Annotated in this window: 54 protein-coding genes, 1 tRNA gene and 1 pseudogene (2 of these 56 cut by a window edge); 23 read left to right on the top strand and 33 right to left on the bottom strand. The window is 69.6% G+C overall.

Translation table 11 applies throughout. The features are described from left to right. From AC6CH0_RS15630 to AC6CH0_RS15620, 3 genes are all read right to left on the bottom strand, one after another. Positions 1 to 837 carry the 5' portion of a cell wall-binding repeat-containing protein gene (locus AC6CH0_RS15630; RefSeq protein WP_498102507.1) on the bottom strand. Its footprint begins 612 nt before the window's first position, so 837 of the gene's 1,449 nt are visible here — the first part of the coding sequence; it begins with the start codon at positions 835 to 837; the stop codon falls past the left edge of the window. Between the two features lie 337 nt (positions 838 to 1,174). Continuing rightward, positions 1,175 to 2,248, bottom strand: a complete 1,074-nt coding sequence (gene ychF / locus AC6CH0_RS15625; RefSeq protein WP_498102505.1) for a redox-regulated ATPase YchF — start codon at positions 2,246 to 2,248, stop codon at positions 1,175 to 1,177. Between the two features lie 60 nt (positions 2,249 to 2,308). Continuing rightward, positions 2,309 to 3,106, bottom strand: a complete 798-nt coding sequence (locus AC6CH0_RS15620; RefSeq protein ID WP_498102503.1) for a class I SAM-dependent methyltransferase — start codon at positions 3,104 to 3,106, stop codon at positions 2,309 to 2,311. A gap of 142 nt (positions 3,107 to 3,248) precedes the next feature. Here AC6CH0_RS15620 and AC6CH0_RS15615 point away from each other — a divergent pair, with 142 nt between their 5' ends. Both AC6CH0_RS15615 and AC6CH0_RS15610 read left to right on the top strand, forming a co-directional pair. Continuing rightward, a complete protein-coding gene (locus tag AC6CH0_RS15615) occupies positions 3,249 to 3,866 on the top strand; it encodes an exonuclease domain-containing protein (RefSeq protein WP_498102501.1) in 618 nt (205 codons plus the stop codon). A 55-nt stretch (positions 3,867 to 3,921) separates the two neighbouring features. Further along, positions 3,922 to 5,346 (top strand): DNA recombination protein RmuC, encoded by a 1,425-nt coding sequence (locus tag AC6CH0_RS15610; protein WP_498102499.1) that lies wholly within the window; start codon positions 3,922 to 3,924, stop codon positions 5,344 to 5,346. A gap of 13 nt (positions 5,347 to 5,359) precedes the next feature. On the opposite strand, the gene AC6CH0_RS15605 is transcribed toward AC6CH0_RS15610, so the two are convergent. The 4 genes from AC6CH0_RS15605 to AC6CH0_RS15590 all read right to left on the bottom strand — a co-directional run bounded on the left by AC6CH0_RS15605 (position 5,360) and on the right by AC6CH0_RS15590 (position 9,425). After that, positions 5,360 to 5,755, bottom strand: coding sequence for a VOC family protein (locus AC6CH0_RS15605; protein ID WP_498102497.1), 396 nt, complete (start codon positions 5,753 to 5,755; stop codon positions 5,360 to 5,362). A 98-nt stretch (positions 5,756 to 5,853) separates the two neighbouring features. Beyond that, a complete protein-coding gene (locus AC6CH0_RS15600) occupies positions 5,854 to 7,233 on the bottom strand; it encodes an MFS transporter (RefSeq protein ID WP_498102495.1) in 1,380 nt (459 codons plus the stop codon). A 77-nt stretch (positions 7,234 to 7,310) separates the two neighbouring features. After that, positions 7,311 to 8,312, bottom strand: coding sequence for a class II fructose-bisphosphatase (glpX, locus tag AC6CH0_RS15595; protein WP_498102493.1), 1,002 nt, complete (start codon positions 8,310 to 8,312; stop codon positions 7,311 to 7,313). A gap of 141 nt (positions 8,313 to 8,453) precedes the next feature. Next, the gene (locus AC6CH0_RS15590; RefSeq protein ID WP_498102491.1) at positions 8,454 to 9,425 is read right to left on the bottom strand and encodes a fructose-bisphosphatase class II; all 972 of its coding nucleotides are present in this window, start codon (positions 9,423 to 9,425) and stop codon (positions 8,454 to 8,456) included. 104 nt (positions 9,426 to 9,529) lie between these two features. Here AC6CH0_RS15590 and fbaA point away from each other — a divergent pair, with 104 nt between their 5' ends. Beyond that, positions 9,530 to 10,558, top strand: a complete 1,029-nt coding sequence (fbaA, locus tag AC6CH0_RS15585) for a class II fructose-bisphosphate aldolase (RefSeq protein ID WP_498102489.1) — start codon at positions 9,530 to 9,532, stop codon at positions 10,556 to 10,558. Between the two features lie 7 nt (positions 10,559 to 10,565). Continuing rightward, positions 10,566 to 11,249: a DUF6264 family protein gene (locus tag AC6CH0_RS15580; RefSeq protein ID WP_498102487.1), complete on the top strand. Its 684-nt coding sequence runs from the start codon at positions 10,566 to 10,568 to the stop codon at positions 11,247 to 11,249. Between the two features lie 87 nt (positions 11,250 to 11,336). Here the strand turns inward: AC6CH0_RS15580 and AC6CH0_RS15575 are convergent, their stop codons facing one another. Continuing rightward, the gene (locus tag AC6CH0_RS15575; RefSeq protein ID WP_498103282.1) at positions 11,337 to 12,377 is read right to left on the bottom strand and encodes a 4-hydroxy-3-methylbut-2-enyl diphosphate reductase; all 1,041 of its coding nucleotides are present in this window, start codon (positions 12,375 to 12,377) and stop codon (positions 11,337 to 11,339) included. Positions 12,378 to 12,465: 88 nt separating this feature from the next. On the opposite strand from AC6CH0_RS15575, the gene xseA reads away from it, so the two are divergent. From xseA to AC6CH0_RS15545, 6 genes are all read left to right on the top strand, one after another. Then, entirely contained in the window at positions 12,466 to 13,743 is a 1,278-nt protein-coding gene (xseA, locus tag AC6CH0_RS15570; protein ID WP_498102485.1) for an exodeoxyribonuclease VII large subunit, read from the top strand. 10 nt (positions 13,744 to 13,753) lie between these two features. Beyond that, positions 13,754 to 13,990, top strand: coding sequence for an exodeoxyribonuclease VII small subunit (locus AC6CH0_RS15565; RefSeq protein ID WP_498102483.1), 237 nt, complete (start codon positions 13,754 to 13,756; stop codon positions 13,988 to 13,990). After that, positions 13,990 to 14,631: a DUF4245 domain-containing protein gene (locus AC6CH0_RS15560; protein ID WP_498102481.1), complete on the top strand. Its 642-nt coding sequence runs from the start codon at positions 13,990 to 13,992 to the stop codon at positions 14,629 to 14,631. The genes AC6CH0_RS15565 and AC6CH0_RS15560 overlap by 1 nt, the downstream gene beginning before the upstream one ends. Before the next feature lie 10 nt (positions 14,632 to 14,641). Next, on the top strand, positions 14,642 to 15,298 hold the full coding sequence (locus AC6CH0_RS15555) for a carbonic anhydrase (protein ID WP_498102479.1): 657 nt from the start codon (positions 14,642 to 14,644) through the stop codon (positions 15,296 to 15,298). 76 nt (positions 15,299 to 15,374) lie between these two features. Beyond that, positions 15,375 to 16,790, top strand: a complete 1,416-nt coding sequence (locus tag AC6CH0_RS15550; protein WP_498102477.1) for a class II fumarate hydratase — start codon at positions 15,375 to 15,377, stop codon at positions 16,788 to 16,790. A 113-nt stretch (positions 16,791 to 16,903) separates the two neighbouring features. Further along, complete coding sequence (locus AC6CH0_RS15545) at positions 16,904 to 17,530, top strand: MSMEG_1061 family FMN-dependent PPOX-type flavoprotein (protein WP_498102475.1); 627 nt, start codon at positions 16,904 to 16,906, stop codon at positions 17,528 to 17,530. A gap of 64 nt (positions 17,531 to 17,594) precedes the next feature. Here AC6CH0_RS15545 and phoH2 read toward each other — a convergent pair whose 3' ends face one another. The 3 genes from phoH2 to AC6CH0_RS15530 all read right to left on the bottom strand — a co-directional run bounded on the left by phoH2 (position 17,595) and on the right by AC6CH0_RS15530 (position 21,133). Continuing rightward, the gene (gene phoH2, locus AC6CH0_RS15540) at positions 17,595 to 18,941 is read right to left on the bottom strand and encodes an RNA 5'-3' helicase PhoH2 (protein WP_498102473.1); all 1,347 of its coding nucleotides are present in this window, start codon (positions 18,939 to 18,941) and stop codon (positions 17,595 to 17,597) included. Between the two features lie 242 nt (positions 18,942 to 19,183). Next, entirely contained in the window at positions 19,184 to 20,302 is a 1,119-nt protein-coding gene (locus AC6CH0_RS15535; protein ID WP_498102471.1) for an aminotransferase class V-fold PLP-dependent enzyme, read from the bottom strand. A gap of 45 nt (positions 20,303 to 20,347) precedes the next feature. Further along, positions 20,348 to 21,133 carry an isoprenyl transferase gene (locus AC6CH0_RS15530; protein ID WP_498102469.1) on the bottom strand — a complete coding sequence of 262 codons (786 nt, stop codon included), beginning with the start codon at positions 21,131 to 21,133 and terminating at the stop codon, positions 20,348 to 20,350. 74 nt (positions 21,134 to 21,207) lie between these two features. On the opposite strand from AC6CH0_RS15530, the gene trhA reads away from it, so the two are divergent. Next, complete coding sequence (gene trhA, locus AC6CH0_RS15525) at positions 21,208 to 22,011, top strand: PAQR family membrane homeostasis protein TrhA (protein WP_498102467.1); 804 nt, start codon at positions 21,208 to 21,210, stop codon at positions 22,009 to 22,011. A gap of 210 nt (positions 22,012 to 22,221) precedes the next feature. Here trhA and AC6CH0_RS15520 read toward each other — a convergent pair whose 3' ends face one another. The 4 genes from AC6CH0_RS15520 to speB are packed head-to-tail and all read right to left on the bottom strand — an operon-like array spanning position 22,222 to position 25,721. Beyond that, positions 22,222 to 22,851 (bottom strand): cyclase family protein, encoded by a 630-nt coding sequence (locus tag AC6CH0_RS15520; RefSeq protein ID WP_498102466.1) that lies wholly within the window; start codon positions 22,849 to 22,851, stop codon positions 22,222 to 22,224. Beyond that, positions 22,844 to 24,235, bottom strand: a complete 1,392-nt coding sequence (locus tag AC6CH0_RS15515; protein ID WP_498102464.1) for a purine-cytosine permease family protein — start codon at positions 24,233 to 24,235, stop codon at positions 22,844 to 22,846. The genes AC6CH0_RS15520 and AC6CH0_RS15515 overlap by 8 nt, the downstream gene beginning before the upstream one ends. Positions 24,236 to 24,277: 42 nt before the next feature. Then, positions 24,278 to 24,709, bottom strand: a complete 432-nt coding sequence (locus tag AC6CH0_RS15510) for a YybH family protein (protein ID WP_498102462.1) — start codon at positions 24,707 to 24,709, stop codon at positions 24,278 to 24,280. Positions 24,710 to 24,752: 43 nt separating this feature from the next. Next, on the bottom strand, positions 24,753 to 25,721 hold the full coding sequence (gene speB / locus AC6CH0_RS15505; RefSeq protein WP_498102460.1) for an agmatinase: 969 nt from the start codon (positions 25,719 to 25,721) through the stop codon (positions 24,753 to 24,755). Positions 25,722 to 25,802: 81 nt separating this feature from the next. Here speB and AC6CH0_RS15500 point away from each other — a divergent pair, with 81 nt between their 5' ends. Continuing rightward, positions 25,803 to 26,387 (top strand): helix-turn-helix domain-containing protein, encoded by a 585-nt coding sequence (locus tag AC6CH0_RS15500; RefSeq protein ID WP_498102458.1) that lies wholly within the window; start codon positions 25,803 to 25,805, stop codon positions 26,385 to 26,387. A gap of 179 nt (positions 26,388 to 26,566) precedes the next feature. Here AC6CH0_RS15500 and AC6CH0_RS15495 read toward each other — a convergent pair whose 3' ends face one another. After that, positions 26,567 to 26,860: a hypothetical protein gene (locus tag AC6CH0_RS15495; RefSeq protein WP_498102456.1), complete on the bottom strand. Its 294-nt coding sequence runs from the start codon at positions 26,858 to 26,860 to the stop codon at positions 26,567 to 26,569. Between the two features lie 79 nt (positions 26,861 to 26,939). Here AC6CH0_RS15495 and AC6CH0_RS15490 point away from each other — a divergent pair, with 79 nt between their 5' ends. Both AC6CH0_RS15490 and greA read left to right on the top strand, forming a co-directional pair. Beyond that, the gene (locus AC6CH0_RS15490; protein WP_498102454.1) at positions 26,940 to 27,350 is read left to right on the top strand and encodes a DUF4307 domain-containing protein; all 411 of its coding nucleotides are present in this window, start codon (positions 26,940 to 26,942) and stop codon (positions 27,348 to 27,350) included. 106 nt (positions 27,351 to 27,456) lie between these two features. Continuing rightward, the gene (greA, locus tag AC6CH0_RS15485; RefSeq protein ID WP_498102452.1) at positions 27,457 to 27,948 is read left to right on the top strand and encodes a transcription elongation factor GreA; all 492 of its coding nucleotides are present in this window, start codon (positions 27,457 to 27,459) and stop codon (positions 27,946 to 27,948) included. Between the two features lie 6 nt (positions 27,949 to 27,954). Here the strand turns inward: greA and ilvA are convergent, their stop codons facing one another. Next, entirely contained in the window at positions 27,955 to 29,202 is a 1,248-nt protein-coding gene (gene ilvA, locus AC6CH0_RS15480; RefSeq protein WP_498102450.1) for a threonine ammonia-lyase, read from the bottom strand. Further along, complete coding sequence (locus tag AC6CH0_RS15475) at positions 29,199 to 30,425, bottom strand: AI-2E family transporter (RefSeq protein ID WP_498102448.1); 1,227 nt, start codon at positions 30,423 to 30,425, stop codon at positions 29,199 to 29,201. The genes ilvA and AC6CH0_RS15475 overlap by 4 nt, the downstream gene beginning before the upstream one ends. Positions 30,426 to 30,532: 107 nt before the next feature. Here AC6CH0_RS15475 and AC6CH0_RS15470 point away from each other — a divergent pair, with 107 nt between their 5' ends. After that, positions 30,533 to 31,741, top strand: a complete 1,209-nt coding sequence (locus tag AC6CH0_RS15470; RefSeq protein ID WP_498102446.1) for a winged helix-turn-helix domain-containing protein — start codon at positions 30,533 to 30,535, stop codon at positions 31,739 to 31,741. Between the two features lie 46 nt (positions 31,742 to 31,787). Here the strand turns inward: AC6CH0_RS15470 and AC6CH0_RS15465 are convergent, their stop codons facing one another. After that, entirely contained in the window at positions 31,788 to 32,663 is an 876-nt protein-coding gene (locus AC6CH0_RS15465) for a M48 family metalloprotease (RefSeq protein ID WP_498102444.1), read from the bottom strand. 9 nt (positions 32,664 to 32,672) lie between these two features. After that, complete coding sequence (locus tag AC6CH0_RS15460) at positions 32,673 to 33,239, bottom strand: LemA family protein (RefSeq protein WP_498102442.1); 567 nt, start codon at positions 33,237 to 33,239, stop codon at positions 32,673 to 32,675. Positions 33,240 to 33,372: 133 nt separating this feature from the next. Here AC6CH0_RS15460 and AC6CH0_RS15455 point away from each other — a divergent pair, with 133 nt between their 5' ends. From AC6CH0_RS15455 to AC6CH0_RS15445, 3 genes and pseudogenes are all read left to right on the top strand, one after another. Then, a complete protein-coding gene (locus AC6CH0_RS15455; protein ID WP_498102440.1) occupies positions 33,373 to 34,035 on the top strand; it encodes a TetR/AcrR family transcriptional regulator in 663 nt (220 codons plus the stop codon). Beyond that, a pseudogene (locus AC6CH0_RS15450) lies at positions 34,025 to 34,537 on the top strand (ABC transporter ATP-binding protein); the annotation flags it as partial. The gene AC6CH0_RS15455 and the pseudogene AC6CH0_RS15450, both read left to right, overlap by 11 nt. A gap of 263 nt (positions 34,538 to 34,800) precedes the next feature. Next, a complete protein-coding gene (locus AC6CH0_RS15445; protein WP_498102438.1) occupies positions 34,801 to 35,535 on the top strand; it encodes an ABC transporter permease in 735 nt (244 codons plus the stop codon). A gap of 37 nt (positions 35,536 to 35,572) precedes the next feature. Here AC6CH0_RS15445 and AC6CH0_RS15440 read toward each other — a convergent pair whose 3' ends face one another. Genes AC6CH0_RS15440 through AC6CH0_RS15425 form a run of 4 tightly spaced genes read right to left on the bottom strand, consistent with a single transcriptional unit; the run spans position 35,573 to position 40,021 of the window. Then, positions 35,573 to 36,886, bottom strand: a complete 1,314-nt coding sequence (locus AC6CH0_RS15440) for a D-arabinono-1,4-lactone oxidase (protein ID WP_498102436.1) — start codon at positions 36,884 to 36,886, stop codon at positions 35,573 to 35,575. Next, entirely contained in the window at positions 36,883 to 38,130 is a 1,248-nt protein-coding gene (locus tag AC6CH0_RS15435; RefSeq protein WP_498102434.1) for an alanine racemase, read from the bottom strand. Before AC6CH0_RS15435 ends, AC6CH0_RS15440 begins: the two co-directional genes overlap by 4 nt. Further along, positions 38,130 to 39,428, bottom strand: coding sequence for an MFS transporter (locus AC6CH0_RS15430; RefSeq protein ID WP_498102432.1), 1,299 nt, complete (start codon positions 39,426 to 39,428; stop codon positions 38,130 to 38,132). Before AC6CH0_RS15430 ends, AC6CH0_RS15435 begins: the two co-directional genes overlap by 1 nt. After that, positions 39,425 to 40,021, bottom strand: coding sequence for a TetR/AcrR family transcriptional regulator (locus tag AC6CH0_RS15425; RefSeq protein ID WP_498102430.1), 597 nt, complete (start codon positions 40,019 to 40,021; stop codon positions 39,425 to 39,427). Before AC6CH0_RS15425 ends, AC6CH0_RS15430 begins: the two co-directional genes overlap by 4 nt. Positions 40,022 to 40,107: 86 nt before the next feature. Here AC6CH0_RS15425 and AC6CH0_RS15420 point away from each other — a divergent pair, with 86 nt between their 5' ends. Continuing rightward, entirely contained in the window at positions 40,108 to 41,034 is a 927-nt protein-coding gene (locus AC6CH0_RS15420; RefSeq protein WP_498102428.1) for a Ppx/GppA phosphatase family protein, read from the top strand. Between the two features lie 30 nt (positions 41,035 to 41,064). On the opposite strand, the gene AC6CH0_RS15415 is transcribed toward AC6CH0_RS15420, so the two are convergent. From AC6CH0_RS15415 to eno, 6 genes are all read right to left on the bottom strand, one after another. Continuing rightward, positions 41,065 to 41,138 (bottom strand) — tRNA-Leu (locus AC6CH0_RS15415). Positions 41,139 to 41,189: 51 nt separating this feature from the next. Further along, complete coding sequence (locus AC6CH0_RS15410; RefSeq protein WP_498102426.1) at positions 41,190 to 42,596, bottom strand: NAD(P)/FAD-dependent oxidoreductase; 1,407 nt, start codon at positions 42,594 to 42,596, stop codon at positions 41,190 to 41,192. Positions 42,597 to 42,643: 47 nt separating this feature from the next. Next, positions 42,644 to 43,945: a S8 family serine peptidase gene (locus AC6CH0_RS15405; protein WP_498102424.1), complete on the bottom strand. Its 1,302-nt coding sequence runs from the start codon at positions 43,943 to 43,945 to the stop codon at positions 42,644 to 42,646. Next, entirely contained in the window at positions 43,942 to 44,505 is a 564-nt protein-coding gene (locus AC6CH0_RS15400) for a DUF501 domain-containing protein (RefSeq protein ID WP_498102422.1), read from the bottom strand. The genes AC6CH0_RS15405 and AC6CH0_RS15400 overlap by 4 nt, the downstream gene beginning before the upstream one ends. Next, positions 44,502 to 44,984, bottom strand: a complete 483-nt coding sequence (locus AC6CH0_RS15395) for an FtsB family cell division protein (RefSeq protein WP_498102420.1) — start codon at positions 44,982 to 44,984, stop codon at positions 44,502 to 44,504. Before AC6CH0_RS15395 ends, AC6CH0_RS15400 begins: the two co-directional genes overlap by 4 nt. Before the next feature lie 258 nt (positions 44,985 to 45,242). After that, positions 45,243 to 46,523 (bottom strand): phosphopyruvate hydratase, encoded by a 1,281-nt coding sequence (gene eno, locus AC6CH0_RS15390; protein ID WP_498102418.1) that lies wholly within the window; start codon positions 46,521 to 46,523, stop codon positions 45,243 to 45,245. A 274-nt stretch (positions 46,524 to 46,797) separates the two neighbouring features. Between eno and AC6CH0_RS15385 the strand changes: the two genes are divergently transcribed. Further along, a complete protein-coding gene (locus AC6CH0_RS15385) occupies positions 46,798 to 47,721 on the top strand; it encodes an endonuclease domain-containing protein (protein ID WP_498102416.1) in 924 nt (307 codons plus the stop codon). Between the two features lie 128 nt (positions 47,722 to 47,849). Here the strand turns inward: AC6CH0_RS15385 and hisS are convergent, their stop codons facing one another. Both hisS and AC6CH0_RS15375 read right to left on the bottom strand, forming a co-directional pair. Beyond that, the gene (gene hisS, locus AC6CH0_RS15380; protein ID WP_498102414.1) at positions 47,850 to 49,115 is read right to left on the bottom strand and encodes a histidine--tRNA ligase; all 1,266 of its coding nucleotides are present in this window, start codon (positions 49,113 to 49,115) and stop codon (positions 47,850 to 47,852) included. Positions 49,116 to 49,164: 49 nt separating this feature from the next. Continuing rightward, positions 49,165 to 49,881 (bottom strand): nucleoside triphosphate pyrophosphohydrolase, encoded by a 717-nt coding sequence (locus AC6CH0_RS15375; protein WP_498102412.1) that lies wholly within the window; start codon positions 49,879 to 49,881, stop codon positions 49,165 to 49,167. 150 nt (positions 49,882 to 50,031) lie between these two features. On the opposite strand from AC6CH0_RS15375, the gene AC6CH0_RS15370 reads away from it, so the two are divergent. Beyond that, the gene (locus tag AC6CH0_RS15370; protein WP_498102410.1) at positions 50,032 to 51,231 is read left to right on the top strand and encodes a Na+/H+ antiporter NhaA; all 1,200 of its coding nucleotides are present in this window, start codon (positions 50,032 to 50,034) and stop codon (positions 51,229 to 51,231) included. After that, complete coding sequence (locus tag AC6CH0_RS15365) at positions 51,228 to 51,554, top strand: hypothetical protein (RefSeq protein WP_498102408.1); 327 nt, start codon at positions 51,228 to 51,230, stop codon at positions 51,552 to 51,554. The genes AC6CH0_RS15370 and AC6CH0_RS15365 overlap by 4 nt, the downstream gene beginning before the upstream one ends. 49 nt (positions 51,555 to 51,603) lie before the next feature. Here the strand turns inward: AC6CH0_RS15365 and mfd are convergent, their stop codons facing one another. Then, positions 51,604 to 55,317, bottom strand: a complete 3,714-nt coding sequence (gene mfd, locus AC6CH0_RS15360) for a transcription-repair coupling factor (protein ID WP_498102406.1) — start codon at positions 55,315 to 55,317, stop codon at positions 51,604 to 51,606. A gap of 141 nt (positions 55,318 to 55,458) precedes the next feature. On the opposite strand from mfd, the gene AC6CH0_RS15355 reads away from it, so the two are divergent. After that, positions 55,459 to 55,843 carry the 5' portion of an RNase H family protein gene (locus tag AC6CH0_RS15355; protein ID WP_498102404.1) on the top strand. 308 nt of this gene lie beyond the right edge of the window, so 385 of the gene's 693 nt are visible here — the first part of the coding sequence; it begins with the start codon at positions 55,459 to 55,461; the stop codon falls past the right edge of the window.

The following is a 55,843-nucleotide window of genomic DNA, read 5'->3' as shown; positions in this document are numbered from 1 at the left end:
GTTGGCGATGAACGCGGCGCCCACCGGAGCGCTCGCGCCGAACACTGCCGCATTGATCGCCGCGGCCGTGAGGTAGCGATCAGCCCCCTCGTGACGGAGCACGGTGAACCCGGCCCACGTGAACTGCTCGGCGATCTCCGCGCTGACGGCGGCGGGCCCTCCGGCGATGCGAACCGTCGACACGCCCAACGCGGACAGCGCCACGAGCGTGCTCGGTCGCACGGCGTCCCCGGCGACGAGGAAGACCGGCGCGCCGAGCGACCCGGCCGCCGCCGATGCCGCGAGCGCGTCGGGGAAGTTGTTCCCGGTCGCGATGAAGGCCTCCGTCGCCGCGGTGAACGAGTCGGCGATCAACAGCTCCCCGGTCTCGTAGCGATCGGCACCCCCAACCCGGCTGATGGCGGGCGCCAGTGTCGCGAGCTCGTCGTAGACGCCGGCCTCGATCACAGCATCACCGCCGACGACGACGATGCGCTCAGGTGCGAGGCGCACGACCTCGTTTCGCACGACGGTCGGAAGACTGCCGCTGGGCGTCAACAGCAGTGGCCCGCCGAGATGCCCCGCCGGGGCCGCCGCGCTCAACGCGTCGGGGAAGTCGGCTCCGGTCGCCACGTAGACCACCGGCACGTTCGGGGCGAACCGCTGCGAGATTGCAACCGACGTGGAGAATCGGTCGACGCCCGCGAGCCGGTGCACGCCTGGCCCGAACGGTGTGACCGACGTCAGCGCGAACGGGCTGAGCGCCGGTGGAGCACCGTAGGGCGCGGCCGGTGCTGGAGTGGACGGCTCGAGCTCATCGGTCGGCGTTGGAGACGGGGCCACCGGGGTGGAGGTCATGGGGGTTGGCGTGTCCGGGGTCACTTCACCGGGTGACGGTTTCTCGGGTGCCGGCGTCTCCTGATCGGTCGCCCCTTCGGGACTCGGTGGGTCCGACGAGGGCAGCGGGACGGTCGTCGCGGGCGGATCGCCCTGCGGCCCCACCGCTTCTCCCGCCCATGCCGGACTGGATCCGAACCCGATGATGACGGCCGCAGCGATCGCGACGGCCCACCCCTGCTGCTTGCGACGCACAGCGTCCCCCTCCCCCGTGCGAACGGCGGACTCCTGCCGAGGGCATCCTCAGCCCGACATTCGCACTTCGCAGTGTACGGGTGGAGCGCGGGGCGGCGCAGGGTTACACGTTGAAGCGGAACTCCACCACGTCGCCGTCGTGCATGACGTAGTCCTTGCCCTCCATGCGCGCCTTGCCCTTGGCGCGTGCTTCGGCGACCGAACCGGTCTCGACGAGGTCGTCGAAGGAGATCACCTCGGCCTTGATGAAGCCGCGCTCGAAGTCCGTGTGGATGACGCCCGCCGCCTGTGGCGCCTTCGCACCCTTCGGGATCGTCCACGCACGCGACTCCTTCGGCCCGGCCGTCAGGTACGTCTGCAGGCCGAGCGTGTCGAAGCCGATGCGGGCGAGCTGGTTGAGACCCGATTCGTCCTGGCCGGTCGATGCGAGCAACTCCGCGGCATCGGCGGGGTCGAGGTCGATGAGTTCCGACTCGATCTTCGCGTCGAGGAAGACCGCCTCGGCCGGTGCGACGAGTGCTGAGAGCTCGGCCTTCTTCGCGTCATCCGTCAGCACCGCCTCGTCGACGTTGAACACGTAGATGAACGGTTTGGCGGTGAGCAGGCCGAGTTCTCTGATGGGTTCCAGGTCGACGGATGCCGCGGAGAGCGGCGTGCCCTTCTGCAGCACGTCGAGCGCGGCCTTCGCCGCTTCGGGCACCGCGGGATCGATCTTCTTGCCCTTGAGTTCCTTCTCGTAGCGCGGAATCGCGCGTTCGAGCGTCTCGAGGTCGGCGAAGATCAGCTCGGTGTTGATCGTCTCCATGTCGGCCTTGGGGTCGACAGCGCCCTCGACGTGCACGACGTCGTCATCGGTGAAGCCGCGCACGACCTGCGCGATGGCGTCGGCCTCGCGGATGTTGGCGAGGAACTTGTTGCCGAGGCCCTCACCCTCCGACGCGCCGCGCACGATGCCGGCGATGTCGACGAACGACACGGCGGCGGGCAGGATGCGCTCGGAGCCGAAGATGCCGGCGAGCGTCTCGAGCCGCGGATCGGGCAGGTTCACCACGCCGATGTTCGGTTCGATCGTCGCGAAGGGGTAGTTCGCCGCGAGCACCTGGTTCTTGGTCAGCGCGTTGAACAGGGTGGACTTGCCGACGTTGGGCAGGCCGACGATGCCGATAGTGAGAGCCACGGGGGTCTATCGTACCGGCAGGGCGGTACAGACGGCGCCGCCGGGACATCCGCTGAGCACCTATTCGGCCAGCACCGTGCGGAAGCACCGGGTGAGGTACGGCACCACCAGATCGTCGGCGCCCGCGAGGTCGGGATGCGTCCCGAGCAACGTCTCGAGGGCGGCGATCGTGGCCTGCTGCTCGTCGGACGAGGCCGTGATGTAGGCGCTGCGTGAGCGCACGAGGTCGAGGAACGCCCTGCGCGACATTCGCGCACCCCACTCGACCGTGTGCTCCGCGATCTCGCCGAACGGCGGCCCGACGCTCACGTAGTTCTCGAATGTCGCACTCGCGTCGTGCCGCTCGTGCATGATCTCGCCCGCCTCCTGCAGCCACGGCACGCGCGTATCGCGGCTGTTCCAGACGAGGCCGAGCACGCCACCGGGCTTCAGCACCCGGGCGATCTCGGGAATCGCGCGCCGCGGCTGGAACCAGTGCCACGCCTGGCCGGCGACGACGGCGTCGACCGCGTCGTCTTCGATGGGGATGTCCTCGGCCGTGCCGAGGATCCGCGGGACGCCGGGCACCGCGACCTCGAGCTCCTCGAGCATCTCCTCGACCGGGTCGACGGCGATCACCTCGCGGTCGAGCGCGACGAGCGCCTCGGTCAGCTTTCCGGTGCCTGCGCCGAGGTCGAGCACGCGCTTCGCGTCGCCGATCAGCCATGCGATCGCAGCGACGGGATAGCCCGGGCGGGCTTGGTGGTAGACGGATGCCGCGGCGCCGAAGGATCGCGCACTCTCGAGCGTCGCGGGGTCGGCCGGGTCGGCGACCGGGCCGCGCTCGCGGGCGGGATGCGGCTCGGATCGCTCGGTCATGTTCGGCATCCTCTGCTCAGGCGGGTACGCGGTCACGATCACGGCCATTCCACGCCCTGTACGGTGCATCCGTCAACCGCGGCATTCGCGACGCGCTGGGCTCGCGGCGGTCGGTGTCGGCCGGACATGCGACGATGCCTGTGTGCCAGTGGATTTCACCGCGATCGACTTCGAGACCGCCAATTCCTCGAGCGCTTCGGCGTGCTCCGTCGGGCTCGTGAAGGTGCGGGCGGGCCGGGTCGTCGACCGGGCGCACTGGTACATCCGCCCGCCGTTCCCGCACAACGAATTCTCGGAGTGGAACATCCGCATCCACGGCATCACCCCCGAGATGGTGGCCGACGCTGCGGATTGGTCGGTGCACCTGCCCGCGCTCCGGGAGTTCGCCGGTGGCGACATGCTCGTCGCGCACAATGCGGGCTTCGACATGGGCGTGATCGCCAAGACGTCGACCGCGCTCGGCCTCGAGATTCCCGACTACCGCCACCTCTGCAGCCTGCAGGTTGCCCGGCGCACCTACCACCTCGACTCCTACCGGTTGCCGGTCGCGGCGATGGCGGCGGGCTTCGAGGACTTCTCGCACCACGACGCGCTCGCCGATGCCGAGGCGTGCGCCGCGATCATGGTGCACGCGGCTGCGCGCCACGAGGTCGACGATCTCGACCGGCTCGCGCACATCACACGGGTGAAGGTCGGCACCATCGGTCCGGTCGCCACGCGAAACGATCGGGCGATTCACGGCCCGATGGCACTGCAGTAGCGGCCCGCCGACGCAGCGGCCCGCCGATGTCGGCGGCCCCTGCGACACTGTCGACATGGACATCATCGCCCTCGTCATCGGCCTCCTCGTCGGCGGCGCCATCGGCGGGCTCGGGGTCGCACTGCTCCTGCAGCGTCGCACGGCGCAGACCGCCGCCGAGCTGCCCTCTGCTGAAGACCCAGCGCTGATCGAGGCACGTCACCAGGCGCAGCTCGCCGAGGTGCGCGCGGCCGAGGCCGCGGCGCTGTCCGAACTGCGGGCGCACGAGCACGAGGTGCGGGCGAGTCTCCAGGCCGAGCTCGCGTCGACCCTTTCGACGGTCGACGCGCTCGAGAAGCAGATCGACGAGCATCGGGCGCGGTACCGCGACCTCATCGAGCAGCAGCGCACCGATCAGACCGAGCGCACCGAGCGCGAGAAGCGCGAGAGCGCGGTGCTGCAGGCGCTCAGCCCCGTTCGCGAGACCCTGCAGACGATGCAGGCCAAGGTCACCGAGCTCGAGCGCCAGCGCAGCGAGCAGTACGGCTCGCTCGCCGAGCAGTTGAAGCAGGCGCAGCTCTCCGACGCCGAGCTCCGGGCGACGACCGAGTCGCTCGCCTCGGCGCTGCGCTCGAACAGCACGCGCGGCGTCTGGGGCGAGACGCAGCTGCGTCGAGTGGTCGAGGCCGCGGGGCTCACGCAATACGTCGACTTCTACACGCAGCAGAGCATCGTGACCGACGCGGGCTCCGGCCGGCCCGACATGGTCGTGCGCCTGCCCGGGGGCAAGTCCATCCCCCTCGACGCCAAGGTTCCGCTCGAGCACTACCTCGAGGCCAGCCAGATCGCGGTCACCGCGACCGGCGAAGAGGGTGCACGTCGAAAAGAACTCGTGAACCGCCATGTGAAGGCGGTGCGCGGCCACATCGACGCTCTCGCCAAGAAGACGTACTGGGAGGGGCTCGATGCGAGTCCAGAGTTCGTCATCGCGTTCATTCCGAGCGAGTCGCTGCTCTCCTCCGCCCTCGAGGCCGACCCGGCTCTACTCGACTACGCCTTCGGCAAGCGCGTCGCGCTCGCCTCACCCGTCAACCTCTGGGCCGTACTGAAGACCGTCGCGTTCACCTGGCAGCAGCAGGCCGTCTCCAACGAGGCGAAGAAGCTCTTCGACCTCGGCAACACGCTCTACCAGCGCATCGGCACCCTGGCGGGTCACGCCGACGGTCTGCGCAAGGCGATCGAACGCACGGTCGACAGCTACAACAAGTTCGCCAACTCGCTCGAAACCCGCGTGCTGGTGACGGCGCGACAGTTCCCGGGCATCGACGAGACGAAGATCGAACTCCTCACCGCGCCGGCGGCCGTGCACGAGCAGCCCCGTCGGCTGACGGCTCCCGAGGTGACCGGCAACGGCGGCGCCGATGAGCGTGACGCGTTCGATGAGCGCGACGCAGGTGGCGAGCCCCTGCTCGAGCTCGACCCCGAGATCCGCTCGATCTAGCGGTCGGTCGTCGTCAGCTGACGAGTACGCTCAGCACGTTGCCCGCGGGGTCGGTGAACCACGCGATGTCCGGGCCCTGCCCGCTCACCGACCCACGGGCGATGCCGCGGTCATCGGTGCCGAAGTCGTCGGGCGCCGTGTAGATCTTCGTCACCACACCCGCCGCGTTCAACTCATCGACGGCGACGTCGATGTCGTCCACCACGAGATTCAGGATCGTGAAGCTCGCCGGCTCGTGATTCGGCTTCGGGTAGATGAAGATGCCCTGACCAGAAGGAAGCCCCACTCGCAACGCGCCGGCCCCTGGCTCGTCGTCGACCGGCAATCCCAGTTTCGTACCGTAGAAGTCGCGCGCCGCATCGATGTCATCGACGCTGAGTCCCGGGAACGCGTCTCGGACCGTGACCATCGTTGATCCCCTTTCGTCGCCATGTCTCGCAGATCGGATAGGAGCCCAGCGTTGCATGATGCCTCCTCGACGTCGAGCTCGAAGATCGACGACTCGAGCTATCGCGTCTCGGGGTCGTTCGCCGAGTCGACCTCGCTCGGCGGCACGTCGTCAGCGGGCAGTTCGAAGCCGGCAGCCACTTCTGCCCCGGTCACCGCGCCGGCATCGAGCATCGCATCGAGGGGGTTCGCGAGCTCATCCTTGCCGAGGCGGGCGAACGCGAGCGTCGCGATCGCGAGCAGCGGTGAGACGAGCCCGGCGATGAGGAAGGCCGGCGCGATGCCGATCCACTCCCCCACCGGGCCCGCGACCGCCATCGAGATCGGCATGAGCGCGAGTGAGACGAAGAAGTCGAGGCTCGAGACGCGGCCGAGCATCGCCGGCGGCACGCGACGCTGCAGCAACGTGCCCCACACGACGCTGGCTCCGGAGAAGAGCAGTCCGCAGATGAAGAGCGCGACCACCATGACCCAGAGCCACGACGTGTAGCCGATGATCGCGAGCGGGAGACCGCCGAAGCCCCACGCCAAGATCATCAACGTCAGGTACCGCCGAGGGAGTCGCATCGAGGCCACCGCGAGCGAGCCGACCGCGCCGCCGACGCCGAACGCGGCGAGCGCGAGCGCGAAGGCCCCCGCCCCGCCGCCGGTCTGGTCTTTCACGGCGAACGGCAGCAGCACCTCGATCGGGCCCATGATCATGAACACCAGGAGGATCGAGAACACGAGCGTCGCGAAGAGCCAGCGGGTACGCAACAGGTAGGCGAAGCCGTCGCGAAGGTCGATGAAGGTCTGACGCACCGGATGCACCGGCGGCCCGTCGATCACCCTCCGCACCGGAGTCGTGCGCATCACGCCGAGCACTGCCGCCGCGACGACCTGCAGTCCGGCGACGACGGCGAACGCGAGCCACGGCCCCTGCATCGCGATGAGCGCACTCGCGACCGCCGGACCGGCGGCGTTCATCACCGACGGCCGCAGCACGCCCTCGATGCCGTTGGCGGCGAGCAGCTGCGATTCGGGCAGGATCGCCGGCAGCCACGCCGAGTACGCGGGGTAGAAGAACCCGTCGGCGAGGCCGAGCGCGAAGGAGATGACGGCGATCTGCCACACCTCGATGACACCGGTGATGGCGAGGAACGCCGCGACCGAGAATCCGACCCCTCGCACGATCTCGACGGCCAGCAGGATGCGACGCTGGGGGATGCGATCGGCGGCGACCCCGCCGAACAGCACCGCGACGACGAGTCCGAGGCTCGAGCCGACTGCGACGAACGAGAGATCGATCGGCGTGCCGCCGAGTTCGACCACCTGCCACACCGCGGCCACGATCCAGGCGCCGGCGCTCAACAGGGAGGCACCGAGCGCGGCCGTCAGCAGGCGGTACTGGCTCGACGCGAATGGCCTCAGCGCGCGCGGGAGGCGGTCGACGGTGCTCACCGATCCATCATGGGCCGTGGTACTGACATCCGCACTCTGCCCGGAGCGAACGAGCGGGTCTCAGGTGGCTGGGGAACTCACAGCAGGTCGTCGACGAGCCACTTCTCAGCGAGGTGATCGGCACGCACCCGGCGGATCGTGCCCGACTTGCCGCGCAGGATGATCGACTCGGTGCGGATGATCGGTCCCCGGCGCGAGACACCGTCGATGAGCTCGCCGTCGGTGACCCCTGTCGCGACGAAGAAGGTGTTGTCGCCCTTCACGAGGTCGTCGAGCTCGTAGACCTGGTCGCAATCGAGCCCGGCCGCCTCGCCGCGTGCCCGCTCGGCATCGTCTCCCGGTGCGAGGCGACCCTGCATGAACCCGCCGAGCGCCTTGATGGCGCACGCCGTCGTGATGCCCTCGGGGCTGCCGCCGATGCCGACGCACATGTCGATGCGCGAGTCGTAGCGTGCGGCGTTGATGCCGCCCGCGACGTCGCCGTCGCTGATGAGCCTCGTGCCGGCGCCGGCCGCACGGATGTCGGCGATGAGCTGCTCGTGACGCGGCCGGTTCAGCACGGCCACGCGCATCTCGCCGACCTGCTTGCCTTTCGCAGCCGCGAGCGCCCGCAGGTTCTCGCCGATGGGTCGGCGGATGTCGACGACGCCGATGCCCGAGGCATCCGTGACGATCTTGTCCATGTAGAAGACGGATGATGCGTCGAGCATCGATCCGCGGTCGGAGACCGCGATCACCGAGAGCGCGTTCTGGCGCCCGGCTGCGGTCAGCGAGGTGCCGTCGATCGGGTCGACGGCGATGTCGCAGGCGGGGCCACGGCCGTTGCCGACCCGCTCGCCGTTGAACAGCATCGGCGCCGCGTCCTTCTCGCCCTCGCCGATCACGACGACGCCATCGAAGTTCACGGTGCCGAGGAAGGCGCGCATCGCGTCGACCGCCGCGCCGTCGGCGCCGAGCTTGTCGCCCCGGCCGATCCACGGGTACGAGCGGATCGCCGCCGCCTCGGTGGCGCGTACGAGTTCGAGGGCGATGTTTCGGTCGGGGTGCAAGAACAGGCTTGCCGTATCGGTGCTCACCATCGAGGGTCCTCCCGGACGCTAGTGCGGTCGGCCGTCGCGGCCGGCGTGGAACGATCGCTTCCAGCCTAGGCAGCGAGGAGTCGAAAAGCGCCGGAGTTGAGCGTCAGCGCGATGAAAGAATGTGCATTCTTAACGCGTCGTTCAGGCGAAGCGCAGGTCGGCGACGACGGGCGCGACGCCCGGCCCGGCGTGCCAGGTCGCGGCGACGACGCCGCCCCCGGGCGCGCTGCGCACCCCGGCGAGCGCCTCGCGGCCGGGTGCACACTCGGTCACGGCGCTGAGGAACACCCATGCCGGAGCGGCGCAGAGTTCGTCGAGCGGCCAGACGCGGGCGGCGTCGAGTCCGGCGTGCTGCAGGCGAGCGAGCTCGGCGTCGGACTGCGGTGCGAGCCGTGCCCACATCGAGCCGCCGAGAGCTCGCACGGCCGCGGCGGTCAGCACGCCCTCGGGCGCCCCGCCGATGCCCGACACGAGGTCGAGACCGGTAGCGGGTTGCGCGGCGCGCAGGCTCCGCTCGACGTCGCCGTGCACGAAGAGCTCGACGGATGCGCCTGCGGCTCGCGCCTCCGCCGCGAACCGCTCGTTCCTCGGCCGCTCCTGCACCGCGACCCGCACCTCGCCCGCGGGAACGCCTCGTGCACTCGCGATGCGGGCGACGAGCTCGCCGACCGGGGTGCCGGCCGGGGCATCCGGAAGCCACGTGACGTGCTTCTCGAGGTAGTGGGCCGCGCCGAAGGCGGCGAGCGAGCCGCGAGGGGCGACAGCGAGCACGGCCATCGCGCCCGGTTCTCCGGCCGCTGCGAGGCGGGTGCCGTCGACCGGGTCGACCGCGAGGTCGATCAGCAGAGCATCGTCGCGTCGCTCACCTCGCCCGAACCGCTCCCCGACGAACAGCATGGGCGCCTCGTCTTTCTCGCCCTCGCCGACCACCACGACGCCGTCGACCTCGAGCTCGCCGAGCGCCTCACGGAGGGCCTGTACCGCGAGCGCATCGATGCCGTGGCCGTCACCCGAACCGACGAGGGGAGCGGCGGCGAGCGCGGCGAGCGCCACCGCCCGGCGGAAGCCGTCGACGAGCCCACGGTCGGCGAGGCGGAGCGGATCGGTCGGCATCCGTCCATCCTGCCGCACGCGGGCGCCGCGGCATCCGACACCTGAGCACCCCTCGGGAAGTCGGTAGACTCGACGCCAACCCCACCAACGTCCGAAGGAGCACCATGCCCATCGCTACACCTGAGCAGTACGCCGAGATGCTGGACACCGCGAAGGCCAAGGGCTTCGCGTTCCCGGCCTTCAACGTCTCCTCCTCGCAGACGCTCAACGCGGTGCTGCAGGGTCTCAGCGAGGCAGGCTCCGACGGCATCATCCAGGTCACGACGGGCGGCGCAGACTACTTCGCGGGCCACACGGTGAAGGCCCGTGCGACCGGCGCACTCGCGTTCGCGCGCTTCGCCCACGAGGTCGCGAAGAACTACCCCATCACCGTCGCGCTGCACACCGACCACTGCCCGAAGCCGGCGCTCGCCGACTTCGTGTTCCCCCTCATCGAGGCGTCCGAAGCCGAGGTGAAGGCCGGCCGCAACCCGATCTTCCAGTCGCACATGTGGGACGGCTCGGCCGTGCCGCTCGGCGAGAACCTCGAGATCGCGAAAGAGATCCTCCCCCGCATGAAGGCGATCAACGCCATTCTCGAGGTCGAGATCGGCGTCGTCGGCGGCGAGGAAGACGGTGTCAGCCACGACATCAACGACAGCCTCTACACGACGCTCGACGATGCGATCGCGACCGTCGAGGCCCTCGGTCTCGGCGAGCAGGGCCGCTACATGGCCGCCCTCACGTTCGGCAACGTGCACGGCGTCTACGCGCCCGGCAACGTGAAGCTGCGCCCCGAGCTCTTGAAGGACATCCAAGACGGGCTCGCTTCGAAGTACGGCACCGGCGCGAAGCCGCTCGACCTCGTCTTCCACGGCGGCTCGGGCTCGACCGACGCCGAGATCGCCGAGGCCGTCGCCAACGGCGTCGTGAAGATGAACATCGACACCGACACGCAGTACGCCTACACGCGTGCGATCGCCGACTACATGCTCACGAACTACGCCGGCGTGCTGAAGGTCGACGGCGGTGTCGGCAACAAGAAGCAGTACGACCCGCGCGCCTGGGGCAAGGTCGCCGAGACGGCCATGGCCGCGCGAGTCGGCGAGTCGACCCGCCAGCTCGGCTCCGCCGCCCAGTCGATCACCGCGTAAGCACCGGATGTCGCAGCACGAGGCCGCTCACACGCCCGACGAGTCGGGCAACGCCGGCGCGGCGCACGACGGAGCGGTGAACCCGCCCCTCGCCGCGTCGCCGTCGCGAGATGAGCGGCCTCGTCCGCAATACGGCGAGTACGCACCCGAAGGGTGGACCTGGACTCCCCCGGTCGACGAGCGTCCCGCCGCAGAGCCGGCGACTGCGCCCAAGGCGGCGCCCGCCGGTGCCAAGACGGCGAAGCGGGCAGCGAGCACGGGCAGCACCGCGAACCGGTCGTACGACCCGCACGCGGCGCCCGTGATGCCACTGGTGCGACCGGTGCGTTCGGTCGATCGCATGATCACGATCGCCCTGCTCGTGATCGGCGTCTTCGGTGCATGGAGCACCGCCTCGGGCCTGCAGCAGCTCCCCCAGCAGATCCAGCTCGTGTACACGCAGCAGGGCATCGGCGAGTTCACGCCCGGTCCGTCGCTGCCGACCATCGTCCTCGTCGGCACGCTCGTGCAGCTCGGCATCTACGCGCTGACGCTCGGCCTCTCGATCTGGCACCTGCGCCGTCACCGCATGGCGTTCTGGATCCCCATCGCCGGCGGGGCGGTCGCCTTCATCGCGACGATGGTGCTCATGAGCATCGTCTTCTTCACCGACCCGACGTTCATGGAGTACGTCGGAACCGTCGGCAGCTGATCACACCGGCCCATGCACGGCACGGTCAGCGCCACGCTGCACGGCGCGGTCAGCGCCACGCTGCACGGCGCGGTCAGCGCCAAGCGGTCAACGCTGGGTGCTGACCCGTCCGCCGATCGCCCGGGCGTCGGTCTTGCCGGCCAGGTCTTTGCGCAGCTCTTTCGGCAGTGAGAACATCAGGTCCTCTTCAGCCGTCTTGACCTCGGCGACCTCGCCGTACCCGGCGTCGGCGAGCGCATCGAGCAGCTCTTTCACGAGCTCTTCGGGCACGGATGCCCCGCTCGTCACGCCGACCGTCTCGACGCCGTCGAGCCACTCCTGCTTGACCTCGCTCGCGTAGTCGACCCGGTAGGCCGCCTTCGCGCCGTACTCGAGAGCCACTTCGACGAGCCGCACGCTGTTCGAGCTGTTCGCGGAGCCCACCACGATGACGAGTTCGGCGTCTTGGGCGACCTTCTTGATCGCGACCTGCCGGTTCTGCGTGGCATAGCAGATGTCGTCGGAGGGCGGGTCCTGCAGGTTGGGGAACCGCTCGCGCAGCCGCCGCACGGTCTCCATGGTCTCGTCGACCGACAGGGTGGTCTGCGAGAGCCACACGACCTTGTCGGGGTCTTGCACCTCGATGTTGTCGACGTCGTCGGGACTGTTCACGATGGTGACGTGATCGGGCGCCTCGCCCGCCGTGCCCTCGACCTCTTCGTGCCCTTCGTGGCCGATCAGCAGGATCTCGAAGTCGTCGCGGGCGAATCGCACTGCCTCACGGTGCACCTTCGTGACGAGCGGGCAGGTCGCGTCGATCGCGTGCAGGCCGCGATCGGCTGCGGCGTTCACGACGGCCGGCGAGACGCCGTGGGCGCTGAACACGATGTGAGCGCCCGACGGCACTTCGTCGACCTCTTCGACGAAGATGGCGCCCTGCGCCTCGAGCTCGGTGACGACGTGGATGTTGTGCACGATCTGCTTGCGCACGTAGACCGGTGCGCCGTAGTGCTCGAGCGCCTTCTCGACGGCGATCACCGCACGATCGACGCCGGCGCAGTAGCCGCGGGGCGCCGCGAGCAGCACGCGTTTGCGTCCGGGGACCGGGTTATCCTTGAGCCGGCCGCGCACGCCCGGGACTCTGGGCATACCGAGGCCGATTCGCGGGGTGTCCGTAGTGCTCGTCACGGTGCCCATCCTACGCGGCGGAAGCTGGGCGAGCGGCTTGAGAGGCCTCATGACGGATGCACCGGCGACTCGCGATGCACCGTGGCCGGTCGCGCTCCTCTCGGGCAAGCTGAAGCAGTACATCGATCGCCTCGGCACGGTGTGGGTCGAGGGCGAGATCACCCAGTGGGGCGTCTCGGGCGGCAACGTCTACGGCAAGCTCAAAGATCTCGACGCCGAGGCGACGCTCTCGTTCCAGGTGTGGTCGTCGGTCCGCGCGCGGTTCGACGAGCAGTTCAAGCAGGGCGACCGCGTGATCGCGCTCGTGAAACCCAATTGGTGGGTCAAGGGCGGTTCGCTGTCGATGCAGGTCTTCGAGTTGAAGCACGTCGGCCTCGGCGACCTGCTCGAGCGGCTCGAGCGGCTTCGCGGCCGGCTCGCGGCCGAGGGGCTCTTCGACGCCGACCGCAAGCGACGGCTGCCCTTCCTGCCCGGGGTCGTCGGGCTCATCACCGGCAAAGACAGCGACGCCGAGCAAGACGTGCTGCGCAACGCCCGGCTCCGGTGGCCCGCGGTCGAGTTCCGGGTCGTGCACGCCGCCGTGCAGGGCGATCGCACGGTGCCCGAGGTGGTGGCGGCGATCGAGCGCCTCGACGCCGACCCGCAGGTCGAGGTCATCATCGTCGCACGCGGTGGCGGCGACTTCCAGAACCTGCTGGGCTTCAGTGACGAGCGCGTCGTGCGGGCGGCGTCGGCGGCGACCACCCCGATCGTCTCGGCGATCGGACACGAAGCCGATCGGCCGCTGCTCGACGAGGTCGCCGACCTGCGCGCCTCCACGCCGACGGATGCCGCGAAGCGCGTGGTCCCCGACGTGAACGAAGAGCTCGTGCGCGTCGGGCAGGCCCGTGCCCGACTCGGCATGAGGCTGCAGGCGGTCCTCTCCCGCGAGATCGACCGCATCGGCCACCTGCGATCTCGGCCGGCGCTCGCCGACACCTCGTGGATCGTCGACCGGCGGGCCGAAGACCTCACGCGCTGGGTCGCCCGCGGCGCCGAACTCGTCGAGCGCACGATCGACCGGCAGACGCATCGGGTCGCCGAGCTCCGCGGTCATCTGCGGGCACTCTCGCCGCAGGCGACGCTCGACCGCGGCTACGCCATCGTGCAGGGCGCCGACGGCCACGTGGTGCGCGGCCCGGCCGGGGCGCCCGAGGGTGCCCAGCTGACCGTCACCCTCGCCGAGGGAGCACTCGCAGCGGTCTCCCGCGGAGCAGTGCCGTCGGTGCACGATGCCGCCACAGAGCCGCCGACGGCACACGGCGAACCCGTCGGCGGTGCCGAATAGAATGGTCGTCATGCCCACCCCCACCGATGTCGCAGAGCTGAGCTATGAGCAGGCACGCGACGAGCTCGTGCAGGTCGTCGGCGAGCTGGAGCAGGGCTCCGCAACGCTCGAGCAGTCGCTCGCGCTGTGGGAGCGCGGCGAGGCGCTCGCCGCGCGTTGCGAAGAGTGGCTGATCGGCGCGAAGGCGCGCCTCGACGCAGCCCGCGCCGGCACCGCACGTCCAGCGTCCGACGACGCAGCCCGCTGATGGCGACCAACCCGCCGCGGGTGGTCGCCGAGCTCGGCCGCCCGGAGACCCCAGAAGAGACGGCCGCCCGCAAGGCAGAGAACTCGCTGAAGCACCGGCAGCGGCAGACCCTGAAGAACCTCCTGCTCGCTCTCGGCGCGAGCCTCATCCTCGTGCTCGTCATCGTGCTGCTCGTGCCCCGCAGCAACACGCCCATCGAGCCCGATGTCGACGTGGCATCCATCGCCCAGCAGGCGCAGGTCGCCAGCGACGACCCGCTCGCCGTGCCCGAGATTCCCGACGGCTGGCGCCCAAACTCGGCAGAGATCCGCACCAGCCAGGCCGACGACGTCACGGCATGGTACGTCGGGTACCTCACCCCGAGCGACGAGTTCATCGGCATGTACCAGGGGCTCGACGCGAACCCGACCTGGGCGGCCGGACTCCTCGCTCGCACGCTCCCGGTCGGTACCGTCACGATCGACGGCATCGAGTGGACGGTCTACGACAACCGCGACTCGACCGACGACGTCGGCAACGCCCGGTACGGGCTCACCACCGAAGCCGGCGGCAGCACCTTCGTGCTGCTCGGCACCGCGATCCCCGAAGAATTCGCGACGCTCGCGTCGGCGCTCACGCCGACGATCGAGGCGCAGAACTGAGAGGCACACCGTGACCACGCAGTCGACCGAACTCCCCCAGACCCCGGCCGAGACGTGGCGCGAGCTGCGGCGCGGAAACGAGCGCTTCATCGCGGGCGAGCCGCAGCACCCGCGGCAAGACGTCGACCGCCGCACCTCGCTCGCCCACTCGCAGCGGCCGCTCGTCGCGATCTTCGGCTGCAGCGATTCGCGACTCTCCGCCGAGATCATCTTCGACGTCGGCCTCGGCGACGCCTTCGTGGTGCGCAATGCCGGCCAGGTCATCTCCGATTCGGTGCTCGGCTCCCTCGAGTACGCGGTCGGCGTGCTCGGCGTGCCGCTCATCCTCGTGCTCGGGCACGACGAATGCGGTGCGGTACGGGCCGCGATCGACTCGCAGGCATCCGATGCGCCGCAGCTGCCCGCGCACATCGCCTCGCTCGTCGAGCGCATCGTGCCGGCCGTACGCCGGGTGGCCGGTGGCGAATCCGGCGCTCCGATCGAGTCGGGCGACGTCGATGCGAGCTTCGTCGGGCGCGAGCATCTGCGCGACACCGTGGCCGAACTGCTCGAGAGCTCCGAGATGATCAGCGACGCGATCGCAGCGGGTACGCTGGCTATCGTCGGCGCGAACTACCGGCTGTTCGAAGGTCGTGCCGAGACCGACATCGTCGTCGGTCGCATCTGACCGCCGCACTGGCGGCATCCACCGGGTCGGAATTGGCGACAACACCGGCCCGGCGACAACCGAAGGAGAACACACCGTGGTGGACAACGCCGCCGACTATCGCATCGAGCACGACACGATGGGCGAGGTACGGGTGCCCGCGACGGCCCTCTACCGTGCGCAGACGCAGCGCGCCGTCGAGAACTTCCCGATCTCCGGCGCCGGGCTCGAACCGCAGCAGATCCAGGCCCTGGCACGCATCAAGAAGGCCGCCGCGCAGGCCAACGCACAGCTGGGCGTGCTCGACCCCGCGATCGCGAAGGCCATCGAAGACGCCGCCGACGAGGTCATCGACGGTCGCCACGGCTTCACCGAGCACTTCCCGGTCGACGTGTACCAGACCGGCTCGGGCACCTCGTCGAACATGAACATGAACGAGGTGCTCGCCACCATCGCGACCGGCAAGCTCGGCAGCGCGGTGCACCCCAACGACCACGTGAACGCGTCGCAGTCCTCCAACGACGTCTTCCCGACCTCGGTGCACATCGCCGTGACGGCAGCGCTCATCGACGAGCTCATCCCGTCACTCGATCACCTGGCCGTCTCCCTCGAGGCGAAGGCCGAACTGTGGGCCGACGTCGTCAAGGCCGGCCGCACCCACCTGATGGACGCCACGCCGGTCACCCTCGGCCAGGAGTTCGGCGGGTACGCCCGCCAGATGCGGCTCGGCATCGAGCGCGTGCGCACGGCCCTCCCCCGCGTGGCCGAGGTACCGCTCGGCGGCACGGCCGTCGGCACCGGCATCAACACGCCGGCCGGGTTCCCGCAGCTCGTCATCTCCCTCCTGCAGGCCGAGACCGAGCTGCCGATCACCGAGGCTGCCGACCACTTCGAGGCGCAGGCCAACCGCGACGGTCTTGTCGACGCATCGGGCGCGCTGCGCACGATCGCCGTCAGCCTCACGAAGATCTCGAACGACCTGCGGTGGATGGGCTCCGGCCCGAACACCGGGCTCGGCGAGCTGCGCATCCCAGACCTGCAGCCGGGTTCCTCGATCATGCCGGGCAAGGTCAACCCCGTCGTTCCCGAGGCAGTGCTCATGGTGTGTGCGCGAGTCATCGGCAACGATGCGACGATCGCGTGGGCCGGGGCATCCGGCGCCTTCGAACTCAACGTGCAGATCCCGGTCATGGGCACTGCGCTCCTCGAGTCGATCCGCCTGCTCGCCAACTCGGTGCGCGTTCTCGCCGACAAGACGATCGACGGTCTCGAGGCCGATGTCGAGCGCGCCACGGCGCTCGCCGGCATGTCGCCGTCGATCGTGACCCCGCTCAACAAGCTCATCGGCTACGAGGCGGCCGCGAAGATCGCGAAGCACTCGGTGGCCAAGGGCATCACCGTGCGCGAGGCCGTCGTCGACCTCGGATACGTCGAGCGCGGCGACCTCACGGTCGAGCAGCTCGACGGCGCCCTCGACCTGCTCTCGATGACGCGCCCGCCGCAGGCGAAGTAGTCGCCAGACGGTCTCGAACCGAAGCGCCCCTCCGCACTGCGGAGGGGCGCTTCGCGTCGTTCGGGAGCGGCCGGGATCGCCGTGGGTGCCCGCGTCGGCGTAGCGTGGCACCCATGGATCATGGAGGCACCCCGGTCACGACCACCGATGAACTCGAGCAGCTGATCGGCATGCCGCTGCCCGCGGCACGCGACAAGGCCCGAGCGCGCCTGCACGAGCTCGATCGGCAGTGGCTCGCGGCGTCCCCGCTGTGCTTCATCTCGACGGCGGATGCGGCGGGCAATGCCGACGTCTCACCCAAAGGCGATCCGGCCGGCTTCGCGATGGTGCTCGACGATTCCACCATCGCGATCCCCGAGCGCCCGGGGAATCGCCGCGCCGACGGCTTCCACAACGTGCTCGCGAACCCGCACGTCGGCCTGCTCTTCGTGATCCCGGGCCGCGGCGACACGTTGCGCATCAACGGACGCGGTCGCCTGCTGCGCGACGCTCCTTACGCCGAGCAGATGGTGGTGCGCGGGCACCGGCCCGCGCTCGTGCTCGAGGTCGCGATCGATGAGGTCTTTTCGCACTGCGCGAAGGCGTTCCTGCGCTCGAACACCTGGAAGCCCGAGACCTGGAACCCCGGAGCGGCGCCGCGACGCGCCGTCATCGCGCAGACGCTCGAACGCCCCCACGACTCGATCGAGGTGCTCGACGAGTACTACGGCCCCGCCTACGCGGCCAAGATCTACGGCTGACGCGACGCGGGCCCCGACTGCTGCCGGGGCCCGCGCTCGCTCGTGTCGTCGGCGAACTCTGCGGCTACGCCAGTTCGTGCCCGTCGAGCATCTCGGAGACGAGCGCCGCGATCGCCGAGCGCTCCGACCGGGTGAGCGTGATGTGGGCGAAGAGCGGATGTCCCTTCAGCGTCTCGATCACGCTCGCGACGCCGTCGTGACGACCGACCCTCAGGTTGTCTCGCTGAGCCACGTCATGGGTGAGCACGACTCGCGAGTTCTGGCCGATGCGGGAGAGCACCGTGAGCAGCACGTTGCGCTCGAGGGACTGCGCCTCGTCGACGATCACGAATGCGTCGTGCAGTGATCGGCCGCGGATGTGGGTGAGCGGCAGCACCTCGAGGATGCCGCGATCGATGACCTCTTCGAGCACGTTGTCGGAGACCACCGAGCCGAGGGTGTCGAACACCGCCTGGCCCCACGGATTCATCTTCTCGCCCTGGTCGCCCGGCAGGTAGCCGAGCTCCTGGCCGCCGACGGCGTAGAGCGGGCGGAAGACCATGATCTTCTTGTGCTGCTGCCGCTCGAGCACCGCCTCGAGGCCCGCGCACAAGGCGAGGGCCGACTTGCCGGTACCGGCGCGACCGCCGAGCGAGAGAATGCCGATCTCGGGGTCGAGCAGCAGGTCGATCGCGAGCCGCTGCTCGGCCGAGCGTCCGTGCAGGCCGAAGACCTCGCGATCCCCGCGCACGAGGCGCACCTCGCGTTCGCCGACGACCCGGCCGAGGGCGGATCCACGGTCGGAGTGGATGACGAGGCCGGTGTTGATCGGCTGGCCGAGATCCTTCGGCATGGTGAGATGCTCATGCTCGTAGAGCTTGGCCATGTCGTTCGAGCCGAGGTCGAGCTCGTCCATGCCGTTCCAGCCCGAATCGATCGCCAGCTCGTGCCGGTACTCCTGTGCATCGAGACCGACCGACGCGGCCTTCACGCGCAGCGGCAGGTCCTTGGAGACCACCGTCACGGCGAGACCGTCGTTGGAGAGGTTCAGGGCGCACGCGAGGATACGGGAGTCGTTGTCGGAGAGCCGCAGGCCCGAGGGCAGCACGCTCTGGTCGCTGTGGTTCAGTTCGACGCGAAGCGAGCCGCCGTCGCCGACGGGGATCGGAAAATCGAGCCGCTCGTGTTCGACGCGCAAGTCATCGAGGATGCGCAGCGCCTTACGGGCGAAATAGCCGATCTCCGGATCGTTCCGCTTGGCCTCGAGCTCCGTGATCACGACGACGGGCAGCACGACCGCATGCTCGTCGAAGCGGAACAGGGCCTTCGGATCCGACAGCAGCACCGAAGTGTCGAGCACGTAGGTGCGCTCTTGCTGTGAGGCTGCGGCATCCGCCGCGAGATCGGTCGAGTTGGAGGTAGAGAGTGACACGCCAGCTCCCGCCCCGAGCATCAGCTCGGCATTCCGCGCCGGCGGCGATCCTCCCACGAGCGGTTCACGAGCCGGCTCGACCGGACACCTTGTCCGATGCCTCAGACGCTACGACGGTCGCGACGAAACCGCTCGCGCGACACGCCATGCGACACGCGCCGTTCACCTTTCGGGTACTCGTTTCGGGTGCGCACGCCGAGCGGATGCTGCGAACTCGCGCGACCCGATCGGGGTTCGCCGTCTCAGTACGACGCCGCGGTGCTGTACGACACGAAGGCGGCGCGCAGCATGCCGAGGGTCTCTTCGGAGGTCGCCGCGTGCACCGACAAACGGACACGACCCAAGCGGGTGGTCGCCGTGACGCCGTGATTGTGCAACGAGGCGGTCAACAATGTCACCTGTTCGGCGGGCGGCTCGAGCACGACGATGCCGGCCCGCTCGCGTTCGTCACGCGACGAGACGACGGCGATCGCGAACTCGTCGGCGGCCTCGATGACCTGGCTGACACGCTCGGCGACCGCCGCGTTGATCGCCCCGACGCCCGTCTGCGCGATCTCTTCGAGACCCGCGGCGAACCTGGCCTCGGCGATCGGGTCGGGGTTCGACAGCCGGAACGCGCGGGCGTCAGGCGCTGGAGGCGGAACCTCACCCCAGGGTTCGGCCACCTCCGTGGCGCTGAAGCCCGAGAACACCGGGGTCAACTGCTCGAGTGCGCGTGCCGAGAGCGCCATGAATCCCGTGCCCCACCCGGCCCGGCACCACTTGTGCCCACCGGTGAGCACCACGTCGGCCGCGTGCCATGGCGCGTCGACCACACCGAATCCCTGAATGGCGTCGACGATCAGCAGGCGATCGCCGATGACCTGCCTGATGCCCTCGATGTCGCAGAGGTAGCCGGTGCGCGAGTCGACGAGGCTCACCGCCACAGCCGCCACGTTGGATTCGAGCTGGTCGCGGATCTGGCCGGGAGTGACCTTGCCGTGGTCGGTCTCGAGCCAGACGGGCTGCACGGTGTGCAGCGCCTCTTGCGCGCGAACGGCCGCGATCGGCAGGCTCGGGAACTCCTCTGCCGAGAGCAGCACGCCGCCCGTGAGGCCGAACATGGCGTGCATGATGCCGGTGGTGGTGTTCGGCTGGAAGACGATCTGGTCGGCGGCGAACCCGGTCACCGCGGAAGCGGCGGCTCGGAGCCGGCTGTCTTGCGTGCCGAACTCGTCGAGGCTGCCGTGCCGCGCCCGCTGAAGCACCTGGGTGAACACGAGGGCCTCTTCGGCCGCCGCGGTCGACAACGGACCGACCCGTGCGTAGTCGAGGTACCCGGGCTCCTCGGTGAACCCGGCGATGAATCGGTCGATGGTCACGTGTGCGTGCCCCCTTCTCCGAGGCATAGTCTGTCAGACCGCGGGTCACCCGCCGAAGCGGCGATGACGCTTCGCGTAGTCGCGCAGCGCCCGGAGGAAATCGACCTTGCGAAGGTCGGGCCCGAGCGCCTCGACGAAGTAGAACTCGCTGTGCGCGGCCTGCCAGAGCATGAAATCACTGAGCCGCTGCTCCCCCGAGGTGCGGATCACGAGGTCGGGGTCGGGTTGGCCGCCGGTGTAGAGGTGCTGCCCGATCAGGTCGGGTGTCAACCGCTCGGCGAGGTCTTCGAGGCTGCGGCCCTCGGCGTGATGCGCGGCGACGATGGAGCGCATCGCGTCGGTGATCTCCTTGCGCCCGCCGTAGCCCACGGCGAGGTTGACGTGCAGGCCGTGCTTGTCGGCCGTGCGATGCTCGGCGGCGTCGAGGGCTCCGACGAGCGGCTCGGGCAGCCCGGCATCCGATCCGACGTGCTGCACCCGCCAGTCGCGGTAGTGCGAGAGCTCCTCGGCGAGCTCCGCGATGATCTCGATCAGGTCGGCGAGCTCCGCACTGGGGCGGTTGCCGAGGTTGTCGCTCGAGAGCAGGTAGAGCGTGACCGTCGAGATGCCGGAGTCGTCGCACCATTCGAGGAACTCGCGCATCTTCGCGGCGCCGGCGCGATGACCGTGCGCGGCGGTGTCGTAGCCGAGTTGCTTCGCCCAGCGCCGGTTGCCGTCGATGATCATCGCAACGTGGCGCGGCAGCGCCGCCGGATCGAGGCTCCGTCGGAGCCGGTTCTGGTAGAGGCGGTAGAGGAGGCCGCGACCGAGGGGCTGATCGCTCGTCTGCACGGCACTACGCTACCCCTCCCCGGCATCGGTCACTCGCAGCCGGTCGTCGGCGCCGCCGCGGATACGCTTGGTGCATGACCTCGAAGCGCCGGCGCGACTCGCGCAATGCCGCCGAAGAACTCTCTCGTCCGGTCGCAGCGGAAGACCCGACCGACACCGCGGTCTCACGCGCCGAGCACGGCCCCGACCTGCCGAACATCCCGCTGCTCGACGACTCGCTCGCCTACTCCGACGAGGTCAAGCCGATCTGGCGCGGCTGGATCCACGCCGTGACCTTCCCGCTGACGGTCGTCGCCGGGATCGCGCTCATCATGCTCGCCGCGGGCGAACCGGCGAAATGGGCGTCGACAGTGTTCGTGCTCTCGTCGATGCTGCTGTTCGGCAACTCGGCGCTCTACCACCGCTTCGACTGGAAGCCGAAGACGAAGCTCGTCTTGAAGCGCATCGACCACGCGAACATCTTCCTGCTGATCGCCGGCACGTACACTCCGCTCGCGATCCTGGCGCTGCCACCCGACAAGGGATGGCTGCTCCTCGGCGTCGTCTGGGCCGGCGCGCTCGTCGGCATCGGCTTCCGGGTGTTCTGGATCGGCGCTCCGCGATGGCTGTACGTGCCGCTCTACCTGCTGCTCGGCTGGGCCGCGGTGATGTACCTCGGCGACCTGCTCGCGGTGAACGCGGCGATGATGGTGCTCGTGATCGCCGGCGGCCTGCTCTACACGGTCGGCGCCATCGTCTACGCCCTGAAGAGGCCCAACCCGTGGCCGGGCGTCTTCGGCTTCCACGAGATCTTCCACGCCTGCACGGTGCTCGCGTTCATGTGCCACTGGACGGCCACACTGCTCATCGCCGTCGCCCCGGCCTACCATCTGGGCTGAGCGGCCGATCGGCGTGATCGTGATCGAGCCGGCGGGCGAGCGGATGCCGCGATGCGCGCTCCCGCGAATGGAGCAGCTGTGCGACTCCACGTCGGCGGCGCTCGCAGCGTCGTGATCGGCGACTCCGAGGCATCCGACCCGCCGGCGGCGCGCCAGCCCTCCGAGACGCTCGACCTGCACGGCCACCACGTCGTCGTGCTCGCGAGAGACTCAGTCGACGAACGCGACCGCCCTGGCCGGCGCCCCATCGCCCGCGAGTCGCAACGGGAACACCCCGATCCGCAGGCGCGCCGGAAGCCCGTCGAGTCCGGCGAGGTTCTCGATGATGAGGCCGTCGCCGCCGAGCACGACCTCGTGCACCGGGAACTCGGTGGTGCCGGCGGCAACCGTGGCATCGGGGCTCAGGGTGTCGACGCCGAGCACATGCATGCCCCGTTCGACGAGCAGGCGCGCGGCCTCGACCCCGAGCGCCGGATGCCGCAGCGCACGCTCGGTGCCGAAGTGCCGCGCCCACCCGGTGTCGACCACGACGATCGACGGCACCCGGTCGGGCAGCACGCCGAGGTCGTCGACGCCGATCGTCGCGCCGTCGTTGAGCCCCGGCACGCGGATCAGCAACGCGTCGCCGACGAGCTCCTCGAGCGCGACGAGGTCCATCGTGCGCCCGCCCGCCACGGTGTGCGCGGGCGCGTCGACGTGGGTTCCACTGTGGGAGCCGAGGTGCAGCGCCGTGACGGCGGCTCCGTCGCGCTCCAGTTCGAGCGCCGGCGAGAGATCCACCGAGGGGTCGCCCGGGTACACCTGCATGCCGGTGCGCAGCGGATGGCTCAGGTCACGCATGCGGGGCGGGCTCGGTCGTGGCATCCGAGAGATGCCCGCTCCTCGCCGGTGGCGTCGACGAGCGCTCGCGCAGCGACACCAGCAGGTAGAGCACGAAGGTGATCGCGAATGCCGGGATCGTCGCACCGATCGGGGTCGGCCACACGTACGTGAAGAGGTAGGCCGCGACGGCCCCGATGAGCCAGACGACGACGGCGGCCCAGTTCACGCCACCGAGATACCAGTACCGGCCGTCACGGGCCCGCAGGATGTCGGCCGTGTACGCGCCGCGCTTGACGATGTAGTAGTCGGCGATCATGATCGCGAACACGGGTGCGAAGAGCGCGCCGATCGTGACGAGGAAGGTCGTGAACTGCTCGAGCAGCCCGAACCAGGTCGCGCCGACGATCGAGATGACGCCCACGATGAGCGCAGTCGGCAGGAACTTCAGCTTCTTCACGCCGGGAACGGCGTTCACGATCGTCGTGACCATGCCGTAGACGACCATCGTGTTCGTCGCCATGACCGAGAGGAAGATGATGATCGCGAGCGGCGCACCGAACGGGGTGACGATCGTCACCGGGTCGAACGGGATCGCCTCGCCGCCCGAGAGCACGACGTACCCGATCGCAGTCGCGCCGACGACCATCGCGATGGTCGTCGAGAGCGTGTAGCCGATGCCCGAACCGATGATGCCGGCCCTGCTCGACGTCGCGAAGCGGTTGAAGTCGGCCGACAGCACCGTCCACGAGATCGCGGTGGCGATCACGACATCGAGCACGAGGATCGGCGTGTAGCCGAGCGACTCGTCGGCGGGGATCGCGGCGAACTCCGCAGGGGCATAGGTCGTGAACGCGACGACGAAGATGTACGCCATGATGCCGAGGATCAGCACGGCGAGCCACGGCTCGACCTTCGCGATGCCGGTGTGCCCGAAGATCGCGAGGATCACGACGAAGGTCTGGCAGAGCACCGCGAACATGATCGGGCTCGAGAACCCGGTGACGGATGCCACGAGGAAGTCGAGCGCGATGCCGGCGAGCATCGCCTGCACCCAGCTCCACCCCATGAGGATGATGACGTTCGCAGCCACCGGCAGGAGGCTGCCGCGGGTGCCGAACGGCCCTCGGGTGAGCGCCATCGTCGGCAGCCCGGTGCGCGTGCCGATGTTGCCGACGGTCACGAGCACCGCGGCGCCGATGACGGTGCCGACGATGATCAGCACGATGACGAGGCCGTAGTCGACGCCCGGCACGAACAAGGTGCCGGTCAGCAGGGTGGTCACCACGAGGTTCGCAGCGAGCCAGATCATGCCGATGCGCGGCAGGCTGAGCGAGCCGCGAACCAGGCCGGCGTCATCGGAGTGTTCCTCGAGGTAGTGCTCGAGGCGGGAGTAGAGCGACATTGCCAGGTCTCCTCGGTGAGTGGTGGGTCGGGTTTGCGGGCGTCAGGACGCGTCGGTCGCGTCGGGCATGGGGGAAAGGTGCTCGTGCACGGCGACGAGGCGCGCCGTGGCATCCGTCGCCGCCTCGAGCCGGAAGACGATGGTCTCCCGCTCGCGGGACGACTCGGTGCCCTCACCGGTGTCGACCGTCGTCTCGACCGAGTGGGTGAAGACGGCACCGCCTGGGAAGGTCTGCACGAGCGGGTCGCTCGACGTGCACGAGACGACGCGCCAGCCGCCGTCGACCCAGCCGGACCAGAGCCGCTCGTAGGCGGCCCGGTCGGCGAGTCGCTCGGGCTCCGTGTAGAACAGGAAGGACGCATCGGGGGCGAAGGTGGCGAAATAACGCTCGCCGTCGTTCGCGGCGAAGGCATCGACGATCTCGGATGCCGCGGCCAGCACCGCCTCGCGGGTCGGTTCGGTCTGCTCGGTCATCGGTGCGGCTCCTTCGCCTCGGGTTCGGATGCGGTCGACTGGATCAGCGGCGGGGCGCCATGGCGCTGATGAGCTCGTAGGCCACGTGGCTCGCTGCGACGGCAGTGAGCTGGGCGTGGTCGTAGGCGGGGGCGACCTCGACGACGTCGGCGCCGACGATGTCGCGGTCGGCGAGTGATCGGATCATGCGCAGCAGTTCGCGGCTCGTGAGCCCGCCGGCCTCGGGGGTTCCGGTGCCCGGGGCGTGCGCGGGATCGAGCACGTCGATGTCGATCGAGATGTAGAGCGGCGCATCGCCGATGCGGGCGCGCATGCGGTCGATCGCCGCGGCCAGGCCGTGCTCCTCGAGGTACTCGCTCGTGATGATCGAGAAGCCGAGACGTGCGTCGTCTTCGAGGTCGCTCTTCGCGTACAGGGGGCCGCGGATGCCGACGTGCATGCTCGCCGTGAGGTCGATGAGCCCCTCTTCCGACGCTCGTCGGAACGGCGTGCCGTGCGTCGTCGGGGCGCCGAAGTAGGTGTCCCAGGTGTCGAGGTGCGCGTCGAAGTGCAGCACCGCGACGGGGCCGTGCTTCGCGTGCACGGCGCGCAGCAGCGGCAACGCGATGGTGTGGTCGCCGCCGATGACCACGATCTTGTCGGCGTGTTCGGCGAGATCCCTCGCGCCCGCCTCGATCTGACGCACGGCCTCGGCGATGTCGAAGGGGTTGGCGACGATGTCGCCGGCATCCGCCACCTGCTGCGCCCCGAACGGGAAGACGTCTTGCGCGGGGTTGTAGGGGCGGAGGAGCCGCGAGGCCTCGCGCACATGGGCCGGACCGAATCGGGCGCCGGGCCGATAGCTCACACCGCTGTCGAACGGCACGCCGGCGATCGCGACGTGTGCTCGAGCGACCTCGTCGAGGCGCGGGAGGCGAGCGAAGGTCGCGATGCCGGCGAAGCGCGGCACCACGCTCGCATCGACCGGACCGCGGATGCCGCCGTCGTGCGGATCTTCTGGCGTGAGTTGCATATTACGAAACTTCCAGTACTGTTGGGGAAACCTGCGGCCACTGTATGCCGCCATCGCCGTCGCCGTCAAGGGAGAGGCCACATGCGTCCCATCCACCCCAGTGCCGACGCGATCGGCACGCCGATCGGCGCGAAGCTCCGGAGCACGCGCATCGCCCAGGGGCTCACACTCGCCCAGGTCGCCGAGTCGAGCGGGCTCAGCAAGGGCTTCCTCAGCCGCGTCGAACGCGACGAGACCTCCCCGAGCGTTGCCACCCTCGTGCAGCTCTGCCAGGTGCTCTCGCTTCCCGTCGGTGCACTGTTCGCCGAGCCTGAGATCCAGCGCATCACCCGCGCCGATGCCCCCCACATCAACCTCGGCGGGGTCGGCGTCAGCGAGCTCCTGATGTCGCCGCGTGGCGAGTCGCGCGTGCAGCTCATCCGCTCCGCCCTCGAGCCCGGGGCCCATGGCGGGCACGAGCTCTACACCGTGAACTGCGACGTCGAGGTGCTCCACGTCGTCGCGGGAGCCGTCACCGTGCGATTCGCCGACCGCTCGGTGCGACTCGAGACCGGTGACGCGCTGACGTTCCCCGGCAGGGAGCCGCACACCTGGCACACCGAGGACGACGCGCCGGCCGAGGTGTGCTGGGTCCTCGCGCCCGCACCTTGGAGCGGCTCGGCCTGAGACGTGAATGAGCCTCTACTCAGATGAGTGCTTGCTCATACGACGGCGGCATTGCACGAGTAGCACCACCCTCACCTGCGAGCCCCGAACAGCTTTTCAGGCAGCTGGAGTTCGGTGAGGCACGAGCGAGCTGAGCGCCACGCTGACCCCGAGGGGTGGCAGGCGGCGCGCGCCCGCGGTCAGCGAGTGGGCGGCTCGTCGCCTTCGGGGGGCCCCTCGCCCGAGGCATCCGCCGGCTGACCGTCGGCCTCGCCCATCTCGTCGTCGTGTGCTGCCGACGCGAGCTGCTCGGCTTCGAGCTGCTCGCGCACTTCGGCCCGGTAGTTGACCCGGCGGATGCGACGCACCATGTCGAGCACGAGGAGCACCACGATGAGCATCACCACGAAGGTGAGCACGAAGCCCCAGATGCCCGGCGTCACGGTGTTCGGGTCGAACTCCTCGTCTTCTGCCAAGAGGGTCAGAGCGGGCACGACGAGCATCGGATTCCATTCACGGGGCGGGTTAGGCTGGATTCAAGCCTAGACGATCGAGATCGAAGGAGCCGTGCCCGTGGCAGAGCCCGAAACGGACGCGCTCGCCGCGCGGTACGGGCGCACCCGCACGCACCGCACCCGCGATCGCATGCTGCTCATCGGCGGTGCCGTGGCGTTCGCGATCGTGCTCGTCGCCTGGGTCGTCTGGGCCGGGCTCGATGGACAGAAGCCGCAGATCGAAGTGACCGACACGGGTCACCGCCTGATCAACGAGGAGCGCGCGGTCGAGGTCCGTTGGAACCTCTCGGTGCCGCCCGGCAACGACACCGCCTGCATCGTGCAGGCGCTCAACGAGGATTTCACCGTCGTGGGCTGGAAGGTCATCGAGGTACCGGCCTCCACACGTCACATCCGCAGCCTCACCGAGACGGTGCGGGTCGCGCAAGAGGCCAACACGGGTTTGATTTACCGCTGCTGGCTCACCTAACATGGAACATTCGCTCCGACGTTCGTCGGGGCGACACGTCTATCCGGACGTGCAGTCGACACTGTGCGTACCCGACCACGGGTACCCATCCACGGGAGTGTGCATCATGGCGCAGGACGCCACCGTCACCTGGCTCACCCAGGAGGCTTACGACCGCCTCGCGGCGGAACTCGAGCACCTCTCCACGCACGGCCGTGAAGAGATCGCCAAGCGAATCGAGTCGGCGCGCGAGGAGGGCGACCTCAAGGAGAACGGCGGCTACCACGCCGCCAAAGACGAGCAGGGCAAGCAGGAGGCCCGCATCCGCCAGCTCAAGGAGCTGCTTCGCAACGCCGAGGTCGGCGAGGCACCCCAGTCGTCGGGCGTCGTCGAGACGGGCACCGTCATCACCGCGATCATCGCCGGCGACGAAGAGACGTTCCTCATCGGCAGCCGCGAGATCGCGGGCGACTCCGAACTCGACGTCTGGAGCGAGCAGAGCCCGCTCGGTGCGGCGATCCTCGGCCTGAAGATCGGCGAGAAGACGAGCTACGTCGCGCCCAACGGTCGCGAGATCCCCGTCGAGGTCACCGGCGTCGCCACGTGGGGCGGCGAGTAGCCCGCGCTACTCGTTGTAGACGACCGGTTCGTAGCCGGCGCGACGCAGCACCTCGACGACCTCATCGCGGTGCGCGGGCCCGCGGGTCTCGACCGAGAGCTTCAACTCGACTTCGGAGATCTGCAGGCCCGATCCGTGCCGGGTGTGCAGCACCTCGATGACGTTGGCGTTGGCTTCGGCCAGCAGTTCGGAGATGCGAGCGAGCTGCCCCGGCCGATCGGGCAGGCCGATTCCGAGCGTGAGGTAGCGATCGGATGCCGCGAGCCCGTGCGCGATCACCCGCTGCATGAGCAGCGGGTCGATGTTGCCGCCGGAGAGCAGCGCGACGACCGGACCGTCGGAGGAGATCTTGCCGGTCATGATCGCGGCCACCGACACCGCACCGGCCGGTTCGACGACGAGTTTCGCGCGCTCGAGCAGCACGAGCAGTGCCCTCGCGATGTCGTCTTCGGAGACGGTCACGATCTCGTCGATCGTGCCCCGGATGATCTCGAAGTTCAGCTCGCCCGGGCGATACACGGCGATGCCGTCGGCGATCGTCGGCACGACGGGCACGTGCTGGGGCGACCCCGCCGCCAATGAGGCCACGTAGGGCGCCGCGTTCTCGGCCTGCACGCCGATGATGCGAATCGTGCGACCGAGCTCGGCGGCGCGCTGCTTCGCCGCGCTCGCGATGCCTGCCGCGAGACCACCGCCCCCGATCGGCACGATGATGGTCTCGACCTCCGGCGTCTGCTCGAGGATCTCGAGGCCGAGGGTGCCTTGCCCCGCGATGACGTCGGGGTGGTCGAACGGCGGAATGATGACGGCACCGGTCTCGGCCGCGAACGCCGCGGCGGCCTCCAGCGTCTCGCCGACGGAGTCGCCCCGCAGGATGACATCGGCACCGTACGCCTTGGTCGCCTCGAGCTTCGGCAGGGCGACACCGACCGGCATGAAGATCGTCGCGCGAATACCGAGTTCACGTGCCGCGAAGGCCACGCCCTGGGCGTGGTTGCCTGCTGAGGCCGCCACGACGCCGCGCGCACGCTCGGACTCGGTCAGCGCCGAGATGCGGTGGTACGCCCCGCGAAGCTTGTAGGAACCGGTGCGCTGCAGGTTCTCGCACTTGAGATGCACGGGCACGCCGAGCAGTTCCGCCAGGAACCGCGACGACTCCATCGGCGTCTGACGGGCGACGGTGGCGACGACCTCCCGCGCGTGCTCGAAATCTGCCAGCCCCGGACCGGGAATCACGATCGACAACTCGTTCATTCTCCTCGTTTGTAGCCCGGGCGCGTCGGCACGGTACGCCAGAGCGGCGACTGTGCTGCGGCTGCGTGCGGACTCGTATCGTTCTTCCACGCGCCGCCGGCGACGGAGAGGATCATGACGTTGACCACGGCAGCGACGGGCACGGCGAAGAGCGCGCCCGGGATGCCGGCGAGGAGCGAACCGGTCGCCACCGCGATGACGACGCCGAGCGGGTGCACCTTGACGGCGGTGCCCATGATGAGCGGCTGCAGCACGTGCCCCTCGACCTGCTGCACGAGCAGCACGATTCCGAGCATGATGAGGGCGATCACGGGGCCGTTGTAGATGAGGGCCACGAAGACGGCGAGCGCTCCGGTGGCCACGGCGCCGACGATCGGGATGAATGACCCGAGGAAGACGAGGATCGCGATCGGCACGGCGAGCGGCACACCGAGGAAGAACGCCCCGAGGCCGATGCCGATCGCGTCGATCGTCGCGACGAGGATCTGCACCTTCACGAAGTTCTGCAGCGTCGCCCAGCCGGCATGACCGGCGCCGTCGATGGCCGCACGACCCCGACGGGGGAAGATGCCGACGATCCAGTTCCAGATGCCGCGGCCGTCGATGAGGATGAAGAGGGTTGCGAACAGGGCGAGCAGGAGGCCTGCGAGGAAGTGCCCGAACGAGCTCGTCAGTGACAGCGCACCGCTCAGGAGCACGCTCGAGTCCTGCTGCACCGACGTGATGATCTGCGCCACCCAGTCGTTCAGCTGGGTCTCGGTGATGTGGAACGGACCTTCGAGCAGCCACTCGCTGAAGTCATCCCATGCCACGAGCGATTGCGCCACGAGCTCGTCTCGACCGCGCACGATCTGCGAGATGCCGAGCGCGAGCAGCCCGCCGACGACGATGAGCGCCGAGAGCATGGCCACGGTCACCGCGGCCCACTTCGGCCAGCGATGGCGCTGCAGGAGCGCGGAGAACGGTACGAGCAGCGCGCCGATCAGCACGGCGACGAAGATGGGGATGACGATGAGCCGAAGCTGGATCACCAGGAAGACGACGACCGCGAGCACGCCGCCGATGAGCAGCAGCCGCCACGACCACCCGGCCGCGAGCCGCACCCCGAACGGGATGCTCTCGGTGACCTCGTTCACGTCGCCGGCGTTCGGTTGCTCGGGCGCCGGAGCATCCGCTGCACGCCGCGACAGCCGGCCCCGTATGCGCCCCCTGGAGTCCGTCATCGCTCCAGTCTAGGCCGGGCGTATGCGCCGATCGGCATGGCATGCGGATGTCGCGGGGCCGGTGTCACGCCGCAGTGTCGGCGGCCGCCGCTATCGTCGACAGCACCATGGTCGACGTCGTCAGTCCCGCCCTCGCCCGACGCATCGCGCTCGCGGCCCAGGGCTTCGCCCGCCCGCTTCCCGCGACCCCCGGCACGCGTGCCGTGAACGGGGTCATCGACCGGCTCGCGCTGCTGCAGATCGATTCGGTCAACGTGTTCGAGCGCAGCCACTACCTGCCCGCGTTCAGTCGGGTCGGCGCCTACGATCGTGCCGCGCTCGACCGCATCACCACGGGTCGGCGCGGGCGCATGGTCGAGTACTGGGCGCACCAGGCGGCGTACATCCCCCGCGAGCTGTGGCCGCTCTTCGAGTTCCGGCGTGAGGAGTATCGCGTCAAGGGCAGCGATTGGGGCGGCTGGGTCGCTGAGAACCGCACACTCGCAGAGTGGCTCCGTGCCGAGCTCGCCGCGAAGGGCCCGATGCGGGCAAGCGAGATCGAGCACGACGCCAACGAGCGCCGGGGGCCGTGGTGGGGCTGGTCCGACGTGAAGCGCACACTCGAGATGATGTTCCGCACCGGCGAGGTCGTGTGCGTCGAGCGGCGTCGCTTCGAGCGCGTCTACGCACTGCCCGAGCAGGCCCTGCCGGGCGAGCTGCTCGGCGGGATGCCCTCCGAGGCCGACGCCGTGCGCGAGCTCGTCGCGCTCGCGGCATCCGCTCAGGGCATCGCCACCGAGGCCGACCTCGCCGACTACTGGCGCATGAACCGTCGGCCGGTGCGCCAGGCGATCGTCGAACTCGAAGACGCCGGCGTGCTCCTGCCTGTCGAGGTGCCCGGCTGGGTCACGGGGTCGCGCCAGACGCCGGCGTGGCTGCACCGCGACGCGAAGCGCCCCCGCCGCATCGAGACCGCGGCCGTGCTCTCCCCGTTCGACCCGGTCGTGTGGTTCCGCCCGCGCACCGAACGACTCTTCGATTTCCACTACCGCATCGAGATCTACACGCCCGAGCCCGATCGCAAGTTCGGCTACTACTCACTGCCGGTGCTCATCGACGACCGTGTCGTCGGTCGCGTCGATCTCAAGAGCGATCGTCAGGCGGGTGTGCTCCGGGTGCAATCGGCGTGGAGCGAGCTCGGGGCACCGGAAGACACTGCGGCCCGACTCGTGCCGGTGCTGCAGCGAGCCGCGGCATGGCAGGGGCTCGGCGAGGTGACGGTCACCGGGCGCGGCGACCTCTCCCCCGCACTCGCGGCCGAGCTCCGCGCGCAGTGACCTGACCACCGCCGCCTGTCGCCCGGGTTGCGCGCGGCCGGTTGCGCTAGAACGCGCCGCCCATCTGCTCGAGCCGCTTGACGCGCTCGGCGATCGGGGGGTGGGTGGCGAAGAGCTTGTCCATGACACCGGGCTTCAACGGGTCGGCGATCCAGAGGTGGGCCATCGACGAGTTCTGCCGCTTCATGGGCCGGCCGTAGGCCTCGAGCTTCTCGAGCGCACTGGCGAGCGCGTCGGGGTGACGCGTGGTCATCGCGCCCGTGGCGTCGGCGAGGTACTCGCGCTGACGCGAGACCGCGAGCTGCACGAGGCTCGCGACGAGGGGGGCGATGAGCATCGCGACGAGCCCGAAGATCATGACGATCGGGTTGCCGTTGTTGTTGCCGCGGCCGAAGAAGGCCATGCGCACGAGCATGTCGGAGATGAAACCGACGGCGACCACGAGGCCGAAGACGACCATCGAGAGGCGGATGTCGTAGTTGCGCACGTGTCCGAGCTCGTGCGCCATGACCCCTTCGAGCTCCGCGTCGTCCATGATCTCGAGCAGGCCGGTCGTCGCGGCGACGACGGCATGCTCGGGGTCGCGGCCGGTGGCGAACGCATTCGGTGCGGGGTCGGAGATGACGAACACCCGAGGCATCGGCGTGCCGGTCGTGATCGAGAGGTTCTCGACCGTGCGCCAGAGCCGGGGGTGATCGGCCTTGGACTGCAGCTCGACGGCACCCGACATCGAGAGCGCCTGCCGGTCGGCGGTGAAGTACTGGAACACCGCGTAGGCGGTCGCGATCACGAGCGTCACGATGACGATGGTGATGTCGCCGTAGATGGACGCCGCCAGCCACCCCAGCCCGCCGATGATGGCGAGGAAGAACAGCACGATGAAGACGGTGTTGCGTTTGTTCTTGGCGATCGCGCGGTACAACGCCGGGCCTTAGAACTGCACGCGCGGCGGTTCTGCGATCGCCGCGGGCTCCGTGACCTCGAAGAAGTCGCGCTCGTTGAAGCCGAGGTTGCGCACGAAGAGCGTGTTGGGGAAGACCTTGATCTTCGTGTTGAGCTCACGCACGCCACCGTTGTAGAACCGGCGCGAGGCCTGAATCTTGTCTTCGGTGTCGACGAGCTCGGACTGCAGCTGCAGGAAGTTCTGGCTGGCCTGCAGCTGCGGGTACGCCTCGGCGACCGCGAAGATCGACTTCAGCGCCTGCTGCATGTGGTTCTCGGCCGCGCCGGCCTCGGCGGGGCCCTGCGCCGACAGCGTCTCGGCGCGCGCCCGCGTCACGGACTCGAAGACGGACTTCTCGTGCGCCGCATAGCCCTTGACCGCCTCGATGAGGTTCGGGATCAGGTCGGCACGACGCTTCAGCTGCACCGTGATGTCGCTCCACGCCTCGTCGACGCGAACATTCAGCGTGACGAGGGAGTTGTACGTGGCCCACAGGTAGATGCCGATGATCACCACGAGCGCGACGACGATGATGACGGGGATGAGCCATTCCATGGCACGGACTCCTAAGCGCTCTGAGCGACGGTTTGCTGTGTGCTCCCATCCTACCGAGGGCGTTCCGAGCCGCCTGCGCTTCCCATGAGACTCGGAGGAAGCGGAGGGCCGGCTCCGGGCATAGGCTCAGCCTGTGACCGAGCACGCGGAACCCCGACGACGGGGCCGGCCTCGCGGCGCGAAGGCCGCCGACACCCGCACGCGGATTCTCGAGGCGGCAACGGCCGAGTTCGGCGAACACGGCTACGAGGCGACGTCGCTGCGGGCGATCGCCCGACGCGCCGGCGTCGACCCGGCCCTCATCCATCACTACTTCGACGGCAAGCAGGCCCTCGTCGCCGAGGTCGTGAAGGTGCCGCTGCGCCCCGATCAACTCGTGCGCGACGCGCTCGACGCTCCGGCAGACGAGTTCGGAGCGCGGCTCGTGCGGGCAGTGCTCGTCGCCTGGGATTCCGGAGCCGTTCGGCCCGCCGCGGTCGCCGCGCTCCGCTCGGCGATCGGCCAGGGCCCCGTCGCCCGAATGCTCCGCGAGTTCCTCCGTCGCGAGGTCATGCATCGCGTCGCCGCGGCGCTCGGTGACGCCGAAGACGCCGAGCTGCGAGCCGAACTCGCCGCGTCGCAGCTCGTCGGGGTGATCATGGTGCGCTACGTGCTCGAGTTCGAGCCGGTCGCGTCGACGAGTGTCGACGAGCTCGTGCGCCGGGTCGGTCCGGCGGTGCAGTGGCACCTGACCGGACGGCTCGAAGCGCTTGACAGTCGTGCGTCGGCGGCGCAGAATTCGGCACATGGTGAATAATTCGGATGTCGCCGCAGTCGCCGGCGCCGCGGTCATCGTCGAGAACCTGACGATCGTCCGTGGCGGCGAGCCGGCGCTCGACCGACTGTCCCTCGCCGTGCCGCGCGGTCGCATCGTCGGCCTCCTCGGCCCGAGCGGGAGCGGCAAGACGACGCTGATGCGCGCCATCGTCGGGGTCCAGGTCGTGGAATCGGGCTCGATCGAGGTGCTGGGCCTTCCGTCGGGCAGCCGCGAACTGCGACGGCGCATGGGTTACGTGACCCAGCAGGCGAGCGTGTACGACGACCTGACGGTGCGCCAGAACCTCGCCTACTTCCGCCGAATCGTCGGCGCACCGGCATCCGATATCGACCGTGTCATCGAGCGCACCGACCTCGGCACCGTCTCCGGGCGCCTCACGGGCTCGCTCTCCGGCGGCCAACGCAGCCGGGTCTCGCTCGCAGCCGCACTGCTCGGCACACCCGAGATGCTCGTGCTCGACGAACCCACCGTTGGGCTCGATCCCGTGCTCCGCGTCGAGCTCTGGGCGCTGTTCCGCAGCCTCGCCGACGACGGCGTCACCCTGCTGATCTCGAGTCATGTGATGGACGAGGCCAAGCGATGCGACCGGCTGCTGCTGATTCGCGACGGCCGCCTCCTTGCCGACGACACGGTGCGCGGAGTGCTCGAGGTCACCGGCACCGACGATGTCGAGCAGGCCTTCCTGCGGCTCATCGAGCGCGGCGAGCCCGACCTGCGACCGACCAGCGAGACGGAGGCGCAACGATGACCCTCACGCGCACGTTCGCGACCGCGGGCCGCGTGCTCACGCAGATCCGCCAAGACCCGCGCACCGTCGGCCTGCTGCTCGTCGTGCCCAGCCTGCTCATCGGCCTCGTCGCCTGGATCTTCACCGACACCGAGGTCTTCGCCGACATCGGACCCGCGATGATCGCACTGTTCCCGTTCATCGTGATGTTCCTGGTCACGAGCATCTCGACCCTTCGGGAGCGGCGCAGCGGCACCCTCGAACGCCTGCTCTCGATGCCGATGGGCAAGGGCGACTTCATCCTCGGTTACGCCCTCGCATTCGGACTGCTCGCGATCTTCCAGACCGCGATCGCCGTCTCCTTCGCGGTATGGGTCTGCGGACTCGAGATCGAGGGATCCATCTGGCTCCTCTTCGCCGTCGCCGTCGCCGATGCACTGCTGGGCACTGCACTCGGCCTGCTGGCGAGCGCGTTCGCACGATCCGAGTTCCAAGTCGTGCAGTTCATGCCCGTTCTGGTCTTCCCGCAGATCCTCCTCGGCGGCATCTTCATTCCGCGCGACCAGTTGCCCGACGGGCTCGAGACGATCAGCGAGTGGCTGCCGCTGAGCTTCGCGATCGACGCCCTGCAGGCGGTCGCCGGCGACACCGAGAGCGCCGCCTGGATCACGGCGAAGCTCCTCGTGATCGGCGCGTGGATCGTCGGTTCCATCGTGCTCGGATCCATCACGCTGCGTCGACGCACCCCGTGACGCTTCGGGGCGGAAACCAGGCGGCATCCGCCCTCGCTCACGCTCCGAGCACGCGCTCGAGGTAGGGGTTTCCGAAGCGCCGCTCGGGGTCGAGCTCGTCGCGGACGCGCAGGAAGTCGTCGAACCTCGGATACACCTCGCGCAGCGACGCAGCATCGCGGGTGTGCATCTTGCCCCAGTGGGGCCGTCCGCCGTGTTCGCGCATGATCGACTCGACGGCGGCGAAGTACTCGGTCGGATCCTCGCGGAAGTAGCGGTGCACCGCGATGTAGCCGGTCTCGCGACCGTGCGCCGTCGAGAGCCAGTTGTCATCGGATGCCGCGGCGCGGACCTCGATCGGGAAGCTGATGCGCCAGCCCCGCCGCTCGATGAGCGAGCGCACCTCGCGCACGGCGTCGGGCACGGATGCCAGCGGCACCGCGTACTCCATCTCGCGGAATCGCACCGTGCGATTCGTCACGAACACCCGGGGCGAGAAGTCGGCGAAGTCGCGGTCGCCGGTCAGCTTCTCGACCTGGCGGGCGAACCCGGGAACCACGCCGGGTGCCACACGGCCGAGTGCGCAGACGCCGCGGTAGAGCCCGTTGGCGAGCAGTTCGTCGTCGACCCAGCGCGAGACGCGGCCGAGTGGTCGCCTCGGCGCGTGCCCGGGCAGCCTGGTGTTCGTCTTCGTGAGGGCGGCCTCGGTGTGCGGGAACCAGTAGAACTCGAAATGATCGGCGCCCCGCACGCGATCGTGCCAGCCGTCGAGCACCTCGCCGAGCGAAGCGGGCTTCTCGACGGCGTGCAGTACGTACCGGGGCACGAGCTGCAGCGTGACTTCGACGAGCACGCCGAGTGCGCCGAGCCCGAGGCGCACGGCGGGCAGCAACTCGGGGCGCTCCGTCTCGCTCACGGTGATGAGTTCGCCGAGGCCGCTCACGAGCTTCGCGGCGACGATCTGCGTCGCGAGGCCGCCGAAGCGGATGCCGGTGCCGTGCGTTCCCGTGGAGGTCGCGCCGGCGATCGTCTGCCGGTCGATGTCGCCCATGTTGGGCAGCGCGAGTCCGTACGGTGCGAGGAGGCCCGGCAGTTCGTGCAGCCGGGTGCCGGCGCCGAGGGTCACCCGACCGGTCTCGATGTCGGCGTCGATGACGCCAGAGAGCGCGGCGAGGTCGAGCTGCACGCCGGGTGCCACCGCGATGCCGGTGAAGCTGTGGCCAGCGCCGACCGCCTTGACGCGCAGGCCCGACGCCGCGGCTGCCGCAACCGCTCGCTGCACCGCCCCGGCCGTCGCCGGGCGCTCGACTCGCAGCGGACGCACCGCCTCCGTTCGCGCCCAGTTCCGCCAGGTCTCCCCCGTCGCCGTCACAGGAACGCCTTCCCCGCTCCCCGATAGCTCGGGAGCATCTCGACCACGTCTCCTGCCTCGACCACGGCGAACTCGTTCAGGTGCTCGGCGAGCTCGCCCGACTTCGTGTGCCGGAACCAGACACGGTCGCCGGCCGAGAGGCCGCGAGCGGATGCCCCGCGCACGGGCGTCTGCACCTCGCCGGCCATCTCGCGCGCCTCCATGACGAGCCCCTCGGGCCAGACGATCTTCGGCATGCGGTCGGCCGCGGGCGGGCCGGAGGCGATCCAGCCGCCGCCGAGGATCGTCGCATGGTCGTGACTCGGGCGTCGTACGACGTCGAGCGCGAAGGCCGCCGCCGGCGCCGGCGTGAAGTGCTGGTAGCCGTCGAAGAGGTGCCCGCCGAAGATGCCGGAGCCTGCGGCGATCTCGGTCACCGAGGCATCCGCCGCCGTGGCCTCGAGCGACCCGGTACCGCCGCCGTTGACGAACTCGAGCTCGGCGACCGCCCGCACGGCAGCCACCGCCAGAGCGCGGCGCTCGAGGAGCTCGGGCATCGAGCGCGACTGCATCCACCGGTTCACCGCACCGTCGACGGGCCGACCGGCCGGCCGGTTCACGACTCCGGCGATCTGCGCCTCGTACGACATGATGCCGACGAGCTCGAACCCGGGCCGCTGCACGATGTAGGCCGCGAGCGCTGCAGCGTCTTCGGGCGCATGCACGGGCGAGCGGCGCACGCCGAGGTGGCCGAGCAGCGGGGCGTTCCACGAGGCGTCGAGTTCGAGGCAGACCCTGATGGTCTCTCGCCTGCCCGGTGGCAGCACCGCGTCGACGAGGTCGAGCTGCGACGACGAGTCGACCATCAACGTCACCCTGGCGGCGAAGTCGGGATCGCTCGCGAGCCGGCGGATCGCCCCGCGCTCGGCCGTCGGGTACCCCACGACGACGTCGTCGACCGTGTCGGCCAGCCAGAGCGCCTCGGCCAGCGTGTACGCGAGCACGCCGTGGTAGCCCGGCATCGCGAGCAGGGCTTCGACGACCCCGCGCACGCGGAGCGACTTCGACGCCACCCGGATCGGCGTGCCGTTCGCCCGGCGCAGCATGTCGAGCGCGTTGTGACGCAGCGCGCCGAGGTGCAACGCCCCGACCGGAGCATCGAGATGCGACGTTGCGGCGGTCAGGCCCGGCCAGTATCGATCGGGGCGGAGCCACTCCGCGGCATCCGTCGCAGGAACCCCGGTCATCCGCAGGTCGAGGGCCATCAGCGCACCCCTCTCACACGGGCGACGGCAAGGGCACCGGCGAACGAGAACGCGGCACCGAGCAGGAAGACCAGCATGAACGACCCCGAGACGACCACCGCGGCGGCACCGATCATGGGAGCGACCGCCTGCGGCACCGCCGAGGCGATGTTCATGATGCCGAGGTCTTTGCCGCGTGAGGCGGCGTCGGGCAGCACCTGGGTGGCGAGCGCCTGGTCGACGGAGAGGAAGCAGCCGTAGCCGAGCCCGAGGAGCCCCGCCGCGACCATCGCGACCGTGAGATCGGGGAACAGCGCGAGCAGCATCGCCGCGACTCCCTGGAGCGCCGAGGCGAAGAACACGAACATCTTGCGCCGGCCGAGCCTGTCGGAGAGCTTGCCGAGCACGAGCGAGGCCGCGATCACGAACACCATGTAGATGAGCGTCAGCACGATGAGGTTGTCTTCGGCGTGCGCGTCGTTCAGCTGGAACATCAGGAAGTACAGCAGCAGGCTCGTGCCGAGCGCGTTGCCCACCGAGACGAGCACGCGGCTGAGCAGGGTCCAGCCGAAATCGGGGTGCTTGCGCGGGCTGATCCAGAAGCCCGAGATGATGCCCTTCGCGGTGACGCGGGTGCGGTCGGCGGCCGCGAGCGGCTGATCCGCGCGAGTGAGGAACGGGATCGCGAGCACGAGCAGGATCACCGCGAGCAGGAGGTAGCCGAGCGAGGCGTCGGTCACCAGCTCGGTCACGAGCACCAGCCCGACGATGATGCCGACCGCCTGCGGCGCCGACATCCACCCCGAGACGAAGCCGCGCTGGTTGACCGGCACCTGATCGGAGATGGTCGCCGTGAGCGCGGCGGTCATGATGCAGAAGCCGACCGATGCCGCGACCCACGTGGCACCGATCGCCCAGATCTCGGTCTGCAGGCCGAGCGAGACGAGCGACAGCGCGAAGACGACCGCGCCGATCGCGATCCACGGGCGGCGACGACCGAACCGAGACGTCGTGCGGTCGGAGAGCGCGCCGGTGAGGGGGTAGGCGATGATCGTCGCGATCGCGGCGATGCCCGAGATCGCACCGAACGCGACCACGCTGTCGACCCAGTTGTCGGGGCGCAGTTGCGCGTCGATCTGTGCGGGCAGCAGCAGTTGCACCGGCGTCAGCTGCGCCATCCAGATGCCGAGCCAGACGGTCGCGAACGACGCGATCCAGCCGGCGGAGACCCGCCGGACCGGCTCTCCGAGCGCCGACGTCGGCGTCGACGGCACGGGTTGCGGCGACTGCGGAGGCTGCGCGGAATCGAGGCTCGTCATCGTGGATCGGCCATTCTCGAGAGGGCATCGGCGGCCGCGTGTGCGACCGCCCGGGCGTCGTCGTCGTCGCGGGCGACGAGCCAGGTCAGGGTGAGTCCGTCGGTGAAGGCGATGAGTACGCGGGCGACCTGCTCGACGGGAGTGCGCCAGACGACGCCGGTCAGCTCCGCCGCCGCCGCGAGCGAGCGGGCGCCGAGTTCGGCGTACCTCGCGTACTGGGCGATGGCGAGCGGATGCCGCTCGGGCGAGCGCAGCGCGTACTGGGTGAGTTCGAGCATCGCCTGCTCATGCTCTGGATCTGCGCGCAGATGATCGAAGTAGCGCAGGATGCCGGCCTCGAGCATGTCGCGCAGGTCGTGGCCTTCGAGGTCGTCGGGCAGCACCGCCTGCTGTTCGCGGGCGACCACCGTGGTGATGAGCTCGTCGATGAGCTCGTCGCGCGAGTCGAAAGCGTAGTGGAAGCTCGCGAGCGACATGCCGGCCTCGGCGACGATCGCGCGGGTGGTCGCCTGGGCGATGCCGCGTCGCGACACGACCCGCAACGCGGCCTCGACGAGAGCGGCTCGGCGCTCGGCCGCGGGGATACGGGCCATGCGGACTCCTCCCGACAGCACTGACGACGAAGTGGGACGACTGTCCCAGTCGCATCAGTATGCACGAAAACCGTTACGCTCGCAGCATGCGCCTTGGAGTCCTCGACGTCGGTTCCAACACGGTGCACCTGCTCGTGGTCGAGGCCCATCCGGGCGCGCGGCCGATCCCCACGGCGTCGCACAAGTCGGTGCTGCGGCTCATGCGGTATCTCGAGGCCGACGGCTCGATCAGCGCCGAGGGCGTCACCGCGATTCTCACCGCGGTCGCCGGCGCGGCATCCGCTGCCCGCGAGGCCGGCATCGAGGAACTGCTGGCCTTCGCGACCTCCGCCATTCGCGAGGCCGCGAACGGCGAGGCCGTGCTCGACCTCGTCGAACGCGACACCGGCGTGCGCCTGCAGGTGCTCTCGGGCGACGACGAGTCGCGGCTCACCTACCTCGCGGTGCGGCGCTGGTACGGCTGGTCGGCCGGGCGCCTCCTGCTCTTCGACATCGGCGGCGGTTCGCTCGAGATCGCGCAGGGCATCGACGAGGTACCGGATGTCGCGCGCTCGCTGCCCCTCGGCGCCGGACGCTCGACGATCTCGTTCCTGCCCGACGACCCGCCCTCGCCCGAACAGGTCGCGCGGCTCCGCGCTCACGCGCGGGAGGTGCTCCGCGAAGCGGTCGAGCCGTTCCGGTCATTGCCGTCGCCCGACCACGTCGTCGGTTCGTCGAAGACGATCCGCTCCCTCGCTCGGCTGGCGGGAACCCTCGAGGAGGGGTTCGGCGATTCCGAGCGCAGCATCCTCACCCGCGAAGGACTCGACGACTGGACTCCGCGTCTCGCGCGCATCCCCGCCGACGCCCGGCCGGCGCTCCCCGGCATCACAGCCGATCGCACATTCCAGATCGTCGCCGGCGCGGTTGTGCTCTCCGAGGCGATGCGCGCCTTCGGCGTCGATGAACTCGAGGTGTCGCCGTGGGCGCTTCGCGAGGGGCTCATCCTGCGCCGCCTCGACCGGCTCGGCTGAGCCGACCGCTGGCTGACGAGTACCTCGCGGTGCTCCCGCTGGGACTCGAACCCAGACTGAGGCGATTTTAAGTCGCCTGCCTCTGCCGATTGGGCTACGGGAGCGCGGCGCCGCCCCGAAGGGCGACGCCGCGTCACAGCATAGTCAGGCGGTCGCTACTTGGCGGCGACCGTCTCTTTCTTGACGGGCTTGCTCGTCTTCGCGGCGGGCGCTGCGGCCGGCGCCGGCGCCTCGACCGCCGGAGGCTTCGGGCGAGCGGCGAACAGTTCGAACTGCGCGCGCGGCTGCTGCACCGCGCTCAGCGAAACGATGTCGCGGCCGAGCCAGAAGTTGTTCCACCAGCCCCAGAACACGCGGAACTTGCGCTCGAAGCTCGGGATCGCGAGACCGTGGTAGCCACGGTGCGCGAACCAGGCGATGAGACCGGTCAGCGCGATCTTGCCCGACTGGAACACGCCGGAGCCGACACCGAGACCGGCGACTGCACCCATGTTCTTGTGGAAGTACTGTTTGGGCTCCTCGCCGCGAAGCACCGCGACGATGTTCTTCGCGAGGAGCTTGCCCTGGCGCACGGCGTGCTGTGCGTTCGGAACGCAGTAGCCGCCGACACCCCCGCCCGTGAGGTCGGGAACGGCGGCGATGTCGCCGGCGGCCCAGGCATCGACGACGAAGTCCTCGTCGTCACCGACGCGCAGGTCGGCGCGGGCCTTGATGCGGCCGCGCTCTTCGACGGGCAGGTCGCTCGAACGCACGATCGCGGGGTTCGCCATGACGCCGGCGGTCCAGACGATGAGGTCGGTCTCGAAGCTCTCGCCAGTCGACAGCTCGATCACGCCGTCGACGGCGCTCGTGAGTTGCGTGTCGAGGTGGATCTCGGCGCCGCGCTGGGCGAGGTGCTTGATGACCCAATGGCTCGTAGGCAGCGACACCTCGGGCATGATGCGGCCCATGGCTTCGATGAGGTGGAAGTGCGTCTCATCGAAAGTGAGCTGCGGGTAGAACTCGAGCAGCGAGCTCGCGAAGGAGCGGAGCTCGGCGAAGACCTCGATGCCGGCGAATCCGCCGCCGACGACGACGAAGGTGAGCAGCCGCTCGCGCTCGGGGCCGGGCGGCAGGTTCGACGCCTTGTCGAAGTTCGAGAGCACGCGGTCGCGGATGGCGACGGCCTCTTCGATCGACTTCAGGCCGATGGCGTTGTCGGCGATGCCGGGAATCGGGAAGGTGCGTGAGACGGCGCCGCCGGTGACCACGACGACGTCGTACTCGAACTGCCAGGGCTCGCCGAGTTCGGGCGTGATCGTCGCAGTCTTGTTCGCGTGATCGATGCCGGTGACCTTCGCGGTCACGACGTTGGTCTTCTTCAGGTGTCGACGCTGCGCGACGACGGAGTGCCGCGGCTCGATCGAGCCGGCCGCCACCTCGGGCAGGAACGGCTGGTACGTCATGTAGGGCAGCGGGTCGACGATCGTGACCTCAGCCTCGCCGGCACGCAGCCACTTCTCGAGCTTCCACGCCGTGTAGAACCCCGCATAGCCACCGCCGACGATGAGAATCTTGGGCACGGTGAATGGACTCCTCAGTTATTGGTCGTGCGGGCTGATGCGCGCGATCACTGCTCGCGAGTGCGGACAGTCCGCCTGGTATGCCGAGTGGCGCCGATGCCCAACAGCGCTGCTAGCGTACCAAACCCTGCGACCAGTGAGAGCGGCACCGTGATGTAGGCCAGTGTCCACGCCGTCGGCAGCAAGGTCTGCGCGCCGTCGGACCGCGGCAGCGGCGGATCCGCGATCGGCACGATCGGCTTCGCTTCGGTGCTCTCCTCGGGCGTCTCGACCTCGGCACGGCGGTGCAGGATGATCCAGTCGGCGAGGCTGTCGAGGGGGTTCTCGTCGACGCGCGGTACCTCGGCGGTGAGCGCGGCGACCGGGTCGATCAGGCCGTAGCCGTAGAGCGCGCTCGGCACGGTCTGGCCGTTCGGCTCAGCCGTGGAAATGAGTCGCTCGATGACGTTGGCGGCGTCGAGCTCGGGGTATTCGGCACGGATGAGCGCGACGAGGCCCGACACGATCGGTGCCGCCCCGCTCGTTCCGCTCCAGCGCACGTAGCCGCCGTCGGGCAGCAGGCCGACGAGCTCTTCGCTCGGTGCCGCGACCGCGATCGTGATGCCCTGCGAGCTCGCGTCGAGGCTCGCGTTCTTCGCCTTGTCGACGCCCGCGACCGTCAGTACTCCGGGAATCGTCGCCGGCGCCCCGACCTGGCTCGTGCCGCTGCCGCGATTGCCTGCGGCGGCCACGACGACGACATCGTGCTCGAACGCGTACATGAACGCGTCGTCCCAGCTCTCGGGCCAGTCGGGGGTATTGCGGGTGAGGGACATGTTGATGACGTCCGCCCCGTGGTCGACCGCCCATCGCACCGCCTCGGCGATCTGGTCGTCGTTCGACTTCTCGGCGCCGGTGTCCTGGCCGAAGGCGACCGAGATGCTCAGCAGCGATGCCTCGGGCGCCGTGCCGATCATTCCGTTGCCCTCACCCGTGCCACGCCCGGCGAGCAGGCCGGCGACCATCGTGCCGTGAGTCTGGTCTTCGCCCACCGGCGTCTGCCCGTCGGGAGTGCCGAGCCCCGAGACATCCGTGCCGCCGACGACCGCACCGCGGAGTTCGGCGACGTTGCCGTTGACACCCGTGTCGATGATCGCGACCGTGACGCCCTTGCCCCGACTGGTGCTCCACGCGGTCGTGAACCCGTAGTCGCCGAGCCAGTACTCGTAGTCGCGCACGAGGTCGGCGTGCGCCGGCGCCGCGCCGGCGAGGGCGAGCAGCGTCGCCGCCGCGACCGTCGCGGTGGCTCGCGCGAACCACGCGAGCGGACGGCGTCGCTCGCGTCGGGTGGTTCGGGTGCGGGGGCTCACGCGGTCGCACCCCCGGCGGGGTCGGCTTCGGAATCGGCTGAGGCGTCGTCGACGCCGTAGTCGGGGCAGCGGCACACGGAGGGCGACCAGCTCGAGCGCTCGAGTGCGATGTCGCCCATCGGGTTCGCGCCCGGTCCGGCGGCGAGCGCATGCGCAGCGACGGCGTGCAGGCACTTGACGCGCGTGGGCATGCCACCCGCCGAGATGCCGGCGAGTTCGGGGACCACGGCGATGGATTCGCGGTCGGCGAGGTAGTCGCGATGGGCTCGTTCGTAGGCCGCGGCGACGTCGTGGTCGCTCGCGAGAAGCTCGGTGCACTCGACCATGAGCTGCGCCGCCTCGAGGAATGACATCGCCGCGGTCGCGCCAGGGTGGGAGAGGTAGTAGAACGTCGGGAACGGAGTGCCGTCGGCGAGTCGCGGCGACGTGGAGACGACCGTCGGCGCTCCGCACACGCAGCGAGCAGCGATGCCGACGACGTCGCGCGCAGGGCGCCCGAGCTGGGCCGAGACGATGCGCACATCGCGTTCGCTCACGGGCTCGAAGGGCGGGCGGGTCATCGGTTCTCCTCAGCGGCGGGGGCGGCAGGATCGGCGGGGGGCGTCGCGGGGTCGGTGGCGGGTGGCACGGCGTCCGGCGCCAGCCCTGCGGTCAGGGCCGAGTCGAGCAGGGTTCGCATCCAGTCGCCCTTCGATTCGGTCACGTCGGCCGACACCTCAGCCGTCGCATCCGCCTTGGCCGCGGCGGTTCGATCGTCGATGACGAGGTAGCTGACCTCCCCCGGCATCACGTAGTAGAGGCGCTCGCGCGCCTGGGTCACGATGAACGTGTCGTCGTTCCAGCGCTCGCGTTCGTCACGGAGCCGCTGCACCTCGGTCTCCTGCGCGGAGACCGCGGCGCGGAGCTCGGCGATGTGCTGCCGCTGCTGCGCGAACGCCGCGATCGTCGGTGCGAGCACCACGACGGCGAGCACGAGCACTCCCATCATGATGAGCGAGAATCCTGAGAATCGGATGCCGCTGAGCCATCCCGATCGCATGGCACTCGCCTCCTGCGCGGGCGCGACGGGCCGGGCGGACCTGGTGGACGCGGCGGCGCTGCTCCTCGTGGCACCGCTGCCCGGCTTCTTCGCGCCGGCCGGCTTCGATCTTGGCTTCGGCGTGGGCGCGGTGGGGCGCCGGGGAACACGGCCGGAGCGACCCGTCTCGTCGTTCATCGCCCCTCCTCACCGTTCTGCCCGGAAACGCGGATGACGGGGGCGGCCGCTCGGCCGCCCCCGTCACACTCGAGCTGCTGTCTAGGCCGTGTAGCGGGGGAACGCCGTGCGACCGGCGTACACCGCGGCCTCACCGAGTTCCTCTTCGATCCTCAGAAGCTGATTGTACTTGGCGACTCGCTCGCTCCGAGCGGGCGCGCCCGTCTTGATCTGACCGCAGTCGGTCGCGACGGCCAGGTCGGCGATCGTGGTGTCTTCGGTCTCGCCCGAGCGGTGCGACATGACGGCGGTGTAGCCCGAGCGCTGCGCGAGCGTGACGGCGTCGAGGGTCTCGGTGAGGGTGCCGATCTGGTTCACCTTGACGAGGATCGAGTTGCCGGTGCGTTGCGCGATGCCCTGGGCGAGACGCTTGGGGTTCGTGACGAACAGGTCGTCGCCGACGAGCTGCAGCTTCGTGCCGAGCTCGGAGGTGAGCGCCGCCCAGCCGTCCCAGTCGGACTCGTCGAGCGGGTCCTCGATGGAGACGAGCGGGTAGGCCGCCGCGAGCTCTGCGTAGTAGGCGCTCATCTCGGCCGACGTGCGGTCCTTGCCCTCGAACTTGTACACGCCGTTCTCGAAGAACTCGCTCGCCGCGACGTCGAGGCCGAGCGCGATGTCGGTGCCGAGCGTGAAGCCGGCCTTCTCGATCGCCTCGGAGATGAAGTCGAGCGCATCGCGGTTCGAGGCGAAGTCGGGCGCGAACCCGCCCTCGTCGCCGAGGCCGGTCGACAGGCCCTTGGCCTTCAGCAGGCCCTTGAGCGCGTGGTAGGTCTCGACGCCCCAGCGAAGGCCCTCGGAGTAGGTGGGGGCGCCGATCGGCAGCACCATGAACTCCTGGATGTCGACGCCCGTGTCGGCGTGGGCGCCACCGTTGATGATGTTCATCATCGGCACCGGCAGCACGTGCGCGTTCGGGCCGCCGAGGTAGCGGAAGAGCGGCAGGTCGGCGGAGTCCGCTGCGGCCTTCGCGACGGCGAGCGAGACGCCGAGGATCGCGTTGGCGCCGAGGCGGCTCTTGTTCTCAGTGCCGTCGGCCTCGATGAGGGCGGCGTCGACGAGTCGCTGGTCGGCGGCGTCGAGGTCTTCGATGGCGGGACCGAGGTCGTCGAGCACGGCGTCGACGGCCTTCTGCACGCCCTTGCCGAGATAGCGGTCGTTGTCGCCGTCGCGCAGCTCGTACGCTTCGAAGGCACCGGTCGATGCGCCCGAGGGCACCGCGGCGCGGGCGAGCGAGCCGTCGTCGAGCAGCACCTCGACCTCGACGGTCGGGTTGCCGCGCGAGTCGAGAATCTCGCGTGCGCCTACAGCTTCGATGATTGCCACAGTGAACTCCTCTGTGATGGGTGGGGGTGTGCAGCGGACGACTCCGTCGTGATCCGCCAGCCAGTCTAGTAATGCTCATGACTGGCGGCTGCGCCGCATGGAGCTGCAGCGCAGACGCGCTTCGGGCCGATGCACGACGACGAGTGGGCGAAGTTTGCGATACGTCGGCCATCGCGCCACCAACATCGCCCTTTCGATCAGCGGATGGCGCAGGCGAACGCCGAGCTGTGGAAAACCTCGACCGCCCCACCATCGCAACCGCCACGATGTCGACATGCGTCGAGGACCTGAAGTCGGCCCGATCCCGGCGGGCGCTGCGATCCGAACGAGCGAGCATGCGATGTTCGGAACGACGCGGGCCAAGCTCCGCGGCACGCGGGTGCAGCATCCGTTCACCGGAGTCAGCACGTCTCGCCTCGATCTCGACTCCGCCGTCGATCTCTGTCGAGCCTACGAACCGCTCCTTCGCGTCGGTGAGGCGTTCAGCCACACCACGGCCGCGCTCCTCTACGGCGCACCCGTGCCCGCAGCGCACGCCTCGGTGCGTCCACTCCACGTCTTGAGCCCGACGACGACGCGTTCCCGCACCAGCGGAACGGTCGGACACCGCTCGCGCGTCGGGTTCCCCGTCGTGCTCCGTTTCGGGTTGCCGGTCGTCGAGCCCGCCGCGATGTGGTTGCAGCTCGCCTCGATACTCGGGCGGGAGGATCTCACGGCCGTCGGCGACTTCCTCATCACCGGCGTTGCGTACGGGCGCGCACGCGAACCGGCGCTCGTCGAGCCCGCCGTGCTGGCCGCCGCGGTCGAGCTCGGCACCGGGTGCCGAGGGATGAGTGGCGCGCGCTGGGCGCTGGAGCGTCTCCGTGTCGGAGCGGCGTCCCGCCCCGAGACGCTTCTCCGGCTCCTGATTGCAGCAGCCGGACTGCCCGAGCCGATCATCGGACCGGCCGTCGCCGTCGCAGGCGGCACACTCACGCTGCACCCCGATCTCGCCTACCCCGAACTCCGCCTGGCGATCGAGTACGAGGGCGATGGTCATCGCGACCCGGGGCGATGGGAACGCGACATCGAACGACGCGAACTCTTCGAAGACGCGGGATGGCGAGTCATCCGTGTGACTCGCAACGCGCTCTTCCGCGAACCCGACGCCCTGATCTCACGCATCCGTCGAGCAAGGCTCGCGCGCGGGGCCGACTGACGCGTCGAGTGGGCGATTTTGGCGACATTCTTCGCCCTGGTTCGCCAACTTCGCCCACTCGGCGACCTCGAGGGTGAGGTGCGACAGCCCCGCGCATCACGCGGGCGGGCGCCGCGATGCTCTGCGAATCAGCCGAGGTCGCGGAACGCGAGCGACGCGGCATCCGTCGTCTCGGCCCCGACCTGCGCGAAGGCGTCGAACCCGTCTGCGGTGACGCGATCGAGCAATGCCCGCAGGTTCTTCACGCGACGCTCGAGGCGCACCCGGGTGCCGGATGCCACGAGCTCGCGCTTCAGCGCGAGGAGCTGCGCCGACACGACCTCGGGGTCGTAGACGAGCACGACCGCGCGGGGGCGCGACTCGTCGCGCACGGCGAGCAGGTCGACGATGCGCTCGAAGCCGATCGAGAAACCGCAGGCGGGCACCTCTTGCCCGAGGAAGCGCCCGATCATGTGGTCGTACCGGCCTCCGCCGCCGAGGGAGTATCCGTGATCGGGGTGCGCGATCTCGAAGATCGTGCCGGTGTAGTAGCCCATGCCTCGCACGAGCGTCGGGTCGAACTCGATCGCCGCGTCGGGCAGCGCATCGCGGAGTGCGAGCAGTTCACCGTAGGCATCGCGGTCGAGCCACGCGGGCGGCGGGACATCGCCGTCCTGCAGGTGCCAATCGGCGGTCGTCAATGCCTCGAGTTCGGCCGCGACATCGGCATCGCCGGAGACGATGCCGAGCTCGGCGAGTTCGACCGCCACTCCCCCGGTGCCGATCTTGTCGAGCTTGTCGATCGTGATGAGTGCGCGTTCGCGCAGCTCTTCGGCCACACCCCAGGAGGCCAGGATTCCCGCGAGAATGCGCCGGTCGTTCAGCCGAATCGTGGTGCCGCCGAGGCCGAGTGCGTCGAGCGTCGCGACGGTGGCCGTGAGCAGCTCGAGCTCGGCGAGCGGCCCCGCCTCGCCGATGATGTCGATGTCGCACTGCACGAACTGGCGGTATCGCCCCTTCTGCGGGCGCTCGGCGCGCCACACCGGTGCGATCTGGATCGACCGGAACACCGGCGGCAGCGCCGCCCGGTGGGTCGCGTAGAACCGCGCGAGCGGCACCGTGAGGTCGTAGCGCAGTCCGAGGTCGGCGAGCGAGAGCGCATCGCCGGATGCCGCCGCGCGCGCGAGGTCGTCGGCTTCGAGACCGCGCTTCATGACCGCGAAGGCCAGCTTCTCGTTGTCGCCGCCGAGCCCGGCGTGCAGTCGCGAGGCGTCCTCCATCACGGGCGTCTCGATCTCGTCGAAGCCGTGCGCTGCGTACACCTCGCGGATCACGCCGAGCGCGTGCTCACGGCGGGCCTTCTCGGCGGGGAGGAAGTCGCGCATCCCGCGCGGTGGGGTGACGGATGCAGCCATGCCGACCATTCTTCCAGCACGCGCCGTCGCCTCCGGCACGAGCGGGCGGTCAGCCCGCTGCGCCCTCGGCCGCTCGCACCTCGTCTTCGAGGCCGCGGACGGCGGAGCGGAGCGCGCGCTCCGCATCGAGCCCCTGAGAGCGGGCGGAGGCGACGAGGGCGAGCAGCACCCGGCCGAGTTCGTGCTCGTCGGCCGGAGCCACGGCGGTCGATGCGGTCGATGCGGTCGATGCGGGTGAAGCCGGCCCCGAGGCATCCGTCACGCCGACCTTCTCGGCCTTGCCGAGCACCTTCTGCGCGAGTGCGAGCGCCGGCATGCCGCGCGGAATGCCGTCGAGCACGCTCGTGCGATGCGGCTTCTCATCGGCTTTCAGGTCGTCCCAGAAAGCCACGACGTCGGCTGCGGTCTCAGCTTCGCGATCGCCGAAGACGTGCGGATGACGCGACACCATCTTCGCCGTCATGTGACGCGCGACATCGTCGATGTCGAAGTCCTCGCCGGGCGTGGTGGCGGCGAGATCGGCGTGGAAGAGCACCTGATAGAGCACGTCGCCGAGCTCTTCGATCATCTCGTCGCGGTTGCCCGACTCGATCGCGTCGATGAGCTCCCAGCTCTCTTCGACGAGGTACTGCACGAGGCTCTCGTGGGTCTGCTCGGCGTCCCACGGGCACCCTCCGGGAGCCCGCAGGCGTGCGACCATCGCGACGAGCCCGATCAGCCCCTCGTGCGTGTCGGGGAGTGGCTCGGAGGCACGGGCGTCGCTCATCCGGCCAGCCTACGACGCTCCCCCTCCGATAGGCTTGGATCAGGAGCGCCGGGAAGTCTGGTCGGCCGACGGGAGACCGTCGTCACCGTCGATCGACGTCGCAGACGTGCTCAGCGCAGCTCGTGCCAGCGACTTCCGAACTGGAGTCCAATGAACTTCCTCCGCTCCGAGCGCTGGTCAGCAGCCCTCCTCCTCATCGCTGCCGTGCTCGGCCTCGTGATCGCGAACCTGTCGTTCGGGCCGGCGCTCATCGAGTTGAAGACCGAGCACATCGACCTGCCGTGGCTCGGCCTCGACCTCTCGGCCGGCCACTGGATCAGCGATGGGCTGCTCGCCGTGTTCTTCTTCATCGTCGCGGTCGAGTTGAAGCGCGAACTCGTCATCGGCGAGCTCAACAGCCTGTCGAAGGCCCTGCTGCCCGCGATCGCCGCCGTCGGCGGCGTGGTCGTGCCGGCCCTCATCTTCTTCGCCTTCACCGTCGGCACACCGACCGCCGACGGATGGCCCATCCCCACGGCGACCGACATCGCCTTCGCCCTCGGCGTGCTCGCGATGTTCGGCCGATGGATCCCGACCCGGGTGCGGGTCTTCCTGCTCGCGCTCGCGGTACTCGACGACCTCATCGCGATCCTGATCATCGCCTTCTTCTTCACGGCCGACGCCGACCTGGCGGCACTGGGTTTCGCGGGAGTCGCCATCGCCCTCTTCGGCGCCGTGAGCCGCATGATGAAGCCGCGCTCGGCGTGGATCCTCTCGCGGCGTCCGCAGTGGCCGATCGGGCTCGTGCTCGTCGTGCTCGGGGCGCTGGCCTGGTATTTCGTCTACCAGTCGGGCGTGCACGCGACGATCGCCGGTGTCGCGCTCGGCCTCGTGATGGCGCGCCGGCCCGGCGGCCGGGCCGTGCATGCGATGGAACCGTGGTCGAACGGCATCATCCTGCCGCTGTTCGCCTTCTCCGCGGCGATGGTCGCGGTACCGCAGGTACGGCCGAGCGAGCTCGACCCGGCGTTCTGGGGCATCCTGATCGGGCTTCCGGTTGGCAAGATCATCGGCATCCTGCTGGCCGGTGGCCTCGGTGCACTGGTCGTGCGACGTCGCACCGGCACGCCGCTCACGCTCGGCGATCTCGTCGTCGTGGGCGCGCTCGGCGGCATCGGATTCACGGTGTCCCTGCTGATGAACGAGCTCGCGTTCGCCGGATTGCCGGAGGTCGCCGACGAGGGAACGCTGGCGGTGCTGCTCGGCTCGGGCATCGCGATCGCGGTCTCCGCGGTGCTCGTGAGCGTGCGCTCGGCGAAGTACCGGCGGCACGGCAGCCACGAGGGCGTCGGCGGAGCGTTCTCGCGATGAGCGCGCAGCCTGGTCGGTCGTTCCGATCCGAGGGGTCCGAGCCGGCCAGCCACTACCTGCGGGCTGAACTGCACGAGCGCCCGCTGCGCGGGGTTCGCAAGGCGATGCACATGGCGCTGCTGCTCGCCGGCGAGACCAGTGGCATCGGCGGTCCGTCGATCGCAGATCTCGTGGTGGTGCGCACCGGCACCGACGCGCCGGTGATCCGCACGAAAGCGGGCACGCTCGACGAAGCGGACGCCCTGTTGCGCACGATCAACACAGACCTCGAGCGGATGTCGGTCGAGGAGTTCCTCGCCGAGTGGGGTCACCTGGGGTCGTAGCGGCAGTCATCTCCGAACACTGCGTCGGACGTCGTCGAGGCCACGCCCTTCAGCCGACGGCGCCGGACCCCGCCGGCGATGCCGCGGCGGCATCGGTGATCGGGGCCTCGGGCACCGGGAAGATCGCCTCGATCAATCGCGACACCCATTCGATCAGGTCGGCATCCCCGGGCAGCTCGCCGTTCACGACGGGAAACGGCACGAGGATCACGTCGTTCTGTGCGAACTGCTTGGCACCCGGATACATGCGCTCGAGGCGCACCCGTCGCGAGTCGGGAATGGCGGCGGGTGCGATGCGCAGCTTCGAACCCGTGGCGATGACATCGGAAAGGCCTGCGCGCTGCGCCGCCCGGCGCAGCCTCGATACCGCGACGAGATGCTTGACCTGCTCGGGCGGTTCGCCGTACCGGTCGACGAGTTCGTCGACCACTTGGTCGATCTGCCCGTCTTTCGCGGCGGGGCCGCTCGCGGCGGAGAGCTTCTGATACGCCTCGAGGCGCAGTCGCTCACTGTCGACGTAGTCGTCGGGAATGTGGGCGTCGACCGGCAGCTCGAGCCGGAGCTCGGTCTGGCCGGTGGCGACGTCGCCGCGGAACGCCGAGACCGCCTCGCCGATCATGCGCAGGTAGAGGTCGAAGCCGACGCCGGCGATGTGCCCGGCCTGCTCGGCGCCGAGCAGGTTGCCGGCGCCGCGGATCTCGAGGTCTTTCAGGGCGACCTGCATGCCGCTGCCGAGCTCGTTGTTCGCCGCGATCGTCGAGAGCCGGTCGTGTGCGGTCTCGGAGAGCGGCTTCGCCGGGTCGTAGAGGAAGTAGGCGTAGGCGCGCTCACGCCCGCGGCCGACGCGGCCCCGCAGCTGGTGCAGCTGCGAGAGTCCGTACTTGTCGGCGCGGTCGATGATGATCGTGTTCGCGTTGGAGATGTCGAGGCCGGTCTCGATGATCGTCGTCGAGACGAGCACATCGAACTTGCGCTCCCAGAAGTCGTTCACGATCTGCTCGAGCACGTGCTCGTTGAGCTGGCCGTGCGCGACCGCGATGCGCGCCTCCGGCACGAGCTCGGCGAGCTGCGCCGCGGCCCGGTTGATCGACGAGACCCGGTTGTGCACGAAGAAGACCTGGCCCTCGCGGAGCATCTCGCGGCGGATCGCCGCGCCGACCTGCTGCTCGGAGTACGGCCCGACGAAGGTCAGGATCGGGTGCCGGTCTTCGGGCGGCGTTGCGAGCGTCGACATCTCGCGGATGCCGGTGACGGCCATCTCGAGCGAGCGCGGGATCGGCGTGGCACTCATCGCGAGGATGTCGACGTTGGTCTTCAGCTTCTTCAGCGCGTCTTTGTGCTCGACGCCGAATCGCTGCTCTTCATCGATGATGACGAGGCCGACGTCTTTGAAGATCACCTTCTCGGTGAGGATGCGATGCGTGCCGATGACCATGTCGACGGTGCCGTCGGTGAGGCCCGCGATGGTCTCGCGTGCCTCTTTATCGCTCTGGAACCGGCTGAGTGCGCGCACATGCACGGGGAATCCGGCGAACCGCTCGTTGAACGTCTCGAGGTGCTGCTTGACGAGCAGCGTCGTCGGCACGAGCATCGCGACCTGCTTGCCGTCTTGGATCGCCTTGAACGCGGCACGCACGGCGACCTCGGTCTTGCCGAAGCCGACATCGCCGGCGAGCAGGCGATCCATCGGGATCGACCGCTCCATGTCGGCCTTGACCTCGTCGATCGTCTGCACCTGGTCGGGCGTCTCGGTGAAGGGGAACGCCTCTTCGAGCTCGTGCTGCCACGGGGTGTCGGGCCCGAACGCGTGGCCCTTCGACGCCATGCGCGCCGAGTAGAGCTTCACGAGTTCGACGGCGATGTCGCGCACCGCACGGCGCGCCCGGCCCTTGGTCTGCGACCAGTCGCTGCCACCCATCTTCGAGAGCGATGGTGCTTCGCCGCCGACGTAGCGGGAGAGCAGGTCGAGCTGGTCGGTCGGCACGAACAGTCGGTCGCCGGGCTGCCCGCGCTTCGACGGGGCGTACTCGATGACGAGGTACTCGCGCACCGCTGTGGGCGCCTGGGCGATGCCGGCCGTGCGGCTCGGCCCCTTCGGCCTCGATCCGGTGGCGACCTCGCGCTGCACCATCTCGATGAACCTGCCGATGCCGTGCGTCTGGTGCACGACGTGGTCGCCGGCCTTCAACTGCAACGGGTCGACGACGTTGCGCCGACGGCTCGCGAGCTTCTTGCCCTGACGCGCGTCGTAGCCGGCGGCACGGCCGTAGAACTCGGACTCGGCGAGCAGCCCGAGCTTGACCTCTGGCAGCTCGTAGCCCCGCGCCGCGTCGGCCTGCACGAGGTAGGCGACGCCCGGCTCGAGCGCCGCGGGCACCTCGTCGACGAGGCGGGCGGCGAGTCCGGCCTCGGCGAGCACGTCGCGGGCCCGCTCGACGAGTCCATGGCCGGCGGATGCCACGACGAGGCTCCACCCGTCGCGCAGGCGTTCGGCGGCGTGATCGACCGCGCCCGCCACGTTACCCTGGAAGCTCGGCATCGCGTTGGCGGCGACGCGAATCGTGGTGGTGGCGCCGGCCGCGTGGACGGCGGCCTCGCCGCCCGCCGCCGCGACGACCTCGGTGGCATCGCCGATGTCGAAGCCAGAGAAGTTCCACCACACGCGACCGGGGTCGGGCATGCCGGGCGCGCTGAACAGCGCGGCGTCTCGAAGCTGCCGCACGGTGAGGAAGTCGCCGGCGGCGAGGTCGATGGGCGCATCGGCGCCGGCGGTCGCGGCGCTCCACGCCGCGCCGAGGAACTCCCGATTGGTCTCGCCGAGGCTGACCGCCCTGCCGGCGACCCGCTCGGGGGCGAGGACCGCGACCGCGGCGCCCTCTGGCAGGTAGTGCGTGAGCGGCACGAGTCGCTCGAGCAGTGCGGGTGCGAGCGACTCCATGCCCTCGACCGGGATGCCCTCCGAGATCTTCTCGAGCAGTTGCGAGAGGCTCGGGAACTCGTGCACCATCTCGCGAGCTCGTTGCCGCACGGGCTCGGTGAGCAGCAGTTCGCGGCTCGGCGGCAGACTCACGCGCTCGACGACGTCGGGCAACGATCGCTGGTCGGCGACCGAGAACGCACGGAGTTCTTCGACCTCATCGCCGAAGAACTCGACCCGCACCGGGTGGTCGGCGGTCGGCGGGAACACGTCGAGGATGCCGCCGCGCAGGGCGAACTCGCCGCGCCGCGCGACCATGTCGACGCGTGCATATGCGAGGTCGACGAGCTTCGTCGCGAGCTCGGCGAGGTTGTAGCCCCGACCGCGGGCGACGAGCTCGACCGGGTCGAGCGACGCGAGGTTGTCGGCGAGCGGCTGCAGGGCGGCGCGCACCGAGGCGACGACCACGAGCGGATGCCGCGAGCCAGCGCTCGCCCAGTCGTGCATGCGTCGCAGCGCATGCAGTCGGCGACCGACGGTCTCTGCCGAGGGGCTCAGTCGCTCGTGCGGCAACGTCTCCCACGCGGGGAACTCGAGCAGTTCGGCATCATCGCCGAGATACGGCCCGAGCGAGGCCCGCAACGACTCGCCCTCGCGGCTCGTGGCGGTGATGACGAGGAGCGCCGGCGGCAGGCCGGCTTCGGCACGACGCTGCAGCAGGCCTGCGAGGAGCGGCGCGTCGAGGCCGGCGGGCGCCGAGAAGTCGGCGTTGCGTTGGGCTTCTGCGAGTGCGGCGTCGACGGTTTCGGCACGCGAAAGCGCCGTGAGAAAGCCCTGGAGATTCACCCGTCGAGTCTACGCGGCGCCCCCGACACGAAGGCCGGCCGGCGGGCGCAGCCGCTCCTCGGCGATCGCACGCCGCCGATCCTCGGTCGGCAGTCGCCGATACGATGGGCGCGCACGTCGAACGCCAGGAGGCCCCCGCACATGATCATCGCCGCCGCCGACGGATCGGCCCTCGGAAACCCAGGCCCGGCCGGTTGGGCCTGGTACGTCGACGACACCTGTTGGGCAGCCGGCGGCTGGAAGCACGCCACGAACAACCAGGGCGAGCTGAAGGCCGTGCTCGAGCTCTTCCGCGCGACGGCGCACCTCGACGACGAGCTGCTCGTGCAGTGCGACAGTCAGTACGTGATCAACTCGGTGACGAAGTGGATGCCGGGCTGGAAGCGCAAGGGCTGGCGCAAGGCCGACGGCAAAGCCGTCATGAACGTCGAACTCCTGCAGGAGATCGACGAGGCGATCAGCGGGCGGAACTACCGCTTCGAATGGGTGAAGGGCCACATCGGCCACGAACTCAACGAAGCGGCCG

The organism is Agromyces sp. GQ35 (genome assembly GCF_059758475.1).
Note: the sequence above shows the minus strand (reverse complement) of the source record. Positions and strands in the feature narration are given on the sequence as shown.

Coding starts and splice junctions, on each gene's coding strand:
- AC6CH0_RS15400 (WP_498102422.1), bottom strand. CDS start 44,505: ATGACCCGCCCGCCCTTCGAGCCCGTGAGCGAACGCGATGTGCGCATC.
- AC6CH0_RS15500 (WP_498102458.1), top strand. CDS start 25,803: ATGCGTCCCATCCACCCCAGTGCCGACGCGATCGGCACGCCGATCGGC.
- AC6CH0_RS15605 (WP_498102497.1), bottom strand. CDS start 5,755: ATGGTCACGGTCCGAGACGCGTTCCCGGGACTCAGCGTCGATGACATC.
- AC6CH0_RS15590 (WP_498102491.1), bottom strand. CDS start 9,425: ATGCCGACCGATCCGCTCCGCCTCGCCGACCGTGGGCTCGTCGACGGC.
- AC6CH0_RS15510 (WP_498102462.1), bottom strand. CDS start 24,709: ATGACCGAGCAGACCGAACCGACCCGCGAGGCGGTGCTGGCCGCGGCA.
- AC6CH0_RS15375 (WP_498102412.1), bottom strand. CDS start 49,881: ATGAGCGACGCCCGTGCCTCCGAGCCACTCCCCGACACGCACGAGGGG.
- greA (WP_498102452.1), top strand. CDS start 27,457: ATGGCGCAGGACGCCACCGTCACCTGGCTCACCCAGGAGGCTTACGAC.
- speB (WP_498102460.1), bottom strand. CDS start 25,721: ATGCAACTCACGCCAGAAGATCCGCACGACGGCGGCATCCGCGGTCCG.
- AC6CH0_RS15515 (WP_498102464.1), bottom strand. CDS start 24,235: ATGTCGCTCTACTCCCGCCTCGAGCACTACCTCGAGGAACACTCCGAT.
- AC6CH0_RS15395 (WP_498102420.1), bottom strand. CDS start 44,984: ATGCGATCGGGATGGCTCAGCGGCATCCGATTCTCAGGATTCTCGCTC.
- AC6CH0_RS15425 (WP_498102430.1), bottom strand. CDS start 40,021: ATGGCCCGTATCCCCGCGGCCGAGCGCCGAGCCGCTCTCGTCGAGGCC.
- AC6CH0_RS15460 (WP_498102442.1), bottom strand. CDS start 33,239: ATGGAATGGCTCATCCCCGTCATCATCGTCGTCGCGCTCGTGGTGATC.
- AC6CH0_RS15420 (WP_498102428.1), top strand. CDS start 40,108: ATGCGCCTTGGAGTCCTCGACGTCGGTTCCAACACGGTGCACCTGCTC.
- AC6CH0_RS15610 (WP_498102499.1), top strand. CDS start 3,922: ATGGACATCATCGCCCTCGTCATCGGCCTCCTCGTCGGCGGCGCCATC.
- AC6CH0_RS15430 (WP_498102432.1), bottom strand. CDS start 39,428: ATGACGAGCCTCGATTCCGCGCAGCCTCCGCAGTCGCCGCAACCCGTG.
- hisS (WP_498102414.1), bottom strand. CDS start 49,115: ATGGCTGCATCCGTCACCCCACCGCGCGGGATGCGCGACTTCCTCCCC.
- AC6CH0_RS15565 (WP_498102483.1), top strand. CDS start 13,754: ATGCCCACCCCCACCGATGTCGCAGAGCTGAGCTATGAGCAGGCACGC.
- AC6CH0_RS15545 (WP_498102475.1), top strand. CDS start 16,904: ATGGATCATGGAGGCACCCCGGTCACGACCACCGATGAACTCGAGCAG.
- glpX (WP_498102493.1), bottom strand. CDS start 8,312: ATGGTGAGCACCGATACGGCAAGCCTGTTCTTGCACCCCGACCGAAAC.
- AC6CH0_RS15370 (WP_498102410.1), top strand. CDS start 50,032: ATGAACTTCCTCCGCTCCGAGCGCTGGTCAGCAGCCCTCCTCCTCATC.
- AC6CH0_RS15580 (WP_498102487.1), top strand. CDS start 10,566: ATGTCGCAGCACGAGGCCGCTCACACGCCCGACGAGTCGGGCAACGCC.
- AC6CH0_RS15620 (WP_498102503.1), bottom strand. CDS start 3,106: ATGACCGAGCGATCCGAGCCGCATCCCGCCCGCGAGCGCGGCCCGGTC.
- AC6CH0_RS15385 (WP_498102416.1), top strand. CDS start 46,798: ATGCGTCGAGGACCTGAAGTCGGCCCGATCCCGGCGGGCGCTGCGATC.
- AC6CH0_RS15560 (WP_498102481.1), top strand. CDS start 13,990: ATGGCGACCAACCCGCCGCGGGTGGTCGCCGAGCTCGGCCGCCCGGAG.
- ilvA (WP_498102450.1), bottom strand. CDS start 29,202: ATGAACGAGTTGTCGATCGTGATTCCCGGTCCGGGGCTGGCAGATTTC.
- AC6CH0_RS15475 (WP_498102448.1), bottom strand. CDS start 30,425: ATGACGGACTCCAGGGGGCGCATACGGGGCCGGCTGTCGCGGCGTGCA.
- AC6CH0_RS15470 (WP_498102446.1), top strand. CDS start 30,533: ATGGTCGACGTCGTCAGTCCCGCCCTCGCCCGACGCATCGCGCTCGCG.
- AC6CH0_RS15445 (WP_498102438.1), top strand. CDS start 34,801: ATGACCCTCACGCGCACGTTCGCGACCGCGGGCCGCGTGCTCACGCAG.
- AC6CH0_RS15365 (WP_498102408.1), top strand. CDS start 51,228: ATGAGCGCGCAGCCTGGTCGGTCGTTCCGATCCGAGGGGTCCGAGCCG.
- trhA (WP_498102467.1), top strand. CDS start 21,208: ATGACCTCGAAGCGCCGGCGCGACTCGCGCAATGCCGCCGAAGAACTC.
- fbaA (WP_498102489.1), top strand. CDS start 9,530: ATGCCCATCGCTACACCTGAGCAGTACGCCGAGATGCTGGACACCGCG.
- xseA (WP_498102485.1), top strand. CDS start 12,466: ATGACGGATGCACCGGCGACTCGCGATGCACCGTGGCCGGTCGCGCTC.
- AC6CH0_RS15435 (WP_498102434.1), bottom strand. CDS start 38,130: ATGGCCCTCGACCTGCGGATGACCGGGGTTCCTGCGACGGATGCCGCG.
- AC6CH0_RS15575 (WP_498103282.1), bottom strand. CDS start 12,377: ATGCCCAGAGTCCCGGGCGTGCGCGGCCGGCTCAAGGATAACCCGGTC.
- AC6CH0_RS15520 (WP_498102466.1), bottom strand. CDS start 22,851: ATGCGTGACCTGAGCCATCCGCTGCGCACCGGCATGCAGGTGTACCCG.